Origin of the sequence: Citrobacter sp. wls711, assembly GCF_005281055.1 — a bacterium.
Taxonomy (GTDB): Bacteria; Pseudomonadota; Gammaproteobacteria; order Enterobacterales; family Enterobacteriaceae; genus Citrobacter; species Citrobacter gillenii.
Genome location: NZ_SZXC01000007.1, coordinates 1 through 57671 on the forward strand (window position 1 = coordinate 1; position 57671 = coordinate 57671).

At 52.9% G+C, this 57671-nt stretch carries 53 protein-coding genes and 4 tRNA genes (1 of these 57 running past the window's edge); 19 read left to right on the forward strand and 38 right to left on the reverse strand.

Annotated elements, in window-relative coordinates; all coding sequences use genetic code 11:
- Positions 1–76: 76 nt before the first annotated feature.
- The 15 genes from FDW98_RS01890 to cydA all read right to left on the reverse strand — a co-directional run bounded on the left by FDW98_RS01890 (position 77) and on the right by cydA (position 9644).
- Positions 77–152: transfer RNA gene (locus tag FDW98_RS01890), tRNA-Lys, on the reverse strand.
- A 49-nt stretch (positions 153–201) separates the two neighbouring features.
- Positions 202–277: transfer RNA gene (locus FDW98_RS01895), tRNA-Lys, on the reverse strand.
- 3 nt (positions 278–280) lie between these two features.
- Positions 281–356 (reverse strand) — tRNA-Val (locus FDW98_RS01900).
- 35 nt (positions 357–391) lie between these two features.
- Positions 392–467, reverse strand: a tRNA-Lys gene (locus FDW98_RS01905).
- 165 nt (positions 468–632) lie between these two features.
- Positions 633–1421 carry a cell division protein CpoB gene (gene cpoB, locus FDW98_RS01910; protein ID WP_096757816.1) on the reverse strand — a complete coding sequence of 263 codons (789 nt, stop codon included), beginning with the start codon at positions 1419–1421 and terminating at the stop codon, positions 633–635.
- A gap of 9 nt (positions 1422–1430) precedes the next feature.
- Positions 1431–1949, reverse strand: coding sequence for a peptidoglycan-associated lipoprotein Pal (pal, locus tag FDW98_RS01915; RefSeq protein WP_006685431.1), 519 nt, complete (start codon positions 1947–1949; stop codon positions 1431–1433).
- 34 nt (positions 1950–1983) lie between these two features.
- Complete coding sequence (gene tolB, locus FDW98_RS01920) at positions 1984–3276, reverse strand: Tol-Pal system beta propeller repeat protein TolB (RefSeq protein WP_096757817.1); 1293 nt, start codon at positions 3274–3276, stop codon at positions 1984–1986.
- A 128-nt stretch (positions 3277–3404) separates the two neighbouring features.
- Entirely contained in the window at positions 3405–4634 is a 1230-nt protein-coding gene (gene tolA / locus FDW98_RS01925) for a cell envelope integrity protein TolA (protein WP_096757818.1), read from the reverse strand.
- Between the two features lie 64 nt (positions 4635–4698).
- The gene (gene tolR / locus FDW98_RS01930; RefSeq protein WP_005125437.1) at positions 4699–5127 is read right to left on the reverse strand and encodes a colicin uptake protein TolR; all 429 of its coding nucleotides are present in this window, start codon (positions 5125–5127) and stop codon (positions 4699–4701) included.
- A gap of 3 nt (positions 5128–5130) precedes the next feature.
- Positions 5131–5823, reverse strand: a complete 693-nt coding sequence (gene tolQ / locus FDW98_RS01935) for a Tol-Pal system protein TolQ (protein WP_096757819.1) — start codon at positions 5821–5823, stop codon at positions 5131–5133.
- A complete protein-coding gene (gene ybgC, locus FDW98_RS01940; RefSeq protein WP_045441116.1) occupies positions 5820–6224 on the reverse strand; it encodes a tol-pal system-associated acyl-CoA thioesterase in 405 nt (134 codons plus the stop codon). Before ybgC ends, tolQ begins: the two co-directional genes overlap by 4 nt.
- A gap of 275 nt (positions 6225–6499) precedes the next feature.
- Positions 6500–6793: a cyd operon protein YbgE gene (gene ybgE, locus FDW98_RS01945; protein WP_096757820.1), complete on the reverse strand. Its 294-nt coding sequence runs from the start codon at positions 6791–6793 to the stop codon at positions 6500–6502.
- Positions 6793–6906, reverse strand: a complete 114-nt coding sequence (gene cydX, locus FDW98_RS01950) for a cytochrome bd-I oxidase subunit CydX (protein ID WP_096757821.1) — start codon at positions 6904–6906, stop codon at positions 6793–6795. The genes ybgE and cydX overlap by 1 nt, the downstream gene beginning before the upstream one ends.
- Before the next feature lie 14 nt (positions 6907–6920).
- On the reverse strand, positions 6921–8060 hold the full coding sequence (gene cydB / locus FDW98_RS01955) for a cytochrome d ubiquinol oxidase subunit II (RefSeq protein WP_096757822.1): 1140 nt from the start codon (positions 8058–8060) through the stop codon (positions 6921–6923).
- A gap of 15 nt (positions 8061–8075) precedes the next feature.
- Positions 8076–9644, reverse strand: coding sequence for a cytochrome ubiquinol oxidase subunit I (gene cydA, locus FDW98_RS01960; protein ID WP_096757823.1), 1569 nt, complete (start codon positions 9642–9644; stop codon positions 8076–8078).
- 1225 nt (positions 9645–10869) lie between these two features.
- Here cydA and glmS point away from each other — a divergent pair.
- The 10 genes from glmS (at position 10870) to cobO (ending at position 22118) form a co-directional block, all read left to right on the forward strand.
- The gene (gene glmS, locus FDW98_RS01965; protein WP_096757824.1) at positions 10870–11319 is read left to right on the forward strand and encodes a methylaspartate mutase subunit S; all 450 of its coding nucleotides are present in this window, start codon (positions 10870–10872) and stop codon (positions 11317–11319) included.
- Positions 11319–12707, forward strand: a complete 1389-nt coding sequence (gene glmL, locus FDW98_RS01970) for a methylaspartate mutase accessory protein GlmL (RefSeq protein WP_096757825.1) — start codon at positions 11319–11321, stop codon at positions 12705–12707. Before glmS ends, glmL begins: the two co-directional genes overlap by 1 nt.
- A gap of 18 nt (positions 12708–12725) precedes the next feature.
- Complete coding sequence (locus FDW98_RS01975) at positions 12726–14171, forward strand: methylaspartate mutase subunit E (protein WP_096757826.1); 1446 nt, start codon at positions 12726–12728, stop codon at positions 14169–14171.
- On the forward strand, positions 14171–15412 hold the full coding sequence (locus FDW98_RS01980) for a methylaspartate ammonia-lyase (protein WP_096757827.1): 1242 nt from the start codon (positions 14171–14173) through the stop codon (positions 15410–15412). The genes FDW98_RS01975 and FDW98_RS01980 overlap by 1 nt, the downstream gene beginning before the upstream one ends.
- Positions 15413–15415: 3 nt before the next feature.
- Positions 15416–16786, forward strand: coding sequence for an acyclic terpene utilization AtuA family protein (locus FDW98_RS01985; RefSeq protein WP_096757828.1), 1371 nt, complete (start codon positions 15416–15418; stop codon positions 16784–16786).
- A complete protein-coding gene (locus FDW98_RS01990) occupies positions 16783–17100 on the forward strand; it encodes a DUF4387 domain-containing protein (RefSeq protein ID WP_096757829.1) in 318 nt (105 codons plus the stop codon). Before FDW98_RS01985 ends, FDW98_RS01990 begins: the two co-directional genes overlap by 4 nt.
- A 169-nt stretch (positions 17101–17269) precedes the next feature.
- Complete coding sequence (locus FDW98_RS01995; protein WP_096757830.1) at positions 17270–18574, forward strand: dicarboxylate/amino acid:cation symporter; 1305 nt, start codon at positions 17270–17272, stop codon at positions 18572–18574.
- A gap of 154 nt (positions 18575–18728) precedes the next feature.
- Positions 18729–19730, forward strand: coding sequence for a glutaminase A (gene glsA, locus FDW98_RS02000; RefSeq protein WP_096757831.1), 1002 nt, complete (start codon positions 18729–18731; stop codon positions 19728–19730).
- Between the two features lie 123 nt (positions 19731–19853).
- A complete protein-coding gene (locus tag FDW98_RS02005) occupies positions 19854–21506 on the forward strand; it encodes a class I fumarate hydratase (RefSeq protein ID WP_096757832.1) in 1653 nt (550 codons plus the stop codon).
- A gap of 9 nt (positions 21507–21515) precedes the next feature.
- The gene (gene cobO / locus FDW98_RS02010) at positions 21516–22118 is read left to right on the forward strand and encodes a cob(I)yrinic acid a,c-diamide adenosyltransferase (protein WP_096757833.1); all 603 of its coding nucleotides are present in this window, start codon (positions 21516–21518) and stop codon (positions 22116–22118) included.
- A gap of 42 nt (positions 22119–22160) precedes the next feature.
- On the opposite strand, the gene FDW98_RS02015 is transcribed toward cobO, so the two are convergent.
- Positions 22161–23063, reverse strand: a complete 903-nt coding sequence (locus tag FDW98_RS02015) for a LysR substrate-binding domain-containing protein (protein WP_096757834.1) — start codon at positions 23061–23063, stop codon at positions 22161–22163.
- A gap of 405 nt (positions 23064–23468) precedes the next feature.
- Here FDW98_RS02015 and cobA point away from each other — a divergent pair, with 405 nt between their 5' ends.
- Entirely contained in the window at positions 23469–24257 is a 789-nt protein-coding gene (gene cobA, locus FDW98_RS02020; protein WP_096757835.1) for a uroporphyrinogen-III C-methyltransferase, read from the forward strand.
- Here the strand turns inward: cobA and FDW98_RS02025 are convergent.
- The 9 genes from FDW98_RS02025 to sdhC all read right to left on the reverse strand — a co-directional run bounded on the left by FDW98_RS02025 (position 24236) and on the right by sdhC (position 35152).
- Entirely contained in the window at positions 24236–25129 is an 894-nt protein-coding gene (locus tag FDW98_RS02025) for a PocR ligand-binding domain-containing protein (protein ID WP_096757836.1), read from the reverse strand. The genes cobA and FDW98_RS02025 overlap by 22 nt on opposite strands.
- Before the next feature lie 226 nt (positions 25130–25355).
- Entirely contained in the window at positions 25356–26225 is an 870-nt protein-coding gene (gene sucD, locus FDW98_RS02030; protein ID WP_096757837.1) for a succinate--CoA ligase subunit alpha, read from the reverse strand.
- Positions 26225–27391: an ADP-forming succinate--CoA ligase subunit beta gene (gene sucC, locus FDW98_RS02035; RefSeq protein WP_096757838.1), complete on the reverse strand. Its 1167-nt coding sequence runs from the start codon at positions 27389–27391 to the stop codon at positions 26225–26227. Before sucC ends, sucD begins: the two co-directional genes overlap by 1 nt.
- 91 nt (positions 27392–27482) lie before the next feature.
- Positions 27483–28706: a 2-oxoglutarate dehydrogenase complex dihydrolipoyllysine-residue succinyltransferase gene (gene odhB, locus FDW98_RS02040; protein ID WP_096757839.1), complete on the reverse strand. Its 1224-nt coding sequence runs from the start codon at positions 28704–28706 to the stop codon at positions 27483–27485.
- 14 nt (positions 28707–28720) lie between these two features.
- Positions 28721–31522 (reverse strand): 2-oxoglutarate dehydrogenase E1 component, encoded by a 2802-nt coding sequence (gene sucA, locus FDW98_RS02045; protein WP_096757840.1) that lies wholly within the window; start codon positions 31520–31522, stop codon positions 28721–28723.
- Between the two features lie 386 nt (positions 31523–31908).
- Positions 31909–32625 (reverse strand): succinate dehydrogenase iron-sulfur subunit SdhB, encoded by a 717-nt coding sequence (gene sdhB / locus FDW98_RS02050; protein ID WP_032948848.1) that lies wholly within the window; start codon positions 32623–32625, stop codon positions 31909–31911.
- Positions 32626–32640: 15 nt separating this feature from the next.
- Positions 32641–34407 carry a succinate dehydrogenase flavoprotein subunit gene (gene sdhA / locus FDW98_RS02055; protein WP_096757841.1) on the reverse strand — a complete coding sequence of 589 codons (1767 nt, stop codon included), beginning with the start codon at positions 34405–34407 and terminating at the stop codon, positions 32641–32643.
- Positions 34407–34754, reverse strand: coding sequence for a succinate dehydrogenase membrane anchor subunit (gene sdhD / locus FDW98_RS02060; RefSeq protein ID WP_096757842.1), 348 nt, complete (start codon positions 34752–34754; stop codon positions 34407–34409). The genes sdhA and sdhD overlap by 1 nt, the downstream gene beginning before the upstream one ends.
- Positions 34748–35152, reverse strand: a complete 405-nt coding sequence (gene sdhC / locus FDW98_RS02065; protein ID WP_170975189.1) for a succinate dehydrogenase cytochrome b556 subunit — start codon at positions 35150–35152, stop codon at positions 34748–34750. Before sdhC ends, sdhD begins: the two co-directional genes overlap by 7 nt.
- 694 nt (positions 35153–35846) lie before the next feature.
- On the opposite strand from sdhC, the gene FDW98_RS02070 reads away from it, so the two are divergent.
- Together FDW98_RS02070 and FDW98_RS02075 are read left to right on the forward strand one after the other, a co-directional pair.
- Positions 35847–37130, forward strand: coding sequence for a citrate synthase (locus FDW98_RS02070; protein WP_096757844.1), 1284 nt, complete (start codon positions 35847–35849; stop codon positions 37128–37130).
- 174 nt (positions 37131–37304) lie between these two features.
- A complete protein-coding gene (locus FDW98_RS02075; RefSeq protein ID WP_096757845.1) occupies positions 37305–38354 on the forward strand; it encodes an AbrB family transcriptional regulator in 1050 nt (349 codons plus the stop codon).
- A 9-nt stretch (positions 38355–38363) separates the two neighbouring features.
- On the opposite strand, the gene FDW98_RS02080 is transcribed toward FDW98_RS02075, so the two are convergent.
- The 9 genes from FDW98_RS02080 to ybgI all read right to left on the reverse strand — a co-directional run bounded on the left by FDW98_RS02080 (position 38364) and on the right by ybgI (position 45301).
- Positions 38364–38780 carry a hypothetical protein gene (locus FDW98_RS02080; RefSeq protein ID WP_096757846.1) on the reverse strand — a complete coding sequence of 139 codons (417 nt, stop codon included), beginning with the start codon at positions 38778–38780 and terminating at the stop codon, positions 38364–38366.
- A gap of 86 nt (positions 38781–38866) precedes the next feature.
- Positions 38867–39658, reverse strand: a complete 792-nt coding sequence (nei, locus tag FDW98_RS02085; protein WP_096757847.1) for an endonuclease VIII — start codon at positions 39656–39658, stop codon at positions 38867–38869.
- Between the two features lie 14 nt (positions 39659–39672).
- Positions 39673–40317, reverse strand: a complete 645-nt coding sequence (pcp, locus tag FDW98_RS02090) for a pyroglutamyl-peptidase I (protein ID WP_096757848.1) — start codon at positions 40315–40317, stop codon at positions 39673–39675.
- A gap of 9 nt (positions 40318–40326) precedes the next feature.
- On the reverse strand, positions 40327–41322 hold the full coding sequence (locus FDW98_RS02095) for a DUF979 domain-containing protein (protein ID WP_096757849.1): 996 nt from the start codon (positions 41320–41322) through the stop codon (positions 40327–40329).
- On the reverse strand, positions 41319–42041 hold the full coding sequence (locus tag FDW98_RS02100) for a DUF969 domain-containing protein (RefSeq protein ID WP_096757850.1): 723 nt from the start codon (positions 42039–42041) through the stop codon (positions 41319–41321). The genes FDW98_RS02095 and FDW98_RS02100 overlap by 4 nt, the downstream gene beginning before the upstream one ends.
- 180 nt (positions 42042–42221) lie before the next feature.
- A complete protein-coding gene (pxpA, locus tag FDW98_RS02105) occupies positions 42222–42956 on the reverse strand; it encodes a 5-oxoprolinase subunit PxpA (protein WP_096757851.1) in 735 nt (244 codons plus the stop codon).
- Positions 42946–43878 carry a 5-oxoprolinase subunit PxpC gene (gene pxpC / locus FDW98_RS02110; protein ID WP_096757852.1) on the reverse strand — a complete coding sequence of 311 codons (933 nt, stop codon included), beginning with the start codon at positions 43876–43878 and terminating at the stop codon, positions 42946–42948. Before pxpC ends, pxpA begins: the two co-directional genes overlap by 11 nt.
- On the reverse strand, positions 43872–44528 hold the full coding sequence (gene pxpB, locus FDW98_RS02115) for a 5-oxoprolinase subunit PxpB (RefSeq protein WP_096759448.1): 657 nt from the start codon (positions 44526–44528) through the stop codon (positions 43872–43874). Before pxpB ends, pxpC begins: the two co-directional genes overlap by 7 nt.
- Positions 44529–44557: 29 nt before the next feature.
- Complete coding sequence (gene ybgI / locus FDW98_RS02120; RefSeq protein WP_096759449.1) at positions 44558–45301, reverse strand: radiation resistance protein YbgI; 744 nt, start codon at positions 45299–45301, stop codon at positions 44558–44560.
- A gap of 288 nt (positions 45302–45589) precedes the next feature.
- Here ybgI and dtpD point away from each other — a divergent pair, with 288 nt between their 5' ends.
- The gene (gene dtpD, locus FDW98_RS02125; protein ID WP_096757853.1) at positions 45590–47071 is read left to right on the forward strand and encodes a dipeptide permease DtpD; all 1482 of its coding nucleotides are present in this window, start codon (positions 45590–45592) and stop codon (positions 47069–47071) included.
- A gap of 52 nt (positions 47072–47123) precedes the next feature.
- Here dtpD and FDW98_RS02130 read toward each other — a convergent pair whose 3' ends face one another.
- The 4 genes from FDW98_RS02130 to FDW98_RS02145 all read right to left on the reverse strand — a co-directional run bounded on the left by FDW98_RS02130 (position 47124) and on the right by FDW98_RS02145 (position 50521).
- Positions 47124–48050: an Rpn family recombination-promoting nuclease/putative transposase gene (locus FDW98_RS02130; protein WP_096757854.1), complete on the reverse strand. Its 927-nt coding sequence runs from the start codon at positions 48048–48050 to the stop codon at positions 47124–47126.
- Positions 48051–48211: 161 nt separating this feature from the next.
- Positions 48212–49630, reverse strand: coding sequence for a deoxyribodipyrimidine photo-lyase (gene phrB / locus FDW98_RS02135; RefSeq protein ID WP_096757855.1), 1419 nt, complete (start codon positions 49628–49630; stop codon positions 48212–48214).
- An 18-nt stretch (positions 49631–49648) separates the two neighbouring features.
- Entirely contained in the window at positions 49649–50218 is a 570-nt protein-coding gene (locus FDW98_RS02140) for a DUF1722 domain-containing protein (RefSeq protein ID WP_096757856.1), read from the reverse strand.
- Positions 50219–50314: 96 nt separating this feature from the next.
- Positions 50315–50521 (reverse strand): YbfA family protein, encoded by a 207-nt coding sequence (locus FDW98_RS02145; protein ID WP_096757857.1) that lies wholly within the window; start codon positions 50519–50521, stop codon positions 50315–50317.
- A 307-nt stretch (positions 50522–50828) separates the two neighbouring features.
- On the opposite strand from FDW98_RS02145, the gene kdpF reads away from it, so the two are divergent.
- The 5 genes in view from kdpF to kdpD are tightly spaced (at most 20 nt apart) and all read left to right on the forward strand, a layout consistent with a single transcriptional unit that may run on beyond the window.
- Positions 50829–50918 (forward strand): K(+)-transporting ATPase subunit F, encoded by a 90-nt coding sequence (gene kdpF / locus FDW98_RS02150; RefSeq protein ID WP_008456132.1) that lies wholly within the window; start codon positions 50829–50831, stop codon positions 50916–50918.
- On the forward strand, positions 50918–52597 hold the full coding sequence (gene kdpA / locus FDW98_RS02155; RefSeq protein ID WP_096757858.1) for a potassium-transporting ATPase subunit KdpA: 1680 nt from the start codon (positions 50918–50920) through the stop codon (positions 52595–52597). The genes kdpF and kdpA overlap by 1 nt, the downstream gene beginning before the upstream one ends.
- A 20-nt stretch (positions 52598–52617) precedes the next feature.
- Positions 52618–54666 (forward strand): potassium-transporting ATPase subunit KdpB, encoded by a 2049-nt coding sequence (gene kdpB / locus FDW98_RS02160; RefSeq protein ID WP_096757859.1) that lies wholly within the window; start codon positions 52618–52620, stop codon positions 54664–54666.
- Between the two features lie 8 nt (positions 54667–54674).
- Entirely contained in the window at positions 54675–55241 is a 567-nt protein-coding gene (kdpC, locus tag FDW98_RS02165) for a potassium-transporting ATPase subunit KdpC (RefSeq protein ID WP_096757860.1), read from the forward strand.
- A gap of 10 nt (positions 55242–55251) precedes the next feature.
- Positions 55252–57671 carry the 5' portion of a two-component system sensor histidine kinase KdpD gene (kdpD, locus tag FDW98_RS02170; RefSeq protein ID WP_096757861.1) on the forward strand. Its footprint extends 265 nt past the window's final position, so 2420 of the gene's 2685 nt are visible here — the first part of the coding sequence; it begins with the start codon at positions 55252–55254; its stop codon lies beyond the right edge, outside the window.

A 57671-nucleotide genomic window follows, 5' to 3' on the forward strand; every position in this document is an offset into this window, starting at 1 on the left:
AACTGCTCTACCAACTGAGCTAACGCCCCCATATGGGGTTTACTGCTTTACTTTTTTCAGGAACCCACCGCGATATTGGTGGGGCGTGCAGGATTCGAACCTGCGACCAATTGATTAAAAGTCAACTGCTCTACCAACTGAGCTAACGCCCCATACGGGTGTTGCCTGAAATATTTTTTACTCGGAACCACCAAAAATAATTGGTGGGGCGTGCAGGATTCGAACCTGCGACCAATTGATTAAAAGTCAACTGCTCTACCAACTGAGCTAACGCCCCGAGTGGTGGGTGATGACGGGATCGAACCGCCGACCCCCTCCTTGTAAGGGAGGTGCTCTCCCAGCTGAGCTAATCACCCGATACTACGCTGGATACTGCTTACTGCTAAGTTAGTGGTGGGGCGTGCAGGATTCGAACCTGCGACCAATTGATTAAAAGTCAACTGCTCTACCAACTGAGCTAACGCCCCACTTTTTTTGCCGCTTTCGGGCTGTTTGATATCCCTTGGCAACGGCGGCATATATTACTGATTTCAGATTTTAGCGCAACAAAAATTTCGATGTAAATAACTCAACTGCTTAGGAATCACACGACGCGACCAGAAATAACACGATTTCTGGTCGCATGGTGCGCATTACATCGCGCCGAGGCGTTTTTGCGCTTGTTTCGCGCCATCAGTACCAGGGTATTTAGTGATAACCTGTTGATAAACCGCTTTGGCTTTTTCTTTATCACCTTTGTCCTGCATGATGACGCCCACTTTGTACATCGCGTCTGCAGCCTTCGGTGATTTCGGGAAGTTTTTAACTACCGATGCAAAATAGAACGCCGCATCATCTTTTTTACCCTTGTTGTAATTCAACTGTCCCAGCCAGTAATTCGCGTTCGGCAGGTAGGTGGAATCAGGGTAATTTTTGATGAAGTTCTGAAATGCTTCAATCGCGTCATCCTGGCGGGATTTATCCTGCACCAGCGCAATTGCCGCATTGTAATCGGTATTCGCATCGCCAGAGCTTGCTGGAACGCCTGACGTCGCTGCTGCGCCTGCACCCGACGCAGGGGCCGCAGCCCCGCTCTGGTCGCCAGCTGCTGGCTGCGCTGCTGGCGTACCACCGCTGCTAAGACTGTCCATCTGCGTCAAAATCTGCTTCTGGCGCTCAACAACCTGATTCAGTTGATACTGACTTTCCTGAATTTGACCACGCAGGGAATCAATATCGGACTGGTTATCGGAGAGTTGTTGCTGGAGTTGGGTTAAAAGCTGACTGTGAGCGTTAGAAATACGCTCGAGTTGAGTGACACGGTCTTCGACCGAGCCTGAGCCGACACTACTGATTGGCGCCTGTGCAAAAGCGGCCCAAGGGGCCGCTATGCCAACCAGTAACGACAGACTCAACAGGTGATGTCTGAAGTTACTGCTCATGCAATTCTCTTAGTAAACCAGTACGGCACGACGGTTTTTGGAGTAAGCCGCTTCGTCATGACCCAGTACTGCAGGTTTTTCTTTACCGTAAGAAACGATGGAGATCTGGTCAGCAGAAACGCCTTTACCCTGCAGGTACATCTTAACGGCGTTCGCACGACGCTCACCCAGGGAAATGTTGTACTCAGGAGTACCACGTTCGTCCGCATGACCTTCTACGGTGACTTTGTAAGACGGGTTGCTACGCAGGAAGTTAGCGTGCGCATCCAGCATTGCAGCGAAGTCAGAACGGATATCGTACTTGTCCAGATCAAAGTAAACGATGTTGTTCTGCTGCAGCTGTTGCATCTGCAGACGCGCTTGCTCTTCGGAGGACATGTTGCCGCTGCCGTTTGCATCCATACCAGTGCCGGCACCCAGCATGCCTTCGCTGCCGTCATTGCTGGCGTTCTTGTTAGAAGAACATGCCGCAATAGCCATAACAGGCAGAGCAATCATCAGCCCTTTCAGCACTTTGTTCAGTTGCATTTCAATGATTCCTTTATTAATCAATTATTTATTATCACAGATACGGCGACCAGGCAGGGAATTTAACCTGACCATCGGTTGCCGGAAGACGCGCCTTGAAACGCCCATCTGTAGAAACCAAATTCAGCACGGATCCCATCCCCTGAGAAGAGCTGTAGATTACCATAGTGCCGTTAGGTGCCAGACTTGGCGTTTCATCCAGGAACGTTGACGACAGAACTTGTACGCCACCCGCTACCAGATCTTGTTTGGCAATGTGTTGCTGCCCACTGTTTGAGCTTACCATTACCATAAATTTACCGTCGCTGCTGACATCCGCATCCTGGTTTTGCGAACCTTCCCAGGTTATGCGCTGCGGAGCACCGCCGTTGACGTTAACTTTGTATACCTGCGGACGACCGGCCTGGTCAGACGTGAAGGCCAGGTTTTGGCTGTCCGGGAACCAGGTTGGTTCCGTGTTGTTGCTGCGACCATCAGTAACCTGACGGATTTGGCCAGAGCCAATGTCCATCACATACAGATTCAGACTACCGGTTTTAGACAGGGCAAATGCCAGTTTGCTGCCATCCGGCGAGAATGCTGGCGCACCGTTGTGACGCGGGAATGACGCAACCTGACGCACAGCGCCGTTAGACAGCGTCTGGATAACCAGTGCAGAACGACCGCTTTCAAAGGTTACGTAGGCCAGTTTAGACCCGTCCGGAGACCATGCCGGAGACATCAACGGCTGCGGAGAGCGGTGAACCACAAACTGGTTGTAGCCATCATAGTCAGACACGCGTAATTCATACGGGAACTGGCCACCGTTAGTCTGAACAACGTACGCGATACGGGTACGGAATGCGCCCTTAATACCGGTCAGTTTTTCAAACACTTCGTCACTGGCAGTATGGCCCGCATAACGCAGCCACTGTTTGTTCACTTTGTAGGTGTTCTGTGCCAGTACGGTACCCGGTGCACCACCGGTATCCACCAGCTGATAAGCCACGCTGTAGGAACCGTCCGGATTCGGCGTAACCTTACCGACGACTACGGCATCAATACCCAGCGCAGACCATGCCGCAGGCTGAACTTCTGCCGCAGTGCCCGGCTGCTGAGGCAGACGAGACCGGTCTAATGGGTTGAATTTACCGCTGTTACGCAGGTCAGCGCCCACGATACCACCGATATCTTCAGGTGCAGCACCCGGCCCTGCCCACTGGAACGGGACAACACCAATCGGGCGCGCCGAGTCCACCCCTTGGGTGATCTCGATACGTACTTCTGCATGCAGCACCGCTGCCCACAGCATCAGAAAACCAAATGCTACTCGTAATGCCTGCTTCATCATATCTCCCTTATCTGGACCAAAAGCCCACGATAATTTAGCAGAATGTTAACAAACTCAAATACACAAAACTACCAGAACTCTGTCTCAACCTTAGACTGTTTTCGTCCGAAAATACGGAAAAACGGTTACAGTTTAAAATCCAGTTTGGCGTCTTTTATCTTTTCGTAAACAGCCTGGTTAGGCGGTTTAGGAATACTTGCCGATCTTGCCGCCGCTAACGCGGCCTGGCATAGTGCAGGATCTCCGCCTTCAGATGTCACACTCTTTAATCGTCCATCTGGTGCCAGGTTAATGTGCAGTACGCATTGTTTACCCTGGTAGAGGCCCGCATCAAACAGACGGCTCTGAATCGCGACCTGAATTTGCTTTGCATAAGCGCTGATATCAGCACCTGTTGCGCCACCATTCGCACCACTTGTACCACTATCTTTCGCCGGTTGACCGCTACCTTTCGCGCCACCACCTGATTTCGGTGCATTCTTACCGGAGCTTAAATCACCTAACAGATCGTCAACGCCAGAGGCGGCAGCAGCTTTCTCCGCCGCGGCTTTTTTAGCAGCTGCTGCTTTATCAGCCGCCGCTTTCTTATCGGCTGCTGCCTTTTCTGCAGCGGCGGCTTTCTTGTCTGCTGCCGCTTTTTCGGCTGCTGCTTTCTTATCAGCAGCGGCTTTTTCAGCGGCGGCAGCTTTCGCGGCTGCGGCTTTCTCTGCAGCTGCAGCGGCCTTCTCTGCTGCGGCCTTCTCGGCAGCAGCTTGCTTAGCGGCTTCTGCTTGTGCTTTTTTCGCCGCATCTGCAGCAGCCTTGGCGGCTTGCGCCTCGGCAACTTTCTTCGCATCAGCGGCGGCTTTTGCTGCGGCGTCAGCCTCTGCTTTTTTCGCCGCGTCAGCAGCGGCTTTCTTCGCAGAATCTGCAGCTTGTTTCGCCTGAGCGTCCGCCTTGGCTTTGGCGTCTGCAGCCGCTTTCGCCGCCGCTTCTTCAGCCTGTTTTTGCTGTTCCGTCTGTTCGCGCACTTTTTCCTGCGCGGCTAAACGTTCTTTCTCTAGCTGCTTCAGTCGTTCCTGCTCGGCCGCCTGCTTCTCACGAAGTTCCTCGGCCTGCTGCTGCGCCTGCTTTTCACGCTGTTCTTCTGCGCGTTTCGCACTTGCCTGCTGCTGCTGCTGCCTGTCGTACTGTTGAACAACGGCACCAGGATCGACCATCACGGCGTCAATAGACGAACCGCCACCGCCGCCTGAAGCATCAATGTGCTCATCGAACGAACTCCAGATCAGTACCGCAAATAAAATGACATGCAGCACCGCTGAAATAATTATCGCCCGTTTGAGCTTGTCGTTTTGTTCGGTTGCCTTTGACACTCTGGGTTCCCAAAAAACTGTTCGCCTGTTACGCGCTATCTTTCAAGCCAGGAATACGCAGACATCAGATTGGCTGCGTCATCAAGCCAACCGATTTCACGCCTGCGCTGTGTAACAGATTCAGCGCTTTAATTATTTCATCATAAGGCACGTCTTTCGCACCACCGATTAAGAAGACCGTTTTCGGATTGGTCTGCAGGCGGCTTTTCGCTTCCGCGATAACCTGCTCCGGCGGCAGTTGATCCATTCTGTCTTTCTCAACCACCACGCTGTACTGCCCAACACCGGAAACTTCAATAATGACCGGAGGTTCGTCGTTACTACTGACGGCCTGCGATTCAGTCGCATCCGGCAGATCGACTTCCACGCTCTGGGTAATGATCGGCGCCGTTGCCATAAAGATCAGCAGCAGCACCAGCAGTACATCGAGCAGCGGTACAATATTGATTTCGGACTTAAGTTCGCGACGACCTCGTCCACGCGTTCTGGCCATGGTTTACCCCTTGTTGCTCTCGCTAACGGTAAACGCCTGGCGGTGCAGAATCGCGGTGAACTCTTCCATGAAGTTGTCGTAATTCAGTTCCAGCTTATTCACACGCTGATTCAGTCGGTTGTACGCCATTACCGCCGGGATTGCCGCAAACAGACCGATTGCGGTGGCAATCAGTGCTTCTGCGATACCCGGAGCAACCATTTGCAGGGTTGCCTGTTTTACCGCACCGAGGGCGATAAACGCATGCATGATCCCCCAAACGGTACCGAACAGACCGATATACGGACTGATGGAACCGACGGTGCCGAGGAACGGAATATGCGTTTCCAGTGTTTCCAGCTCACGGTTCATGGAGATACGCATCGCACGGGATGCCCCCTCAACCACCGCTTCCGGTGCATGGCTATTAGCCCGATGCAGTCGCGCAAATTCTTTGAATCCGCTGTAGAAAATTTGTTCAGAACCCGTCAGATTATCACGACGCCCCTGACTTTCCTGATACAGGCGCGATAATTCGATGCCGGACCAAAACTTGTCTTCAAACGCTTCTGCTTCACGTGAAGCCGCATTCAGTATACGGGTCCGCTGGATAATAATGGCCCAGGATGCGATTGAGAAACCAATCAAAATCAACATGATAAGTTTAACCAGAAGGCTTGCCTTCAGGAACAAATCAAGGATATTCATGTCAGTCACTGCTTAAACTCCGCGACAATAGACTTGGGAAGCGCACGAGGCTTCATCTTGAGTGGATCAACGCAAACAATCAGAACTTCGGCTTCATTCAGCACGGTGTTCTCTGCGTTGACAATGCGTTGCGTGAAAACCAATGAGGTGCCACGCATTGACGTAATTTCGGTTTGGACTTCGAGCATGTCGTCGAGCCTGGCTGGCGCAAAATATTCCAGGGTCATCTTGCGCACCACAAAGGCTACACGTTCGGCCAGCAGTACTTGCTGACTAAAGTGATGATGACGCAGCATCTCTGTGCGTGCTCGTTCATAAAAAGCGACGTAACTGGCGTGGTAAACCACCCCACCGGCGTCGGTGTCTTCATAATAGACACGAACCGGCCATCGAAAAATATACTTATTCATTCTTACTGCCTCTTTGTTGGCTTCGCCCACTCACACCGGTTACTTACTTTTGTAAGCGCCAGGTGACTCGCGTTCTTGCCGCCGCGATGCTTCAAGAATGTCGTTTGTATATCGCGTTGTATTCACTTTACATCCCGGTAATGCAACAAAAGTTAGAGCTTTTAACCGGTGCTACTATACGCGCGGGAATGATGCTTTGGAATGGGGGAAAGTAAACGGAGAGTAAAAAATTATGGGCTTATGCAAGCCCATAAATATTTAAGGATGTTTCTTATTCAAAAGAAGAAGAAAATCAGACCAACCACCAGCACGATGTCGGCTATCAGCGGGCAGAAGATGCCCTGCCAGTGCACCGCGCGAGGACGAAACCCGACGCCATGGATAATGCCGGCGCAGACCGCCCACATCAGCAGAAGGCCATGCCAGATTTCAAGCTCGCTGGTTTTTGCTGCGAAGCGTGAGGGATCCCAAAAAATACATCCTGCCAACACTAACGCCATGACTAAAGAAAGCGCCCGCAAGGGGCGCTTATCCATCGCGTTATATAACATCGCGATAACGTTGGTCATTAGCTTTCTTCTGGCCCTGCTTTGCCTGCTTCGACATGCTCAAGCGCCAGCGCTGTGATTATCCCAAATGCACAGGCAAGAAGCGTTCCCAAAATCCATGCGAAATACCACATTTTAAGCTCCTTACTTAGTACAGAGAGTGGGTGTTATTTTCAATATCTTCTTTGGTGATACGACCGAACATTTTCCAGTAACACCAGCTGGTGTAGAGCAGAATGATCGGTACAAACACCGCCGCAACCCAGGTCATCAGGTTCAATGTTCTCTGGCTGGAGGTAGCATCCCACATGGTCAGGCTGGCATTCATCATGGTGCTGGATGGCATCACAAATGGGAACATTGCGATACCCGCAGTCAGGATGATGCAGGCCAACGTCAGTGAAGAGAAGACGAACGCCCAGGCCCCTTTCTCCATACGAGACGTCAGGATGGTCAACAGCGGCAGAGCTACACCCAGAGCCGGAACCAGCCACAGGCCAGGTGCATTGTTAAAGTTCACCATCCATGCGCCCGCAACTCGCGCGACTTCTTTGGTCATCGGGTTAGAGGCAGCGTGATGATCCAGTGCAGAGGTCACAACATAACCGTCAATACCATACATCACCCAGACACCAGCCAGCGCGAAGCACACCAGAGTAACCAGCGCGGCAACCTGCGAAGTAGCACGTGCACGCAGGTGCAGTTCACCTACAGTACGCATCTGCAGATAGGTCGCGCCCTGAGTGATGATCATGCCCACGCTTACCACACCAGCCAGCAGACCAAACGGATTCAGTAACTGGAAGAAGTTACCGGTGTAGTACAAACGCATGTACTCATCCATATGGAACGGAACCCCTTGCAGCAGGTTACCGAACGCCACACCAATGACCAGCGGCGGTACGAAGCTACCAATGAAGATGCCCCAGTCCCACATGTTGCGCCAGCGCATGTCTTCAATCTTAGAGCGGTAATCAAAACCGACCGGACGGAAGAACAAGGACGCCAGTACCAGAATCATCGCCACATAGAAGCCGGAGAACGCAGCGGCATACACCATCGGCCAGGCAGCAAATAATGCGCCGCCCGCGGTGATGAGCCAAACCTGGTTACCATCCCAGTGTGGGGCGATGGAGTTAATCATAATTCGACGCTCGGTATCATTACGACCGAGGAAACGGGTGAGCATGCCCACCCCCATGTCGAAACCATCAGTGACTGCAAAACCAATCAGCAGAATGCCAACCAGCAGCCACCAGATAAAACGCAATACTTCATAATCGATCATTTGACGACTCCTGTCTTAGCGTGCCGGCTGAGAAGTCACAGTGGACTGCTCGTAGTGATAACGACCGGTTTTCAGGCTGCTCGGGCCAAGGCGTGCGAACTTGAACATCAGGTACAGTTCAGCCACCAGGAACAGGGTATACAGGCCGCAAATCAACAGCATCGAGAAGATCAGGTCGCCCGCAGTCAGTGACGAGTTCGCCACGGCTGTCGGTAGCACTTCACCTATCGCCCACGGCTGACGCCCGTACTCTGCAACAAACCAACCGGACTCAATCGCAATCCATGGCAGCGGAAGCGCATACAGCGCCGTGCGCAGCAGCCATTTTTTCTCACCGATACGGTTACGAATCACGGTCCAGAAGGAAACCGCGATGATAGCCAGCATCAGAATGCCGCACGCCACCATGATACGGAACGCAAAGTACAGCGGAGCGACACGAGGAATAGAATCTTTCGTTGCCTGCTGAATTTGTGCTTCGGTCGCGTCGGTCACTTTGTCGGTATAGCGCTTCAGCAGCAGACCATATCCCAGGTCTTTCTTCATGCTGTTGAACTGGTCACGAACGGCCTGATCGGTGGAACCCGCACGCAGTTCTTCCAGCAGCTGATACGCTTTCATCCCGTTACGGATACGCTCTTCGTGCTGCACCATCAGGTCTTTCAGACCAATGACCGGCGTATCAACAGAGCGGGTGGCAATGATGCCCAGCGCGTAAGGGATTTGAATCGCAAAATGGTTTTCCTGCGCATCCTGATCCGGAATACCGAACAGCGTAAAGGATGCCGGTGCAGGCTGGGTTTCCCACTCTGCTTCAATCGCGGCAAGTTTGGTTTTCTGCACGTCGCCCATTTCGTAACCGGACTCATCACCCAGAACGATAACAGACAGAATGGCAGCCATACCGAAGCTGGCAGCGATGGCAAAAGAACGCTTAGCAAATGCGAAGTCACGACCGCGCAGCATATAGTAAGAGCTGATACCCAGAACGAACATCGCGCCGCAGACATAACCAGACGCTACAGTGTGAACAAATTTCACCTGTGCAACCGGGTTAAGCACCAGTTCAGAGAAGCTCAGCATCTCCATGCGCATGGTTTCGAAGTTGAAATCCGCTGCAATTGGGTTTTGCATCCAGCCGTTCGCCACGAGGATCCACAGCGCAGACAGGTTAGAACCCAATGCCACCAACCAGGTGACGCACATATGCTGGACTTTACTCAGACGGTCCCAGCCGAAGAAGAACAGACCTACAAAGGTGGATTCGAGGAAGAAGGCCATCAAACCTTCGATCGCCAGTGGCGCACCGAAAATATCCCCGACATAGTGGGAATAGTAAGACCAGTTAGTCCCGAACTGGAACTCCATGGTCAGACCGGTAGCCACACCCAGAGCGAAGTTGATACCAAACAACTTGCCCCAGAACTTGGTCATATCTTTATAAATCTGTTTGCCGGAAAGGACGTAGACCGTTTCCATGATGGCCAACAAAAACGCCATACCCAGCGTTAGTGGCACAAAAAGGAAGTGGTACATCGCGGTCAAGGCAAACTGTAAGCGCGACAGTTCGACTATATCTAACATCATGACTCCTTGCTCATCGCATGAAGACTCCGAGAGTGAACCCCGTTAGAAAGGGTCACACGCATGCCCCAATACAAATTTATTTGCGTCCTTCCACCGTCGCTCTTTCTTCTCATTTGAAGAAAGGACAATGATGAAAAGTTACAAACATGTTAATAAAACACTCAAATTGATCCCGCAATTATATTACGCCGTAAAATCCTTACAATAAACAGGTTTTTATCGAGACAAATTTGCATTTTTCGATAGTGATCAATTTATAGCTAATTTACCACTTTCAGACCAATTTGATCTGCAGCAATTTAACCTCATTTGATGGTGTTTACCAAGTTTTAAACATTGATTTAAATCAATTTACAGATTTAATGTTAATGATGTTTACCGATAACATGACTAGTGAATTTCATGTTAATTTATTGTTTTGCAATAAGTAATCATAGTTACCATGAATGATAGATTATTAATTAAAAACCACACGATCTTTTAAACCATCAAGACGGCAACATTCTGGAGGTAGATAAAGAGTGACTCTTGCTGGGTAGCTCACAGTTTTTTTTTAGCAAGCCATAACAATGTTATTTTATACAAATAATTCATTTTATTTTTACTTATAATTAACACCGAGAGGTAACTATCTCAATCAGAAGTGAAATGCGGCTGCATTCAGTGACTCAGCGAAGCGGGATCACCGCCACACGCCGAAACCCAAACATCATCGCCCGAAACATCACTATAAGTTATAGGTCATTCCTTCTCTTTGCTTATGCGGCAAAGATTAAATATGTTCGGAACAATCCATTATCATTTTTATCTTAAATTTAACAAAAATAATTTCTGCCATATAAGATATATAAATAAAAAAACGTTATGTCGTTCACAAGTTATTTAGTGAGCCTACCTTTTTATATTATTAAAAAATGCACATTAAAACCCCGTTCAACAAAATAAGATTTTGATCACAAAGATGGCAAGTTATTTATTAGCGAATTTACTAACAAAATGACAATGCGACGAAAACAATCACACAACTCATTGATTTATCGCAGATTTAATAAAATGCAATTATAACAATCATTTTAATCAGGATATTTTGAAAATAGATCAATTGCTTCCTTTTCAGCTTCCACAGAAACTCCGACTCTATTAAGAGGTTGTCACAATCCATGCTCTAAATATTAAAAAATAATTTTTACTTATTGACCATCAGCCCTACAGAGGATTCCCCATGAAGAAATCTACACTTGTTATTGGCGTTATCGGTGCTGACTGCCATGCAGTAGGCAATAAAGTTCTGGATCGCGTTTTTACCTCCCACGATTTTCACGTAATCAACCTCGGGGTGATGGTGAGTCAGGATGAATATATTGATGCCGCGATTGAAACAGGCGCGGATGCCATCGTGGTGTCATCTATCTATGGCCACGGTGATATCGACTGCCTCGGCTTGCGTGAGCGCTGCATCGAACGTGGCCTCGGCGATATTCTGCTCTATGTCGGCGGCAACCTGGTTGTGGGTAAACATGACTTTGCAGACGTCGAAGTGAAGTTTAAAGAAATGGGCTTTAACCGCGTCTTTGCACCCAGCCACGACCTGGAAGATGTTTGCGCGCTTATCACCAATGACATTCACCAACACAATGGCCTCGAGCAGCGTTGCCTGGAAGAGGCTATCTGATGCAAACAGTTTCTGTCGATATCGGCTCGACATGGACCAAGGCAGCCCTCTTCGCACATGAAGGTGAAGAATTAACGCTGGTAAACCATGTCCTGACCCCAACCACCACACATCATCTGGCAGACGGTTTTTTTGCCAGCCTGAATCAGGTGCTAAATGTTGCCGATGCTCGCCCGTTACTGAAAAGCGGTGAAGTGCAGTTGAAATATTCCTCGTCAGCCAAAGGTGGACTCGCCGTTGCAGCAATGGGGCTGGTGCCTTCCATTACGCTGGAATCGGCCAAAGTGACCGCCCATTCGGCTGGCGCAAAAATCGCGCAATATTATTCGTACAAACTTAACCGCCATGACATTCAGGAGCTGGAATCATCCCCACCAGACATCCTGTTGTTTACCGGCGGCACGGATGGCGGTGAAGAAAGCTACGGTCTGGCTAATGCGCGTGCGCTGGCCGAGTCAAAGCTTGATTGCGCCATTATCTACGCCGGTAACCGCGACATTCAGGACGATGTGCAAACCCTCCTGGGACATAAAGATCTGACCACGGTAGATAACATCCTGCCCGATCTCGACCACCCTAATCCGTTTGCTGCTCGTCAGGCCATTTGCGATGTGTTTTTGTCCCGCATCGTCAAAGGCAAAGGACTGGACGTTATTGTCGGTGAAACCGGCGAAGAGCCGATGCCCACGCCGTGGACGGTGTATGAACTGGTAAAAGCGATTAGCGACTACGACAGCGCATGGAAGGAATTCATGCTGATCGATATGGGTGGCGCCACCACGGATGTCTATTCAGCCAGCGCGAATACCCTCTCCCCTGACACCGTCCTGCACGGCGTCCCAGAGCCGTTCGTCAAACGTACCGTTGAAGGCGATTTGGGGATGCGCGTTTCCGCCGTTGTCGTCGGAGATAGCACGCAGGAAATGGTGAAAGTTATCTTTGCCCAACAGCCACAGCGCGAAGAGGCGTTTTATCGCTATCTGCGCCATCTGGTTGGGCAACCGGATTACCTGCCACTCAGCGAGGAAGAGAAATATTTCGACACCCTGCTGGCAGGTTTGTGCGTGGGCTATGCCACTGAGCGCCACGCGGGCACTAAAAAGCAGGTTTGCACCTGCGTAGGTAACGTGGATTTACAGATGGGTCGCGATCTCACCACCGTACGCAAAGTTGTCGGTTCAGGGGGATGGCTCTCGCGCGCCAGCCAATTTGACATTCATAACTGGCTCAAATATCGGGAGTTGGACGACCAGGGTAAAAGAATTCTGTTACCGAATCAGTTTGAGTATTACCGCGATTCACATGGCCTGCTCCCTCTACTGGCAAACGTCGCCAGGCTGTACCCGCAAGCCGCTGCTCGCACCAGCATTCAGTGTTTAACCCTATAAAACTTAAGGCAGCTACGAATGGAACTTCGAAATAAAAAACTGACCCATGACGAATTTATGACCGAAAGGCTGCAGGTGTTACAAACCTGGGAAACCGGCAAAGACGTTGAGAACTTCGAAGATGGCGTGAAGTACCAACAAACAATTCCAGACCAGAAGCGCTTCTCCCTCGCGCTGTTGAAGGCCGATCAGGAAGGTAAAACCCTGAGCCAGCCGCGTGCAGGCGTTGCATTAATGGATGAGCACATTGCGCTGCTCAAAACATTGCAGCAAGAGTGCGACCTGCTGCCCAGCACCATCGATGCCTATACCCGTCTGAACCGTTATGAAGAAGCCGCCGTCGGGATCCAGAAATCTATCGAAGCGGGTACGTCCAAGCTGAATGGTTTACCGGTCGTCAACCACGGGGTTGCTGCCTGCCGCCGGATGACGGAATCCCTGGAGAAACCTATCCAGGTTCGCCACGGTACGCCAGATGCGCGCTTGCTGGCAGAAATTGCCATGGCCAGTGGTTTTACCAGCTACGAAGGTGGCGGTATCTCTTACAACATCCCTTACGCCAAGCGCGTCACCCTGGAAAAATCCATCCGTGACTGGCAGTACTGCGACCGTCTGATGGGGCTGTACGAAGAAAACGGGATTCGCATTAACCGTGAACCCTTTGGTCCGCTGACCGGCACCCTGATCCCGCCATTCATGTCTCACTCCGTCGCGATCATCGAAGGTCTGCTGGCGCTGGAGCAAGGCGTGAAGTCCATTACCGTGGGCTACGGCCAGGTCGGTAGCCTGACGCAGGACATTGCTGCGATTCAAGCGCTGCGTGAACTGTCACACGAATACTTCCATAACTACGGCTTCGACGACTATGAGCTGAGCACCGTATTCCACCAGTGGATGGGCGGATTCCCGGAAGACGAAGCGAAAGCTTTCTCCGTCATCGCCTGGGGTGCGGCAGTAGCTGGCATGTCTGGCGCAACGAAAGTGATCACCAAGAGCCCGCATGAAGCATTTGGTATCCCGACTGCGGCGGCTAACGCCCAGGGCCTCAAAGCGTCACGTCAGATGCTGAACATGGTTAGCGACCAGAAATTCCCACAGTGCGCAGCCGTGGAGCAGGAAGTAGAACTGATTAAGAGCGAAGTCCACGCAGTGCTGAAGAAAGTCTTCGAACTGGGTAATGGCGACATTGCACGCGGTACCGTGCTGGCCTTTGAAGCAGGCGTACTGGACGTGCCTTTCGCACCTGCCGCCTGTAATGCTGGCAAAATCCTGCCGGTTCGCGATAACTCAGGCGCCATCCGTATCCTTGAAGCCGGCTCCGTACCGTTGCCGAAAGATATTCTCGCCCTGCACCACGACTACGTCGCAGAGCGCGCCCACTTTGAAGGCCGCAAGCCTTCTTTCCAGATGGTCATTGATGACATCAACGCCGTATCCCACAGTAAATTAATAGGAAGACCATAATGAAAATTAAACAGGCCCTTTTCACCGCTGGCTACTCCTCATTTTATTTTGACGACCAGCAGGCCATTAAAGACGGCGCAGGTCACGATGGGTTCATCTATACCGGCACGCCGGTAACGCCTGGATTTACTTCTGTTCGCCAGGCGGGTGAATGCGTTTCGGTTCAGCTGATTCTGGAAAACGGCGCGGTAGCGGTCGGTGATTGTGCAGCCGTACAGTATTCCGGAGCGGGCGGTCGTGACCCGCTGTTCCTGGCAGAGAACTTCATTCCGTTCCTCAACGATCACATCAAGCCGCTGCTGGAAGGCCGCGATATTGATACGTTCCTGCCGAACGCCCGTTTCTTCGATCAACTGCGTATTGATGGTCATCTGTTACATACCGCAGTACGTTACGGTCTGTCTCAGGCACTGCTGGATGCCGCTGCACTGGCCACCGGCCGTCTGAAAACAGAGGTTGTTTGTGATGAATGGCAGCTGCCGTGCGTCCCGGAAGCGATTCCTTTATTTGGTCAGAGCGGCGATGACCGCTACATCGCCGTCGACAAAATGATCCTTAAAGGCGTGGACGTCCTGCCGCACGCGCTGATCAACAACGTCGAAGAGAAACTGGGCTTTAAAGGCGAAAAACTGCGGGAGTATGTACGCTGGTTGTCTAACCGTATCTTAAGCCTGCGCACCAGCGAGCGTTACCACCCAACGCTGCATATTGATGTGTACGGCACCATCGGTCTGATTTTCGATATGGATCCGGTTCGCTGCGCCGAATACATCGCCAGCCTCGAAGCAGAAGCACAGGGCCTGCCGCTGTACATCGAAGGCCCGGTTGATGCCGGTAACAAACCGGATCAGATCCGTATGCTGACCGCCATCACCAAAGAACTGACCCGTCTGGGTTCTGGCGTGAAAATCGTCGCTGATGAATGGTGTAACACCTATCAGGATATCGTCGACTTCACCGATGCCGGAAGCTGCCATATGGTGCAGATCAAAACTCCGGATCTCGGCGGCATTCACAACATCGTTGATGCAGTGCTGTACTGCAACAAACACGCAATGGAAGCCTATCAGGGCGGTACCTGTAACGAAACCGAGATCAGTGCTCGTACCTGCGTACACGTCGCGCTGGCCGCGCGTCCAATGCGCATGTTGATCAAACCGGGTATGGGTTTCGATGAAGGTCTCAACATCGTGTTTAACGAAATGAACCGCACCATCGCGCTGTTGCAGACTAAGGATTAAGAAATGGCACGCACATTTAAGATCTTATCGCCTACGGCTATCCTGGGTTATGGCTTCCCGGAAGAAAGTTTTCGTAAAGCCATGGAAGAGTCACCGGATCTTATTGCTGTTGACGCGGGTTCCTCCGATCCTGGCCCCCACTATCTCGGGGCAGGTAAACCGTTTACCGACAGGGCCGGCGTAAAACGCGATCTGCGCTATATGATTGTGGCGGGCGTTAAGAACAACATCCCGGTGGTCATCGGTACCGCCGGTGGTTCTGGTGCCGCTCCGCATCTGGAGTGGTGTCGCCAGATTATTCATGAGATTGCCCAGGAAGAAAAACTGTCCTTCTCTATGGCGCTGATCCCGTCAGATGTCGACAAAGAAGTCGTTCATCAGGCGCTGGATAACGGCAAGATCACCGCCCTGGATTTCGTCCCTGAACTGACTCATGAGGCGATTGAAGAGAGCACCTACATCGTCGCACAGATGGGCGTCGAACCTTTCCAGCGTGCGCTGGAAGCCGGTGCACAGGTGGTACTGGGCGGACGAGCCTACGATCCGGCCTGCTTCGCCGCCCTGCCGATTATGCAGGGCTTTGATGAAGGTCTGGCGCTTCACTGCGGTAAGATCCTTGAGTGTGCTGCTATTGCCGCCACCCCAGGCTCCGGCTCAGATTGTGCGATGGGGATCATTGACGACAACGGCTTTACGCTGAAAGCGTTCAATCCCAAGCGTAAGTTCACTGAAACTTCTGCCGCAGCGCACACCCTGTATGAGAAGTCCGATCCGTACTTCCTGCCGGGACCGGGCGGCGTACTGAACCTGAAGGCGTGTACCTTCACGCAGGTAAATGACGGCGAAGTGTATGTCAGCGGCTCACGTCATGAAGAGACGCCGTATGCGCTGAAACTGGAAGGTGCACGTCAGGTTGGCTTCCGTTGCCTGACCATCGCCGGGACACGCGACCCGATTATGATTGCCGGAATTGACACCATTCTCGAAGAGGTACAGGCAAGCGTAGCACGTAATCTTTCACTGAATGATGACAGTATCCGCATGACGTTCCACCTGTATGGGAAGAACGGTGTGATGGGCAATCATGAGCCGATTAAAACCGCCGGTCACGAACTGGGGATTTTACTGGACGTGGTCGCACCGACGCAGGATATCGCCAACAGCGTCTGCTCGCTGGTGCGCTCTACCCTGCTGCACTATGGCTATGAAAATCGCATTGCGACTGCGGGCAACCTCGCTTTCCCGTTCTCGCCATCTGATATTCAGAGTGGTCCGGTGTATGAGTTCTCAATCTATCACCTGATTGAAGCCAGCGATGCACTGCGTTTTGATTTCCACATTGAACAGGTGACGCCAGAAGGAGTTCAGGCATGAAACACTCAATTTGTTCACTGGCGCAGGTCATCCGCTCTAAAAACGCCGGACCGTACGAATTGGTTTTAGATATTTTATTTAAAACCAAAGAAGACTATCTGCGGGTAAAAGCCTGCGAGCAATTAACGCCGCAGCTTATTGCTGGATTATATAATGTCGAGCCTGACTTTATTCACAATATTGTCTGGTTTGATCCGGCAAATGCGGTAAAGATCGTCATGCCTCGCGATATTATTTCCGGCAACGTCGGTGACAATGATGTTTATGGTGCGCAGCAACACGCGCCATTATTAAGTATTGAATTCGATTTGTAATAAAAAAACACAATAACAACCATTGGAGCACAGAATTCAGCGGTATCACAGTGCTTCGAAGTATTCATGCGGTTGGTCACAACAGGCGTGCGTCTGAGCTGCTGTCCCGGCTCAGACGCACGCCACCCTACACAATTTTAATTACCAGCCTTTATCCGATGGAGTACACATGAAGAAAATTAGTTTAACGAAGATGATCATATTAGGCCTGATACTCGGCATGATTGCCGGGGTGGCCATAAATAATATGGCCACGGCTGAAACAGCAAAATCTTATGCAGCGGATATTTCTATTTTCACTACTATATTCTTACGTATGGTGAAAATGATTATCGCGCCATTGGTTATCTCTACGCTGGTTGTCGGCATTGCCAAAATGGGCGATGCCAAAACGCTGGGACGTATATTTTCAAAAACCTTTTTCCTGTTTATTTGCGCCTCTCTGGTATCAATTGCGCTGGGTCTGGTTATCGTTAACATCTTCCAGCCGGGCGCGGGCATCAACTTTGTTCCGCATGACGTCGGTGCTGTCGCAGCCGTTAAGTCAGAGCCGTTCACGCTGAAAGTATTTATCTCCCACGCGGTACCGACCAGTATCGTTGACGCGATGGCGCGTAACGAAATCCTGCAGATCGTGGTGTTCTCCATTTTCCTCGGTTGCAGCCTGGCTGCCATTGGCGAAAAAGCCGAACCTATCGTGAAGGTGCTGGATTCACTGGTCCACGTAATGCTGAAACTGACTGGCTACGTCATGCTGTTCGCACCGCTGACTGTTTTTGCCGCTATCTCTGGTCTGATTGCCGAACGTGGTCTGGGTGTGATGGTGAGCGCCGGGATCTTCATGGGCGAGTTCTACCTGACGCTGGGTATGCTGTGGGCCATCCTGATTGGCCTGTCGACAATGATTGTCGGCCCATGCATCAGCCGTCTGACCAAATCCATTCTTGAACCGGCGCTGCTGGCCTTTACCACCTCCAGTTCTGAAGCGGCCTTCCCAGGCACGCTGGATAAACTGGAGAAGTTTGGCGTCTCTTCCAAAATTGCCAGCTTCGTACTGCCTATCGGTTACTCGTTTAACCTGGTCGGCTCCATGGCCTACTGCTCTTTTGCCACCGTCTTTATTGCCCAGGCGTGCAACATCGAACTGAGCATGGGCGAGCAAATCACCATGCTGTTGATCCTGATGCTGACCTCCAAAGGGATGGCGGGTGTACCGCGTGCGTCGATGGTGGTTATCGCCGCCACGCTGAACCAGTTCAACATTCCGGAAGCCGGTCTGATCCTGCTGATGGGCGTCGATCCGTTCCTCGATATGGGTCGTTCTGCCACTAACGTAATGAGTAATGCCATGGGTGCTGCCATCGTGGGCCGTTGGGAAGGTGAACACTTCGGCCAGGGTTGTCGCGGAACTGCACCTGTGAAAACCCCGGAACAGGATCTTCCGGTTACTGAAACGGAAGTTGCTTTGTCTTAATCATTTGATAACTGCGATCTGTAGACCGGGTAAGGCGTTTACGCCGCTATCCGACAAGAGAGCCACACCTGATGGCGACGCGAAGCGTCTTACCAGGTCGATAAGGTTTTTCCGGTCTACGGATCTTTTTTCACAACACCACCAGGAAAACACAATGAATAAAACTCTTCTCGGCGTCAGTCTCTTTTCTTTCAGCATCTTGTTTAGCGCAACCACGTTCGCGCAAACCACGCCGGATTACGCCAAACTGATCGAACAGGCACACCAGAAATTTAAAAGTAACAATGACGGAAAAGTCGCCGACTATATCCCTGCTCTGGCGACCTATAGCCCGAAAAATTTTGCCATCACCATTGCCACCGTTGACGGCAAAATCTACCAGGTTGGCGATGTCAACAAACCCTTCCCGATGGAATCCCTGAGTAAAGTCTTCACCATGGCGCTGGCCATGGAGCAGCACGGCCCGCAGGTGGTTCTGGATAAGCTCGGCGCTAATGCCACCGGCATGCCATTCAACTCAGGCTTAGCCGTTGAACTGACCAAAGGCGCACCGGAAAACCCGCTGGTTAACGCTGGCGCAATGAGCACCGTTAGCCTGATTGAAGCCAAAGACAAAACCGATCGCTGGAACAAAATCCTCGATAACCTGAACGTCTGGGCAGATGCCAAACTGACCGTGAACGAACCGGTGTTCAAATCTGAAATGGATACCAACCAGCACAACCAGGCGCTGGCGAAGCTGATGGAATCCTACAACAGCTTCTATGGCAACACCGACGAAGCCGTTGAAATTTATACCCGTCAATGCTCAGTCGATATCACCGTTGAGCAACTGGCCAAAATGGGTGCTGTCCTCGCCAACAAAGGAAAGTCTCCGTTTAACGGCAAGCAGCTGTTGAACGAAAAATATGTGCCGCAAGTATTGGCTGAAATGGCGATTGCCGGGTTGTACGACGGCAGTGGCAAGTGGCTGTATACCGTCGGCCTGCCGGCGAAAAGCGGCGTTGGCGGCGGAATGGTTGCTGTCGTCCCGGGTGAATATGCGATAGCTGTTTATTCTCCGCCGCTGGATGAAGCCGGTAACAGCGTTCGTGCCCAGAAAACTATCGAATATGTCGCCGAAGCGACAAAAGCCAACGTCTTTTTAGCGAAATAAGCCCGTGCCGGATAGCGCTAACGCGTATCCGGCCTCCTCGCTAAAACTTCTCCGGCCAGCAAAGTTTGCTTTTTTGTTGGCCGGAACCGACGTTACCTAAAAACCTAAAGGTGAGAAGTAAAAATGTCTAAACCATTTGTCTGGCAGGAACTCTTTGTTCAGAGTAAAGATAATACAGAATATGAATTACTCACTAACCAATACGTTACGGTAACTGAGTTAGACGGAGAGGAAGTGATCAAGGTGGCGCCTGAGGCGTTAACCTTGTTGGCACAGCAGGCATTTTATGAAGCGTCCTTTTTCCTGCGCGCCGGACATTTGAAGCAGGTAGCCAGCATTTTGCACGACCCGCAGGCCAGCAGTAACGATAAATATGTCGCACTCCAACTGCTGCGCAATGCGGAAGTTTCCGCCAAAGGCGTACTGCCCAACTGCCAGGATACCGGCACCGCAACGATTGTTGCCAGCAAAGGACAGCAGGTCTGGACCGGCGGCGATGACGCGGAAGCATTAAGCAAAGGCGTGTATACCACCTTCACGGAAAATAACCTGCGCTATTCGCAAAATGCCCCGTTGGATATGTACACCGAGGTCAACACCCAAACGAACCTGCCTGCGCAAATCGACATCAGTGCAACTCCGGGTAACGAATACCGCTTCCTGTTCGTCAATAAAGGCGGCGGCTCGGCCAACAAAGCGGCGCTGTATCAAGAAACCAAGTCCATTCTGCAGCCAGAAAAACTCACCGCCTTCCTGATCGAGAAAATGAAATCACTGGGCACCGCTGCCTGTCCGCCGTATCACATTGCGTTCGTCGTGGGCGGGCTCTCTGCCGATCAATCGCTGAAAGTGGCGAAGCTGGCTTCAACAAAATATTACGATAACCTGCCAACCAGCGGGAATGAACTGGGCCAGGCATTCCGCGATACAGCACTGGAAGCCGAACTGCTCAATGCCAGCCGCGAGTTTGGTATTGGCGCACAGTTTGGCGGTAAATACTTCGCACACGACATTCGCGTCATTCGCCTGCCACGCCACGGTGGCTCTTGCCCTATCGCCATGGCCCTCTCCTGCTCTGCAGACCGCAATATTAAAGCCAAAATTAATAAGCACGGTATCTGGCTGGAAAAACTTGAACATAATCCGGGCAAATTTATTCCCGATTCTCAGCGCGTAGAAAACAGCGGTCAGACCGTACAACTGAATCTGGATCGTCCGCTGCGCGAGATCATGCAGGATCTGTCCGCGCTGCCGATTGGTACCCGACTGTCACTCAGCGGCCCAATTGTCGTTGCCCGCGATATCGCCCATGCCAAGATCAAAGAACGTCTGGATAACGGCGAACCGATGCCGGAATACATGAAAAATCACATTGTTTATTACGCCGGTCCCGCCAAAACGCCTAACAATCTGGCCTGCGGTTCAATGGGCCCCACTACCGGCGGGCGCATGGACGGTTATGTCGATGCTTTCCAGGCAGCAGGCGGCAGTTTGATCATGTTGTCAAAAGGCAATCGCAGCAAGCAGGTGACCGATGCTTGTCAGAAGCATGGTGGATTTAACCTTGGCAGCATCGGCGGCGCAGCGGCGCTGCTGGCCCAGCAGTATGTGAAGAGCCTGCATTGTCTTGAATATCCTGAACTGGGTATGGAAGCAGTGTGGATGATGGAAGTGAAAAATATGCCCGCCTTTGTATTAGTGGATGACAAAGGCAACAACTTCTTTAGTCAGTTTGAGCAGCAGCATCGCTGCACAACCTGCCCTGCAGGACATTAAGGAGCAACAATGGAAGCGCGAGCCAATGACGACAGGCACCGCCAGCGTCAGCAGAAACTGAAAGATCAGGTTGATACCCGCGTGGCGGCGGCAACGGAAAAGAAAGGGATTTTGATTGTCTTCACCGGCAACGGTAAAGGGAAATCCACAGCCGCCTTTGGTACCGCGACGCGCGCGGTCGGCCATGGAAAAACCGTTGGCGTCGCGCAGTTTATTAAAGGCCAGTGGGATAATGGCGAATACAACACGTTACAACCGCTCGGCGTTGAATTCCATATTATGGGCACCGGCTTCACCTGGGAAACCCAGAACAAGGAAGCGGACATTGCGGCAGCAACGGTGGTCTGGCAGGAAAGTAAGCGCATGCTCGCCGATGCGCAGTACGACCTGGTGGTACTGGATGAACTGACGTATATGTTGGCGTATCACTATCTGGATACTCAGGAAGTGATCGCTGCCATCGAGAATCGTCCAGCCGAACAGAGTGTAATTGTCACAGGCCGCGGATGCCACACGCTTTTACTGGAACTTGCCGATACGGTCAGTGAGATGCGTCCGGTCAAGCACGCGTTTGATAGCGGTATTCAGGCTCAGGTTGGAATCGACTGGTAAGAATAACAATCCGGCCTACAGCATTGTAGGCCGACGTTGTCATCACGACACTGACACCACGGATTTACCAAGCAACCAGTTACGGAAAGTCTGTAAATGCGGAGATTCCGTTTTCTCTTCACGCCACGTCATAATAAACCGGTTGCCGGTACGCATCGGAACATCGCAGGGAATCACCATATCACCGCAGTCCAGATCGTGCTGAATAGCAAATCGAGGTAACAACGCAACGCCCAAATTCGAGCGTACCGCCGCGATCAGCATCGAGAGCAAATCAAAGCGCGGACCTTTATTGACTAACGGACTGCTGACATCAGACAATGCAAACCATTCCTGCCAGCCTTTGATACGCGTACTTTGGTGCAACAGAGGAAACTCATTCAGCAGATCGGTTACCGCCAGCTTGCGATCGGCTTCGTTCAGCAGGCATCTGCTGCATACGGGTAAAATTTCCTCTTCAAAAAGGTACTCGACCCCAGACCATGGCGAGTAAAAATCTTCCCGCATGATTGCCGCATCATACTCACGATTGAGAAAATCGCCGATATTCGCCAAAGAATGGATATTGACGATAATATCAGGGTTAAGTTTATTGAACTCACGTAAGTTAGGAATCAGCCAGTGCGTACTAAACGTAGGATTAACCGCCAACTCAATAACCTGCACGGTCGGTTGCCAGGTCATTATGGTAGTGGTGTCACGTTCCAGTTTGTTAAGCGTTTCCTTGACGATAGTTAAATAATGCTTCCCTGCCGCATTTAAGAAAATACGCTTTTTGGCATGATTAAATAGCGCTGTATTTAGAAAGTCCTCCAGCGCATTCACCTGGCGAAAAACAGCACTTTGTGTCAACGCAAGCTCTTCTGCTGCCCGGGTATAACTTTCGTGACGCGCAACCACTTCAAAAGTTACCAGCAACTCCGTCTTCGGTATTTTTCCTCTCATAACCTCTTCCATATGCAGCGTACAAAAAACGTTTAATTTATAAAATAAATTTCAATACACCCAGATAAACATCGAGAGTTATATTTTATTTTGTCCATTGATGTCATTGATCCAATCCATGATTTACTCACACTGAGGCGGATAAATATTAACCAATAATACGCAAGCCGGGCAGTAAACACAATTTAAATAAGGTTAAACTTGGGCAAATAGTGCTTATAAGTTCTTAATAATTTTTCAAATGATCTTGTTTATTGCAGAAAAAACTATGCGAGTTTAATCAATATTATTGCTGCGATATTTTAGGATAATTTAGTGTTATAACCACCCGGCAAACGACTGCTTTTAATCATTCCTTGATGTAGTTTCTGCCATTCTAATGTTAGACGTGATAAAGGACACAATGTGAAAACTTTCGGAAAGGTCTGGCTCGTTGGCGCCGGTCCCGGTGATATATCGTTACTCACCCTCAAAGCAATGATGTGCATTAAGCAGGCCGATGTCATTATTTACGACAGGCTGGTCAATCCTAAAATTTTGGAATGGGCGGCACCTGATTGCCAGCTCATCAATGTCGGCAAAAATCCGGGCTTTCATTGTGTGCCACAGGATGAAATCAACGCGCTGCTGGTCCAGTATGCTGAAACCCATCACCATATCGTGCGCTTAAAAGGCGGCGATCCTTACGTGTTTGGCCGGGGGGCTGAAGAAGTTGAGGATCTCGTGGAAATCGGCATACCTTTTGAAGTCGTACCTGGCATCAGTTCCACTATTGGCGGCCTGACCTGCGCCGGTATTCCGGTCACGCATCGCGATTATGCTTCAGGATTTCACGTGGTCACCGGTCATACGCGTGAAGGAAATCAGCAGCAGGACTGGCGTCAGCTGGCCAAACTCAACGGTACGCTGGTTATCGTGATGGGGATCGCCAATCTGGCGTTTATTTGTGAAGAGTTGCTCATGGGGGGAAAATCTGCCGACACCCCCGCCGCTATTATCATGTCCGCTACGCGGGAGAATCAGCGCCGACTGACTTGTACGTTGGGGTCATTACTGAACAAAGCGCAGGAAGCGAACATCGTGCCACCCGCGCTGATCGTTATCGGTGAGGTTGTGAGCCTAAGCGACAGACTGTCTTTTATTCCTGAAGCCCTCGCGCTACCGGAAAGCCTCTACTGCGAAAGTCTCGCGTGACGAAAAGACTGGGGTGACGTTTGATGCGCCGCCCGGAAAACACGGCAAAAGTAACTGGTTTGCGCGTACTGAAGTTTCCGGGCAATGCTGTCTATTGAATGCACAGGATCATGCAATAATTCGCCCGCTTTTTGCATTTTCTTCTGATTTACCCATGTTTTAAAATTCACTCCCTGACGTTTCTTAAAGAAGCGGCTAAAATAGTTAGCACTCAAACAAACATGCGCTGCCACGGATTCAAGAGATAGCTCGCTATATAAATTCTCATCAATATAACGTAGCGCCTCCATGAGTTTCTTTTCATGCCGGGAAAGCTCGGTAAAATAAATCTGCGGGGTACTTACTTTAGGGGTATTAACCATTTCATCTACCGTATCCTTTCGTTCATAATTATTAACAATAAAGTTCAGTAAGTTTGCCGACGCGGTCAATATATTATTATCTACAACAATCACGCGATCCCATGCAGCCTTTATTTCAGGGTCGCTCATCCATTGTGATTGCTCATCTATAACTATCGTTTTATATTCCTGATATTTGGCTCGTACTTGGCCACAGATAATAAAACCGCAAAGATTCCCTTCATTAATGAGTGGCATTGAGAAGAGGCTTAATCCTGCATAACAGCAGAGTATTCTTGGTTTTAGCTGTTTTAACCCTTCAAAAGCGCAATACTTATCACACTTTTGACAACTCGCTCGGTACTGTTCATTGGTACGCATGAGTGTACAGAATGCGTTAAAATTATGGCAATCCGATATCACCTTGCCTGTAACATCAATCACTACCGTCGCTAATCCTGTCGCTCTGGCAAAAACATCGGCGATGGAGAAAAAACACTGTAAGTCGTCATCCTTAATTTTCAGCGGCACGCCATCCTCCGGCAATGTTGATATTAAAGCCGGTAATATGCAGAATTTAGTCTAAAGAAAGAATGATGCTGACCGCAAAAAATAATCTCATTTGTGAAGATGATTGTGATCAAATTTCAAGATGGTGGATTGCAGAAAATAAAAAAGGCCATCATCAGATGGCCAACCATGTCGAAACGGGAACAGCCCTTGACCATATTGATAGTCAGGGCTGTTTTTTTACTTATTACTTAATTACGGTCTTCAGCGCTTCGCCGATATCGGCCAGGCTGCGTACGGTTTTCACACCAGCGGCTTCCAGTGCAGCGAACTTCTCATCCGCCGTCCCTTTACCACCAGAGATAATCGCGCCCGCATGGCCCATACGTTTGCCTTTCGGCGCGGTCACGCCAGCGATGTAGCCGACCACCGGTTTGGTCACATGATCTTTAATGTAGGCTGCGGCTTCTTCTTCCGCGCTGCCGCCGATCTCACCGATCATGACAATCGCTTCGGTTTGCGGATCTTCCTCGAACAGCTTCAGAATGTCGATAAAGTTAGAACCTGGGATCGGATCCCCACCGATGCCCACACAGGTGGACTGGCCGAAACCGTAGTCAGTGGTCTGCTTAACCGCTTCATAGGTCAGCGTACCGGAACGGGAAACGATGCCCACTTTGCCCGGTTTGTGAATGTGACCCGGCATGATACCGATTTTGCATTCGCCCGGGGTGATAACGCCTGGGCAGTTCGGGCCAATCATACGCACGCCTGCTTCATCCAGCGCCACTTTCACGGTCAGCATATCCAGCGTCGGAATACCTTCGGTGATGGTGATGATCAGTTTGATGCCCGCGTTGACAGCTTCCAGAATGGAATCTTTGCAGAACGGTGCCGGTACATAGATAACTGATGCCGTCGCGCCGGTCGCTTCTACCGCTTCACGTACGGTGTTGAACACCGGCAGACCCAGATGGGTGGTGCCGCCTTTGCCCGGCGTAACGCCGCCGACCATTTGTGTACCGTAAGCAATCGCTTGTTCTGAGTGGAATGTCCCCTGGCTGCCGGTGAAGCCCTGGCAGATTACCTTGGTATCTTTATTAATTAAAACGGACATTATTTCCCCTCCACTGCGGCAACAACCTGCTGAGCTGCATCCGTCAGACTTTTCGCTGCAATAATATTCAGGCCGCTGTCAGCCAATTTTTTCGCGCCGAGTTCGGCATTGTTGCCTTCCAGACGGACAACAACAGGTACGTTAACGCCCACTTCCGCTACCGCGCCGATGATACCGTCAGCGATCAGGTCGCAACGTACGATACCGCCGAAGATGTTAACCAGAACGGCTTTAACATTGTCGTCAGAAAGGATGATTTTGAACGCTTCGGTCACGCGCTCTTTGGTCGCGCCACCGCCAACGTCGAGGAAGTTAGCCGGTTCGCCGCCGTGCAGCTTAACGATGTCCATGGTGCCCATCGCCAGGCCCGCGCCGTTAACCATGCAACCGATGTTGCCATCCAGCGCAACGTAGTTCAGCTCCCACTGTGCTGCCTGCGCTTCACGCGGATCTTCCTGAGACTGGTCGCGCATTTCGCGCAGGTCAGCCTGGCGGAACAGTGCGTTGCCGTCAGCACCCAGTTTGCCGTCGAGGCAAATCAGGTCGCCCTGCTTGGTGACAACCAACGGGTTGATTTCGATCAGCGCCAGGTCACGCTCAAGGAAGATGGTCGCCAGACCCATAAAGATTTTGGTGAACTGCTGAACCTGTTTACCTTCCAGACCCAGTTTGAATGCCAGCTCACGTCCCTGATACGGCATTGGGCCCGCCAGCGGATCCAGTGCGACTTTGTGGATCAGGTGCGGGGTTTCTTCCGCGACTTTTTCGATTTCCACGCCGCCTTCGGTAGAGGCCATAAAGACCACGCGACGGGAGCTACGGTCAACCACAGCGCCGAGGTAAAGTTCTTTACCAATATCGGTCGCAGCTTCAACCAGAATCTGATTTACCGGTTGGCCATTGGCGTCCGTCTGGTAAGTGACCAGACGTTTACCCAGCCAGTGTTCAGCAAAAGCGCGAATGTCTTCTTTGCTGTTCACGACCTTCACACCGCCCGCTTTACCGCGGCCACCAGCGTGAACCTGACATTTTACTACCCATGGACCTGCGCCGATTTTAGAGGCAGCTTCTTCGGCTTCACGCGGAGTAGTACAGGCATAACCCACCGGTGCCGGTAAGCCATAGCGGGCAAAAAGTTGTTTTGCCTGATATTCATGTAAGTTCATGTGTTCTGTCCATCCTTCAGGTAATCGTTATCTTATAACCCGTAGGCCTGATAAGGCCGCAGACCTACGGGGCAGGTGATACTCTTTATTGTTACACGTCTAACAGCAGACGCGTTGGATCTTCCAGCAACTCTTTAATGGTCACCAGGAAGCCCACTGACTCACGACCATCGATCAGGCGGTGGTCATAAGACAGCGCCAGATACATCATCGGCAGGATTTCAACCTTGCCGTCTACCGCCATCGGCCTGTCTTTGATGGCATGCATTCCCAGGATGGCGCTCTGCGGCGGGTTGATGATCGGCGTAGACATCAAGGAACCGAACACACCACCGTTAGTGATAGTGAAGTTCCCGCCCGTCAGATCCTCGACCGTCAACTTGCCGTCGCGACCTTTCACTGCCAATTCTTTGATATTTTTCTCGATGTCAGCCATACCCAACAGGTCAACATTGCGCAGAACCGGAGTCACCAGGCCGCGCGGCGTAGAGACCGCCATGCTGACATCAAAGTAGTTGTGATATACCACGTCATCGCCATCGATAGAGGCGTTGACTTCCGGGAAGCGTTTCAGCGCTTCAACCACGGCTTTCACGTAGAACGACATAAAGCCCAGACGGATACCGTGACGTTTTTCAAACGCATCACCGTACTGCTTACGCAGATCCATGATTGGCTTCATGTTGACTTCGTTGAAGGTCGTCAGCATCGCGGTGGAGTTTTTCGCTTCCAGCAGACGCTCGGCCACGCGCTTACGCAGACGGGTCATCGGAACACGTTTCTCACCACGCGTACCCAGTGCAGGTTGAGCGGCAGGTGCGGCTGCCGGCGCTTTGGCTTCCGCTTTCGCTGCCGGCGCTTTAGCCAGATGTTTTTCAACATCTTCACGAGTGATGCGGCCGCCGACGCCGGTACCATTAATGGCGCTGGCTTCGAGGTTATGCTCACCCAGCAGGCGACGAATCGCCGGGCTCAGGGCATCGTTATTCTGCTCGGAGAGCGAGGCTTGCTGGCGCTGCGCCGGAGTAGAATCTTTTTCTTCAGACTTGGCGCTGGTCTCTTTCCCGGCGCTGTTACCTTCACGCAGGCGACCGAGGATCTGGCGAGACGTGACGGTTGTCCCTTCATCTTCCAGAACCGCATCAAGAATACCGTCCGCTGATGCCGGTACTTCCAGTACCACTTTGTCAGTTTCGATTTCTACCAGCACTTCATCGCGCTTAACGCTATCGCCCGGTTTTTTATGCCAGGTCGCTACGGTTGCGTCAGCCACAGATTCAGGCAGGTCGGGAACAAGAATATCTACGCTACTCATTATTTATCCTTTATTTAATCGACGTTCAGCGCGTCATTGACCAGATCTTGTTGCTGCTTCTGGTGAACGGACATATATCCTACTGCCGGTGAGGCAGAGGCCGGGCGACCTGCGTAACGCAGAGCAGACCCAAATGGAATCACTTCACGGAAATGATGCTGGCTGCAGTACCATGCGCCCTGGTTGAGCGGCTCTTCCTGGCACCAGACAAAATCATGTACGTGAGCGTACTGTTTCAACACGTCCTGCATCGCTTTATGCGGGAACGGATAAAGCTGTTCGATGCGCACAATGGCAACATCTTTCTGACCATTCTTGCGGCGTTGCTCCAGCAGGTCGTAATAAACCTTACCAGAACACATTACAACGCGCTTCACGCCTTTCGGATCCAGTTCATCAATCTCGCCAATGGCTGGCAGGAACGCACCGTTAGCCAGTTCGTCCAGCGTGGACACCGCCAGCGGATGACGCAGCAATGACTTCGGTGACATCACCACCAGTGGACGGCGCATACCGCGCAGCGCCTGACGACGCAGCATGTGGTACACCTGAGCCGGGGTAGACGGGACGCAAACCTGCATGTTCTGCTCGGCGCAGAGTTGCAGATAACGTTCCAGACGCGCGGAGGAGTGCTCCGGACCCTGACCTTCATAGCCGTGCGGCAGCAGCATCACCAGACCACACATGCGGCCCCATTTCTGCTCGCCAGAGGAGATGAACTGGTCGATAACCACCTGTGCGCCGTTGGCGAAGTCGCCAAACTGTGCTTCCCAGATGGTCAGCGTGCGCGGCTCAGCCGTGGCGTAGCCGTATTCAAATGCCAGCACCGCTTCTTCAGACAGAACGGAGTCCCATACGCGGAACGTGCCCTGACCGTTATGCACGTGCTGCAATGGGGTGTAGGTTGAACCGTTCGCCTGGTTGTGGATCACCGCATGGCGGTGGAAGAAGGTCCCGCGACCGGAGTCTTCACCCGACAGACGAACCGGAATGCCTTCGTCTACCAGCGTGGCGTAGGCCAGATTCTCAGCGCCACCCCAGTCGAACAGCTTCTCGCCGGCGGCCATTGACTGACGGTCACCGTAAATCTTGGCGACACGCGACTGCATTTCAACCGCTTCAGGTACGGTACTGATGCGTTTTGCCAGTTCCTGCAAACGCTTCATTTCAACCTTGCTCGGGTAGTTTTCGTCCCAATCGTGGTTGAGGTACGGTGACCAGGTGAAGGAGTGCATGTTCATTGGACGCCACTCTTTCACCACGCATTCACCCGCATCTAACGCATCACGATACAGGTTGACCATTTCGGTCGCGTCTTCCAGCGTAACAACTTTATCGGTTTCCAGTTTGTCAGCGTAGATTTTGCGCGGCGTCGGGTGTTTTTTGATTTTCTGATACATCAGCGGCTGGGTTGCGCTCGGCTCGTCGGCTTCGTTATGGCCGTGACGGCGGTAGCACACCAGATCAATGAACACATCGCGTTTAAAGGTATTACGGAAATCCAGCGCCAGACGCGTCACGAAAGCGACCGCTTCCGGGTCATCCGCATTGACGTGGAAAATCGGCGCCATCACCATCTTACCAATGTCGGTGCAATACGGCGTGGAACGCGCATCCAGTGGGTTAGAGGTGGTGAAACCGACCTGGTTGTTGATAACGATACGAACGGTGCCGCCGACTTCGTAGCCGCGCGCTTTCGACATGTTCAGGGTTTCCTGAACCACGCCTTGCCCGGTTACCGCTGCGTCACCGTGAATGGTGATCGGCAGAACTTTATTGCTGCTCGGCTCATCCAGTCTGTCCAGACGCGCACGAACGGAACCGATAACCACCGGGCTGACGATCTCCAGGTGCGACGGGTTAAACGCCAGCGCCAGGTGAACCAGACCGCCTTCGGTTTCGATATCCGATGAGAAGCCCATGTGGTACTTCACGTCACCGGTACCGAGGTGTTCTTTATGTTTGCCCGCAAATTCGTCGAACAGTTCTTGTGGACGTTTACCCAGTACGTTCACCAGCACGTTCAAACGACCACGGTGCGCCATGCCCAGAACCACTTCACGCGTGCCGCTGTTGCCAGCATGGCGAATCATCTCTTTGAGCATCGGAATTAACGCATCACCACCTTCCAGCGAGAAGCGTTTAGCCCCCGGGAACTTGGCCCCCAGGTAGCGCTCCAGACCTTCTGCTGCGGTCAGTTCACTGAGGAAACGTTTTTTCTCTTCGCCACTGAACGCCGCGCGACCGGATTCGATACGCTGTTGAAGCCAGCGTTTCTCTTCGGTGCTGGTGATGTGCATGTACTCAGCGCCAATCGGGCCGCAGTAAGTTTGCTTCAGTGCTTCCAGTAACTCGCCCAGCTTCATCGTATCTTTGCCACCGGCAAAAGAACCGACGTTAAAGCTTTCCTGAAGATCGGCTTCGGTCAGATCGTGGAAAGACGGATCCAGATCGGCCACGTTTTCTTGCTGCCACAGTCCCAGTGGATCGAGATTCGCTTGCTGATGACCGCGGAAACGGTATGCGTTGATGAGCTGCAGGACTTTAACCTGCTTCACATTGGCATCAGGGTCGGAAATAGAAGAAGAGTAACGTGGGGTAGCCAACGCCTGACGACGGAAATAATCACGCGTTTTTGAATGGAGTTGATCCGGTTTGACTCCGGTACCAGGTAACTGCTGGAACGTCGAACGCCAGTTAGCATCTACCGAGTCAGGGTCGGTTAAGAAGTCTTCATAGAGCTGTTCTATCCAACTCTGGTTCGAACCAGAGAGGTAAGAAGAGTCCAACCAGGCTTTCAAAGCGCTGTTCTGCATCGTGATCCCTTAAGCATCTTTTCTGCTTATTTAATACTCTAAATAGTTCACGTTTCAGGAAGGCGGCAAGCTTGCGAATCCCTGGGAGCTTACAGCCAGTAAGTGACCGGGGTGAGCAAGTGCAGCCAACGCACATGCAACCTGAACTATGACGAGTATTTCGCCGTGGATACTACCACGCATATGGAGTATGCGTGCCGGGGTTCACTTGCGAGCTCTTTTTGTTTGGCTCGCGAAGGAACCTTTAAAAACTGTCAGAGATAAGAGGCAGTTTTTAGAGGTTTCCTGCATTAACGATTTGCCTGATGGCGCTTCACTTATCAGGCCTACGGGATTGTACCTGTAGGCCGGATAAGACGTTTACGTCGCCATCCGGCAACAACGACTTATGCACTACGCTTCAGCAGCATCGACTTAATATGGCCGATGGCGCGCGTCGGGTTCAGCCCCTTAGGACATACACTGACGCAGTTCATGATGCTATGGCAGCGGAATACGCTGAAAGCGTCACTTAGCCCTTCCAGGCGGCTGTCGGTTTCGGTATCGCGACTGTCAATCAGGAAGCGGTACGCAGCCAGCAGACCTGCCGGGCCAATAAACTTGTCCGGATTCCACCAGAATGACGGGCAGGACGTTGAGCAGCATGCACATAAAATACATTCATACAGCCCATCGAGCTTCTCACGCTGCTCAGGCATTTGTAAATGCTCACGAGCCGGTGGATTTTTCCCATTATTCAACAAGTAAGGTTTAATCTTCTCATACTGTGCGTAGAATTGCCCCATGTCTACCACCAAATCGCGCACCACCGGTAAACCCGGCAACGGGCGGATGACAATTTTTTTGCCCGGCTGATTCAGCGCAGAAATAGGTGTGATACAGGCCAGACCATTTTTGCCGTTCATGTTCAGGCCGTCGGAGCCACAAACGCCTTCACGGCAAGAGCGACGGAACGACAGTGACGGGTCTTTTTCCTTCAGCTGCATCAACGCATCCAGCAGCATCATGTCGCGACCTTCTTCCGCTTCCAGGGTGTAATCCTGCATATGCGGAGCATCGTCTACGTCCGGGTTATAACGATAAACTGAAAACTCGAGTTTCATTGTCCTGTCTCCGCATTAATAAGTACGAATCTTCGGCGGGAATGCCGGGCGCAGTTTCGGTTCCATGTTGACCTGACGTCGTGTCATGGATTCCGATTCTGGCAGGTACAGGGAATGGCACAGCCAGTTTTCATCGTCACGTTCCGGGAAGTCGAAGCGGCTATGCGCGCCACGGCTTTCGGTACGGAAGTTTGCAGACACCGCCGTGGCGTAAGCAGTTTCCATCAGGTTATCCAACTCCAGACACTCAACGCGCTGGGTGTTGAACTCGCTGGAGGTATCATCCAGACGGGCATTTTTCAGGCGTTCACGAATCACCTTCAGCTCTTCAAGACCCTTCGCCATCGCGTCACCTTCACGGAATACCGAGAAGTTATGCTGCATACATTCCTGCAGCGCTTTACGGATGACCACAGGATCTTCGCCGTCACGGTTGCCGTTCCAGCGGTTCAGTCGTTCCAGAGAAGCATCAATCTCGTCTTCTGTTGCATCGCGAAGGTCACCCTGCTCGGCGATAGATTCCTGCAGATGCAGACCCACCGCACGACCGAACACCACCAGATCCAGCAGCGAGTTGCCGCCCAGACGGTTGGCGCCGTGAACCGATACGCAGGCGATTTCGCCCACCGCAAACAGCCCAGGAATCACCACGTCTTCGCCCTGCTCGTTCACGGTCAGCGCCTGACCGGTTACTTTGGTCGGCACGCCGCCCATCATGTAGTGGCAGGTTGGGATAACCGGAATAGGTTCTTTCACCGGGTCAACGTGAGCAAAGGTACGGGAGAGTTCAAGGATGCCCGGCAGACGGGACTCAAGAACCTCTTTACCCAGATGGTCGAGTTTCAGCTTGGCATGTGGGCCCCATGGACCGTCACAGCCACGACCTTCACGGATTTCGATCATGATAGAACGCGCCACCACGTCACGACCCGCCAGGTCTTTCGCATTCGGGGCATAACGCTCCATAAAGCGCTCACCGTGTTTGTTCAGCAGGTAACCGCCTTCACCACGGCAACCTTCAGTGACCAGAACCCCTGCCCCGGCGATACCGGTTGGGTGGAACTGCCACATTTCCATATCCTGCACCGGTACACCGGCACGGATTGCCATGCCAACGCCGTCACCGGTGTTGATATGCGCGTTGGTGGTGGACTGGTAAATACGGCCTGCGCCGCCGGTCGCCAGCACGGTGGCGCGGGCTTTGAAGTAAACCACTTCACCGGTTTCGATACACAGCGCGGTACACCCGACCACTGCACCATCGGCGTTTTTCACCAGATCCAGCGCGTACCACTCAGAGAAAATGGTGGTATGGTTTTTCAGGTTCTGCTGATACAGCGTGTGCAACAGCGCATGACCGGTACGGTCAGCTGCTGCTGCTGTACGTGCCGCCTGCTCGCCGCCGAAGTTTCTCGACTGACCCCCAAACGGACGTTGATAGATAGTGCCATCGTCAAGACGCGAGAACGGCAGGCCCATATGGTCCAGTTCCAGAATCGCTTCCGGGCCGGTCTTACACATATATTCAATCGCGTCCTGGTCACCAATGTAATCCGACCCTTTAACGGTGTCGTACATGTGCCATTCCCAGTTATCTTCATGGGTATTACCGAGCGCAACGGTGATGCCACCCTGCGCGGAAACGGTATGGGAACGGGTTGGGAACACTTTGGAGAGCAGCGCACAGGTCTGGCCGCTCTGGGAAATTTGCAGCGCCGCGCGCATACCTGCGCCACCGGCACCAATCACAACAGCATCAAATTCTCTGACTGGCAGTTTCATTACACACCCCACACCACAACGAATCCATAAATGACGTAAACCACCAGTGCAACGACAATCGCCAGTTGCAGAATCAGGCGCACGGCCAGTGGTTTAACGTAGTCGGTCAACACCTGCCACATGCCAATCCAGGCATGAATCAAGATAGAAAATAGTGCCAGCAGGGTGAAGACTCTGGTGAATGCCGATGAGAAGAAACCAGTCCAGATTTCCCAGGTCAGCGTGCCACTGGTGGCGAAGAAGCCGACCATATAGATGATGTATAACGTCAGAACGATAGCGGTAGCACGGACCAGAATGAAGTCATGTACGCCGTTGCGTCCTAATGCGGAGGCGTTGCTTACCATACGAGGACTCCTGCGAGAAGTGAAAGCACGACAATGATAACAAAAGAAATTTTGGCAGAACGCGTCCCTGCTTCGAGGGTTTCTTCGATGTAGCCAAAATCCATCAACAGATGGCGAATGCCCATGACGGCGTGGTAGGCCAGTGCTATCAGAATTCCCCACAGAATTAACTCCACAAAGACGTTATTCATAATGGAAGACGCCGCGAGGAAACCTTCAGGGGAGGAAAGGCTGGTACCCAATAACCACAACAGTATCCCGACCGCCACGAAGGTGATCACTCCAGATACGCGATGGAGAATGGACGCTATCGCCGTGATTGGGAACCGAATCGTTTGCAGATCCAGATTGACAGGTCTTTGTTTTTTCACATTTCTTATCATGAATAACGCCCACATGCTGTTCTTATTATTCCCTTTAGACTTCGGGTACAGAAGATGAAGACTCCTGTTGCCTGAAAGACGACGGGATTTCCTTCCTCCGGTCTGCGTGCGGGTCAGACAGCGTCCTTACTATAACTACGCGTCATATAAAACACTGCTTCCAGTTGCTAAAACGACACGTTACAACGCTGGTTGGCTCGGGATTGCAGGGTATTCCGGAGACCTGGCGGCAGTATAGGACGTTCACAAAATCATTACAATTAACCTACATATAGTTTGTCGGGTTTTATCCCGAACAGTGACATAGGTCACGATAACAACATTATTTTAATTTTTAATCATCTGATTTGACAATCATTAAACAAACTTGTTACAAACGACACCAGAAAAAGCATATAATGCGTAAAAGTTATGGGGTCACTCTTTCACCGATGAGTAAGTTATGTAACAGTGTGGAAAGGTTGACCAATGAATTCAGGACAGTTATTAGTGTAGACAGGTTTAATAATTCGGATTGCTAAGTTGTTGATTTGTTGCTAATTCACCATGAGTTAACTGATTTACCTGCAAGCGCCCATTGCTCTGTACCCTGGTTTTCTCCTCTTCGCAGAGCGGCGAGCCGAATAACAAAGTGGTAACGGTTAATTGATGAGTTGAAACAGATCTCACCTGAGTAGTCTTAAGCAATAAGGCGCTAAGGAGACCGTAAATGGCTGATACTAAAGCAAAACTCACTCTAAACGGTGATATTGCTATCGAACTGGATGTGCTAAAAGGCACGCTCGGTCAGGACGTTATTGATATTCGTAGCCTTGGCTCAAAAGGCATGTTTACTTTTGACCCAGGTTTCACCTCTACCGCATCCTGCGAATCCAAAATTACGTTCATCGACGGTGACGAAGGTATTTTGCTGCATCGCGGCTTCCCGATTGACCAGTTGGCAACCGAATCTAACTATCTGGAAGTGTGTTATATCTTGCTGTACGGTGAAAAACCGACGCAGGAAGAGTACGACGAGTTCAAAACCACGGTCACTCGCCATACCATGATCCACGAGCAGATCACCCGTCTGTTCCACGGTTTCCGCCGCGACTCCCACCCGATGGCCGTGATGTGCGGTGTCACCGGGGCGCTGGCTGCGTTCTACCACGACTCTCTGGACGTGAATAATCCGCGCCATCGTGAAATTGCCGCCTTCCGTCTGCTGTCCAAAATGCCGACCATGGCCGCAATGTGCTACAAATATTCCATCGGTCAGCCGTTTGTTTACCCGCGCAATGACCTGTCTTACGCCGGTAACTTCCTGAACATGATGTTCTCCACGCCGTGCGAAAAATATGAAGTGAATCCGATCCTGGAACGCGCAATGGACCGTATTCTGATCCTGCACGCCGACCACGAACAGAACGCCTCAACCTCTACCGTACGTACCGCGGGATCTTCTGGCGCTAACCCGTTTGCCTGTATCGCTGCCGGTATTGCTTCCCTGTGGGGACCGGCACACGGCGGCGCAAACGAAGCCGCACTGAAGATGCTGGAAGAAATCAGCTCGGTTAAACACATTCCAGAATTTGTTCGCCGCGCGAAAGACAAAAATGACTCTTTCCGCCTGATGGGCTTTGGTCACCGTGTTTACAAAAACTATGACCCACGCGCCACCGTGATGCGTGAAACCTGCCATGAAGTGCTGAAAGAACTGGGCACTAAAGATGATCTGCTGGAAGTGGCGATGGAGCTTGAGCACATCGCGCTGAACGACCCGTACTTCATCGAGAAGAAACTGTACCCGAACGTCGACTTCTACTCCGGTATCATTCTGAAAGCGATGGGCATTCCGTCTTCCATGTTCACCGTGATCTTTGCCATGGCGCGTACCGTTGGCTGGATTGCTCACTGGAACGAAATGCACACCGACGGCATGAAAATCGCCCGTCCTCGTCAGCTGTACACCGGCTACGACAAGCGTGATTTTAAGGCTGATATTAAGCGCTAATTCTCTGCCGGATGGCGCTATCGCTTATCCGGCCTACGTTTTTATTTCCGTAGGCCGGATAATCCGCATCTTGCTGTGCCCGGCACATTCTTTCTTTTTCTTGACCCCCGTTGTTTTCATCCAGCTTTCTCTATGATTTACTGAGTGTTACTTAATGATACTCTGGAGCATGGGATGCCTGTTTTGCAGTGGGCCGCATTGTTTGTGCTGTCATTACTTCTTTCCCTGCTCTTTCTGTTTATCCATCTCCCGGGACCGCTACTGCTCGGTTCAATGATCGTTGGCATATTGTTCAGTTTGCGTGACATTGCCCTGCACCCGCCTCGCTGTACCTTTCTTGCTGCGCAGGCCATTCTCGGCTGCATGATTGCGCAAAACCTCACCGGTTCGATTTTAACGATACTTGCGGCACACTGGCCGATGGTGATTGCCATCCTGCTGGCGACCCTTATCTCCAGCACCGCAATTGGCTGGCTGTTGGTACGCTACAGTAAGCTGCCGGGCAATACCGGCGCGTGGGGATCTTCACCTGGCGGCGCGGCGGCAATGGTTGCGATGGCGCAGGAATATGGCGCTGATATTCGCCTGGTAGCCTTTATGCAGTATCTGCGGGTGTTACTGGTGGTGGGCGCTGCAGTGCTGGTTACTCGACTGGTAATGGGCGATCGAGCGCAAGCGGTCAGCGAGCAAATGGTCTGGTTTCCGCCGCTGAGCATCAACCTGTTCAGTACCCTATTGCTGGCCTCTGTTGCCGGGATTGCCGGGCGTGTACTACGCATTCCCTCGGGCGTGATGCTGCTGCCGATGCTGGCTGGCGCGCTGCTGAACGCAAATGGTGTGATGGTGATTGAACTGCCGGAATGGCTGCTGGCGGTAGCCTATATGGCCATCGGTTGGCAAATTGGTCTCGGTTTTGACAAGCAGATCTTTTTTATGGCGCTGCGCCCGTTGCCACAGATCCTGTTGTCCATTTTTTCACTGATGGCGATTTGCGCCGCCATGGCGTGGGGACTGGCGCATTACATGCAGATAGATTTTCTCACCGCTTATCTGGCGACCAGTCCTGGTGGCGTGGACTCCGTCGCGGTGATTGCCGCAGGAAGCCACGCCGATATGGCGCTGATCATGGCAATGCAAACCCTGCGGCTGTTCAGCATTTTGCTCACCGGGCCGGCCATCGCCCGCTTTATCTCGGCACATGCGCCGAGAAAACCGCCGTCTTAACGCGGGGCGTTAATCCGGGTGCCCAATCTCCGTCACGGTCGTTCCGGATTCATCCACAGTAAACATAAACTCGGTCATACCACCCGGAAAATTCTGCGTAATATGCAGATTGTTTTTGCCTTTCCAGACATATTCCACGAGAGCAGTATCCCCAAGATTTTCTATTTTACGATCCTTACCTGGGGTCAACGTGGGTGTCAGGTTTTGACGGTCCGACCGTGCTTTTCTCAGTGCCTGATACGTTTCTTCCAGCGTCATGGCAGGATAAAAACAACGAGTCTGGGCTCCGTGTTCATAAATATATTCCATATCCCGCGGCCCGGACTCACATTGAGGGGCTACCGATTCAGCAGCACTGGCCGACGCGGCAAAGAAACCGGCTGTTGCGATAAGTAAGGCGGTACAAAAAAAACGATTAACATCCATATTCCACTCCTGCTCATCACCTTGAGAGATTCAGGTGACCTTATTCGACATATCCCTCTGCATCACCGGGACCGCGTCATGTTATGTTATTTCTGACAACCCGGACACCAGTAAAATGGTCTTGACGACAGCATCGTTTTTTCAATAATCCCGCCGCATCGCTCGCAGGCTTCACCGTCGCGGTGAAAGACTTTAAAGCGAAACAGCGCCCCGTGATGCTTATTCTCATCAGCCAGTCCACGAGTGTTATAGGATAAACGCGGAATATCGAGCAGCGCCTGCGCCAGCGCGTCCAACTGTTGTTCGCTCAACTGCGACGCTTTATGTTGCCCCGTCAGCCCAACCTGCCAGAGGATCTCTACCCGCAGGTAGTTACCCAATCCCGCGAGAAACGTCTGATCCAGCAGCAGGCCGGAAAACTGCCGATTGCGAAAACGCGGTGACAGCAGACGCGTTTTGACTTCAGCGGGTGTTAAGTGCAGATCCAGCACGTCCGGCCCTACCCGCTGCAGGAAGGGGTGGGTAGTGAGCTGTTCTGACGTCAGTATTTCGATATCCGACGCGCTATAGAGCAGGATAGTTTTATCGGCGGTTTGCAGCCTGACGCGCAACACGCGGGTAGTGTCCGGAATATTCCCCGTGTCCACTACCCGCCAGACGCCGTACAGTTGGTTATGGCTATATAACGTCAACCCATTGGAAAAGTGGGTGAGTAAGGCTTTACCCCGCGTTTCGAGCTGGGTAATACGCAGCCCAATCAGTTGAGATTGGTACGGTTTTAACTGCTCAAAGGCAAACCAGACATCCGTCAACGGTTTGCCTTTGACTGCCGCCTCCAGGGTATCCGCCGCGCGGCGGATCTCCGGGCCTTCAGGCATAATACTGTCCTTTGTTAATGAGTTGCACCGCCCGTCACGGCGATATCGCGCTCCACCTGTAACGCCGTGACGATGGCGATTTCCAGCGCACGACGCACCGTATCACTCGCCATACTTGGCGCACCAGGATGGGCTGCAGCCTGCTGTGGCAGATAAGGGATATGAATGAATCCCCCCTTCACCGTCGGCGTATTTTGCAGTTTGTGCAGCAGCCCATACATCACATGGTTACAGACGAAGGTACCTGCGGTTTGCGAAACCGATGCCGGAATACCGGCGCTGCGCATGGCCGCCACCATGGCTTTGATCGGCAGTGTGCTGAACCACGCCGCCGGGCCATCGGCCACAATCGGTTCATCTACCGGTTGCTGGCCACGGTTATCCGCAATACGCGCATCGTCCACGTTGATAGCAACGCGTTCAACGGTGATGTCTGTACGACCTCCGGCCTGACCGACCGCCAGCACCAGCGACGGTGACAGCGTATCAATCGCAGTATTGAGCACTGCCAGAGATTCGCCAAATACGCACGGCAGTTGGCGCGCCACGACGCGGCATCCAGCGATGATAGCATTGTCGAGCCCCGAGACCACTTCCCAGGAAGGGTTAACTGACTCGCCGCCAAAGGGTTCAAATCCGGTGATTAATACCGTTTTCATCCTTCCTCCTTACAGGAACATCAGGAAATACATCAGGAACACATTCACCAGCAACAGCAGGATGCCGGTCGGCACCTGCGCTTTAATCACCGCGTTTTTATCCGGCAGCTCCAGCAGCGCCGCTGGCACGATGTTAAAGTTTGCCGCCATCGGCGTCATCAGCGTTCCGCAATACCCGGAGAACATACCAATTGCCGCCATCACCGCCGGATTGCCGCCGTGCTGCAAGACGAGGATTGGAATCCCAATCCCGGCGGTCACAATCGGGAAGGCGGCAAAGGCGTTACCCATAATCATGGTCAGCAGCGCCATGCCAATGGTGTACACCGCCACCGCAATAAAGCGGCTGTCCACTGCCAGATATTCCTGCGTCAGATACGAAATGCCGCTGCCGACACCCGCCGCCGTAAACAGCAGTCCGAGCGTGGCAAGAATTTGCGGCAGAATGAACGCCCAGCCGATGGAGTCCAGCAGACGACGCGCTTCCTGAATCGGCTGATGTGCCCGCTCATGGGTCATTTTAACCGCCATTGCCAGACCAATCAGCGAACCGGCGGTCATTGAAAACAGCGTCACCAGCGTGGCGTGATTCCCCGGCCCAAACAGCGCATTCTGTAAACCCGGAATATGATTGAACATCAGCACGCCGACAACAGTGACCACCGGGATCGCCAGCGCCGGGAAAAACAGCCGGTTGCCCAGTCGACTGGCGCTTTCTTCACGCTGTTGTTGCGTACGTTGATGGTAGCTGCCGAGCTTCACGCCGCCAAAACCGGCGATCAGCGCCAGTACGACCACCGCGATACCCACCGCGATATGCACCGTACGTTTATCGCCAAACAGTGAATAGGTCCAGTCACCCAGCAAAAATAGTAGACCATACACGCCCCAGAACAGACCGGTGGTTAAACGCCGGGGGTTCGCTTTGTCCTGCCAGGACATCACGGCCACAATCAACAAGACCGCACCCGCCAGCCAGTAGAGATAGCTTTGCTGAAAATTCATTTCGCTTCTCCTTTCGCTGCGGCATTCGCTTTCGCGACTTCTCGTTGCAGATAGCTATCCAGCCGCCACAAGCGCGCACCGTGGATCAGGAAGGCACAAATCGCCGTTGGGATCCCCCACAGGGCAATGTGCAACGGCTCGGTCTGGATCCCGCCGGACTCCAGCATAAAGTTGTGCATGAAGATGATTGCCCCAAAGGCAACAAAGATATCTTCGCCGAAAAACAGCCCAACGTTATCGGTCGCCGCTGACATCGCACGCAGGCGATAGCGTACAGAGCCTGGCAGTTCACCGTGATTTTTCTCAGCGGCCCCTTCTGCCATCGGCGCCAGCAGCGGACGCACCATTTGCGGATGGCCACCCAGACTGGTTAGTCCCAGCGCGGCGGTCGCTTCACGAATAAACAGATAGACAATCAGCAAACGGCCGCTGGTGGCGCTACGGATTTTCGCGATCCACGCCTGGGCGCGTTCTTTCAGGCCATGGCGCTCCAGCAGGCCGATGACCGCCAGTGGAATCAATAAGATAAACGGCAGGTTGCGGGTGTTGAGAAAACCTTCACCCAGTTTTTCGAGGATAGTGGCGATCGGCATATGCGCCGCCAACCCGGTGACGATCCCGGCAATAATGACCACCAATACCGGGTTAAAACGTAAAAGAAATCCGACCACGATGACGGCGATCCCCGTCAATGGCCAAAGAGAAATTACCTCTTCCATAATTCATTCCTGTTAAAACTCGTCATACTTCAAGCTGCAGGTGCGTTGACTGCGTTCGTTCACCCCAGTCACTTACTTCTGTAAGCGCCTGGGAACTCACTCACTGGTCATCTTCCTGCAACTCGAATTATTTAGAGTTTATGTTGTTGTGTAATATATTATTGTTTTGTATGGTAAATCTTATGCGCTAATTTCAATATTGCATGCATTAAACGCGCTGCGCAAACGGCGGGCAAAAGCGAGTGCGTGCTCACCATCACCATGAATACAGACCGTCTGTGCCGTGACATTGGCCCATTCTCCGGTCTGGCTTTTGACTCTCCCAAACTGCACCATTTGTAAGGTTTGCGCCAGCGCTTGCTCTTCATCTTCAATCAGCGCTCCCGGCTGACTACGCGGAACCAGACTGCCATCCGCCTGATAGCCGCGATCGGCAAATACCTCCTGACGCGTCTGCAGACCATAATGCTCGCCGGCCCGAATCAGTTCGCTACCCGCCAGCCCCACCAGCACCAGCGACGGATCGCAGGCATGCACCGCCCTGGCGATGGCATCGGCTAACTGTGGATCCCTGGCGGCCTGGTTGTACAACATGCCGTGCGGTTTGACGTGGCGCATCACGCCACCTTCCGCCCGGGTTATCGCCGCCAGCGCACCGATTTGATACAGCGTCTGGGCGTAAACCGTGTCGACGGGTAGGGTCATGGCGCTACGGCCGAAATTTTCCCGATCCGGAAAACTGGGATGCGCCCCCACTGCTACGTCATTTTTTAACGCTTCACGCACGCTTGCCAGCATGGTTTGCGCATCGCCGGCGTGAAATCCGCAGGCAATGTTGGCAGAAGACACCAGTTGCAGCAGCGCGGCATCATTTGCGCAGCCTTCACCGAGGTCTGCATTCAGATCAATTTTCATCGTTAAGTCGCCATGTTAATTGTTCCAGATAACGCTGCTGGTCGTGACGCGCCTTTAGCGCTTCCTCCAGCGAGCACTGAACAAAATGAATTGGCTGGCCGAGGGGAATTTGCGCCAGATGGTACATATCCGCCTCAATGATACAGGCGATGCGGGGATAGCCCCCCGTGGTCTGGGCGTCGTTCATCAGCACAATAGGCTGGCCGTTATGCGGCACCTGCACCACGCCGGGAAGCAGACCGTGCGACAACAGTTCTCGATCGGTAGTGCGCGTTAGCGGTTGTCCCTGCAGGCGATACCCCATGCGGTTACTCTGCGGGCTGAGTTGCCATGGCGAACGCCAGAATGACGCCTGCGAAGCTTCATCAAACTCATGATACTCAGGTCCGGGTAACGCACGAATGCGGTTCCCCCACATGAGCTGTTTTACCCCCAGCGGTCCGTTGAACCGTCGCGTGGAAACGCCCACCGCCAGCCTGTCGCCATCGCGTAACAGACGCCCTTCCAGACCACCGATGCCGACTTTCAGGTCGGTGCTGCACGACCCCATGACCTCGGGAACATCAATGCCACCCGCTATCGCCAAATAACTGCGCATGCCATGTTGCGGACGTTTTAGCGTCAGGCGTTGCCCAGCCTTCACCGGAAGTCGCCATCCGCTCCACACCGGGTTACCGTCTAAATGTGCATCACACCCCGCGCCGGTCAAGGCAAACCAGCTATCTGCGTCAAACTCCACAACCAACTGACCGAGCGTTATCTCCAGCGCGGCGGCATTTGCATCGTTGCCCACCAGCAGGTTGGCAACGTTCAATGCGGGCTTATCCAGCGCCCCACAGTGGCTGATTCCTGACTGGCGAAAACCGTGACGACCGCCGTCCTGGACGGAGGTGTACATACCGGCACGAATGATAGTTAACATACTCCCTCCTTCTGCGGTACAAAGCGCACGGTATCTCCTGGTCGTAACAGGATGGGTTCATCCCGGCGGGGATCAAACAACTTAATGGCGGTATGCCCTATCAACTGCCATCCTCCCGGCGTGGCGAGCGGGTAGATACCGGTTTGTGAGCCGCCGATACCGACCGAACCTGCTGGAACAATCAGACGCGGTTCCGCACGTCGCGGAGTATGCAGTTGTTCCGGTAAGCTCCCGAGATAGGGGAACCCTGGCTGAAAGCCTAAAAACCAGACCACATAGTCAACAGATGCATGCAATTCAACGGCCTGCTTTTCGCTTAATCCACTGTGTTGTGCGACATCGGCCAGATCCGGTCCCTGCTTTCCGCCGTAGGTCACCGGAATTTCAATAAAACGCGACTCCGGCTCCAGTGCTTCACTCTCCTCCCACCAGCGTTGCAGACGTTCAATGGCATCCAGCGCCAGGGTTTGCGGATTACGCAGCGTCACCGTGATATTGTTCATACCCGGGATCACTTCAAGCACATTCGGGGCATCAACCAGGCGCTGAGCCAAACCCCAAATACGTTTCTGGGTCGCCAGCGTAATGGGGGGTTCCAGTTCCAGAACCACCGCAGTTTCACCTAACAGATAACAACGCGCTCGCTGCACTTTCGTCCCTCTTTTTACAACCTGATTCATTAGGCGGGGTTAGGAATATCGATAAACGATACATCCAGCTCGGTATTTTCATTCAGCCATTCACTTAACGCCCGGATACCGCCGCGTTCGGTGGCATGGTGTCCGGCGGCATAGAAATGCAGCCCCTGCTCACGGGCTGAGTGAATAGTTTGCTCTGAGACTTCGCCGGTAATAAATGCATCAACACCAAAACGGGCCGCGCTATCAATGAAGCTCTGCCCTCCCCCGGTGCACCAGGCAACGCGCTGAATTTTTTCCGGCCCGCTATCGCCACACCACAATGGTTTACGCCCTAAACGCGCCTCAATCCACGAGGCAAATTCCAGCCCCGGCACCGGCATGGCAAGTTCACCCCACGGTACCAACGGCTCGATTTCACCCATCACGGTAATGCCCAACAGCGCCGCCAGCTGTGCGTTGTTACCCAGCTCCGGGTGAGCATCCAACGGCAGGTGCCAGCCATACAGGTTGATGTCATTTTCCAGCAGCGTTTTCAGACGATGGCGCTTCATGCCACGAATTACCGGAGATTCGCCTTTCCAGAAGTAACCGTGATGAACGATGACCGCATCAGCGCCCAGGCGCACAGCCTCATCCAGCAAGGCCTGGCTTGCTGTCACGCCGGTCACGATTTTATGCACCGTCTCTTTGCCCTCAACCTGTAAACCATTCGGCGCATAGTCGCTAATCGCGGCGCTGTTCAGTTTGTCGTTGATCAGTTGTTCCAGCTCGGTGTTTTTCATCATCGCCCTCGTTGTCATAATTTCTGCCTGTCCAATCAGCAATACTGCTTATGTAAAATAGCGTCCCCGCCTCCATTCGTCGATAACCATTTCACTGACACATCAAGAAACACTCACTCGCCGTTTGAACGTAAATTGCGTACCACTACGTGATTTTATTCATGTATATTTATGCAATCAGACAGCATATTGCAAAAATAATCAGATCTGTATCAAAGTTATAACTTCAAGGAAACACGCTCACGCAGTACGTTCATCCTGGCGTGAGGCATTTACTTCGAGAATAGAATGAATAAACACGCATCTCAGCCACGCGCAATTTATTACGTCGTCGCGCTGCAAATTTGGGAATACTTCAGTTTTTACGGCATGCGCGCCCTGCTGATCCTGTATCTCACCAACCAACTCAAGTACAACGATACTCATGCGTATGCGTTGTTCAGCGCTTACTGTTCGCTGGTGTATGTCACGCCTATTCTTGGCGGATACCTGGCGGATAAGGTCCTTGGTAATCGTATGGCGGTGATGATTGGCGCAGTGTTAATGGCGGTTGGACACCTGGTACTGGGTGCCAGTGAAATGGCGCCAGCGTTCCTATATTTATCTTTGGCGATCATTGTCTGCGGCTACGGTCTGTTTAAATCCAACATTAGCTGCCTGCTGGGTGAGCTGTATCACACCGACGATCCGCGCCGCGACGGCGGGTTCTCACTGCTCTACGCCGCCGGAAATATCGGTTCAATTATCGCCCCCATTGCCTGTGGCTATGTGCAGGAAGAATACAGCTGGGCGATGGGCTTCGCGCTGGCCGCAATTGGTATGCTGGCAGGACTGGTGATTTTCTTGTGCGGCAACCGGCATTTCGCCCACACAACCGGCGTCAACAAAACGGTCCTGTGTGCCAGAACGTTTGTTCTGCCAAACTGGGCCTGGCTGTTAGTGCTGCTGGTCGCCGCACCGCTGCTAATTACCGTTCTGTTCTGGAAAGAGTGGTCCGTATATGCGCTAATCGTCGCCACCGTCATTGGTCTGGCCGTTCTGGCTAAAATTTACCGTCAGGCACAAACGCAAAAACAGCGCAAAGAACTGGGGCTTATCGTCACGCTAACGTTCTTCAGTCTGCTGTTCTGGGCCTTTGCACAGCAAGGCGGCAGCTCCATCAGCCTGTATATTGACCGCTTTGTGAATCGCGATATTCTGGGATATTCCATTCCTACCGCCATGTTCCAGTCGGTTAACGCCTTTGCCGTGATGCTGTGCGGCATCGTGCTGGCCTGGGTCGTCAAAGAAAGCGTCAGCGGTAATCGTACCGTGCGCATCTGGGGAAAATTTGCCCTCGGCCTGGGGTTGATGAGTGCCGGGTTCTGTATTCTGACCTTAAGCGCCCGCTGGTCCGCCGCTTACGGCCACTCCTCGATGCCGCTGATGGTATTGGGGCTGGCGGTAATGGGATTTGCCGAACTGTTTATCGACCCGGTCGCCATGTCACAGATCACACGCATTGAAATCCCGGGCGTCACCGGCGTGTTAACCGGAATCTATATGCTGCTGTCCGGCGCTATTGCCAACTATCTGGCGGGGGTGATTGCCGACCAGACATCACAAAGCACGTTTGATGCCTCCGGGGCCATCAACTATTCCATCAACGCGTATATTGACGTCTTTAGCGAAATTACCTGGGGCGCGCTGGCCTGCGTGGCGCTGGTGCTGCTGATTTGGCTGTATCAGTCACTTAAATTTAAAAAACGCGCGCTGGCGCTAGAGTCCTGAATTAACAGGCCCGATGATGTCATATGGGTCGGGCCTGTTTTTTATCAGACGGTTACGCATTATTCGCTGCCAAATCCTCTTCAGCCAAACCGGTAATCAGTAATACCATTTCGCGATCTATTCCTTGTGCCAGCATGGTTAGCGCAATACGCAACGCGGCTTCTTGCTTACCTTGCTGTAGTCCTTGTTGCAGTCCTTGTTGCAGTCCTTCCTGTACTCCATCTAACCGTAACCGCTCCGCAATAGTCATCAGCCTCTCCTTGTGTTGGGGGATCCGTTGCGTCATCTCTTGCATAAATTCAGTGAAACGAGATTCATCGCCGGATTGCAGAATGTAATTAAACATCGCCTGTAGCTGCGTGTCATTAGTGCAACCTGTTAGTAGCAGTGTGCTCAGTTGCTCTACCAGCTCCATCAAATCCCGCTGACGGATATGCTTTTGCATCAGTTCCAGCAACGCCATTCGCCTGTGAGCCATGATGTCGTCATCTGGCACAACCGTTATATCCACCAGCGGAAATGCGCTAGCATAAAGTTGCTTTGCCGCCACGGGATCGGCGAACGCATCCAGCCAGCACAATGAATACGGGTACGGGCTTCGACAGCCATGATAAAACAGCATCGGAATAACCAGCGGTAATTCCTTGTGCCCGGCGTCCAGATGGCGCTGCATAGCTGCCATCGCATAACGCAGCAGACGAAAAGCCATATGCGGATCGGCTGAACTCTGATGCTCTATAACAACATAAACATAACCATCGCCTTCGCGTGTGTGTAAAGACCAGAGCACATCGGAGTAGCGGGAACGTAAATCAGCGTCGATAAAGCTCTCTGACTCCAGTTTCAGCGTGGATAAATCGCAAAGCGTCCGCAGAGAGGCCGGAAGGTGAATGTCGAGGAAATCGCGCGCTGTTTCGGGATGGCGTAAAAATGTTTTGAATACCGCATCATGCGGTGTGGACGTCGCTGGCGTTGTCATCGTGTTCCGTCACCTGAAAGAAGATGACAGGACTTTACTGCCCGAGCGTGACGCGTGCATCCAGGCATTCACAGCCTTGCGTACACGCTCCAATTCTAAATGCGCCCGGCAGCAACGCATTCATGCTACCGGATGGTAGTACGCAGAAATAAACCGCACGCTCACCCCTTGCGTGCCGCCTCGTAGGCCGCCAGCGTCGCTAGCCTGGCCTGCTTATGATCAATAATCGGACGGGGATAACTGAGGGTAACCTGCGCTTTTTCCGCCCACGTCCACGGATCGTGGATCGCTTTACCAGGTACGTCGTGCAACTCGGGAACCCACCGGCGGATAAACTCACTGTCGCGGTCGAACTTTTCCCCCTGAGTGGTGGGATTAAAAATGCGGAAATACGGTGCCGCGTCGGTTCCTGTAGACGCAGCCCACTGCCAGCCACCATTATTGGCCGCCAGGTCGCCGTCGATCAGTTGCGACATGAAATACTGCTCGCCTTTACGCCAGTCAATCAACAGATCTTTCACCAGGAAGCTGGCGGCGATCATGCGTAAACGGTTATGCATCCAGCCGGTAGCGTTAAGCTGGCGCATCGCGGCATCAACAATGGGGTATCCCGTATTTCCCGTCTGCCACGCCTGAAGATGCGCCGCGTTGTTCTGCCATTGCACACGGTCAGTCCAGCGAATAAACGGTTGATGTCGGCACAGCGCCGGATGGTAAGTCATTAAATGACGGTAAAATTCGCGCCAGATAAGTTCATTTAGCCAGACGCTCCCGGCACCGCCCTCTAGCGCCTTCGGCTGTTCGGCTAACAGACGGTTCAGGCATTGACGCGGCGACAACCCGCCCGTGGCCAGACTCGCAGACAAGCGACTGGTGCCTTCAATGGCCGGGTAATCACGCTGTTGCTCATAGTCGTTCGCGGCCTGCTGACAAAACTGGCGTAACTGCGCGATAGCCCGTTTTTCTTGCGCCGGGAAAAGTGCTGCATCAAAATCCTGCTGCGGATAATTCAGCGTGAGTGGCGTTAACGGCGCGGTGAGCGCCCCACTCTCCCGCACCATTGGCGCGCTAACACATTCCGGAATGCCGTCTTTAATTCGCTTCAGCCAGGCATTTTTAAACGGCGTAAAGACTTTATACATTTCATGATTGCCGGTCATAACCGCGCCCGGGGGTAAGATCACACTGTCGTCAAAGCCTTCGCACACGACGTCAGGCAACTGCTTCTCGACCCTTGCATCACGCTGCCGTTCGTTGATTTCATACTGATAGTTATAAAACAGTCGGCTGACGTCATGCTGTGCGCAAACACGTTTTACTGTCTCCACGCTGGCAGCAAAATCGGCAACTTCATGAAACAAGAGCGGGATCCCTTTTTCTGCCAACGCCGCATGTAGCGCATTCAACTGCACGCTGATAAACGCCGCCTGACGCGCAGACATATCATGCGCCGCCCATTGTTCTGGGGTGGAGATATATAGCGCCAGCACCCGGGCTGAACGATCCCGACACGCCGCCGTAAGAGCAAGATTGTCATGCAGGCGCAAATCACGCCGAAACCAGACCAGATGCGTGGTCATAAAACTCCCGCAGATAAATTAATTTTTGCCGCGCAAATCCAGAATTGCCGGCCAGAGTTCAAAATAACGTTGCCCGGACAGCCAGGTGTTCGGGTGCTCGGCCATATAGTGTTTGATGAGCATTAACGGCGCAAGCAGTGGCTGCGCTTCACGTCGATAGCTATCGATTATCGAGGTCAGTTCCTGACGTTGATGCAGATCGAGTTGATTACGGAAATAACCCTGAACGTGCATCAGGACATTGGTGTGATTACGTCGGGTTGCATTATTGAACAGCAAATGCGTCAGTCGTAAGCGGTACTCATTAAAAAACGCCTCAAGACTTTGCCATTCATGGATGGCCGCAACGAAGGGACCAAGTTCACGATACTCTGGCTGGGAATGCGCCAGCAGGATCAGTTTGTAGCGGGTGTGATAGTCAATCAACGCCCCACGCGTTAGCCCCCGCTGGCGAAGCTTATACAGTTCATGCAACGCATAAATACGCACCAGGGTACTGTCGTCAAACGGGCAGACTTCTCTGGCAGAACCACCAACCGCAGGTGCCGTAACACAGGTGCGGATACCCACAGGAATTCTCTTGCTCATTACGACTCCTTATCCGTTATTCGGGTAAGTGTAGACGTCCGTGCATAAAAAAACCGCCACATTGCTGTTGGCGGTTTTTTTAGCAATTACGATGACTTAATAGAAATCGCAGGTCGCTTTTTCAGCCTGATCCATCCACACCGGTTTATCACTGGTTTTCGACCAGACGCGGTGCAGGTAGCTGTAAAAACGGGCACGGTCTTTCCAGAACAGCATGACCGGCAGCGCCAGCACGCCCGCCACGACGGCGAAAGTACGGCGTAATAAGACAATGTGCGCTGGATATTCTTTATACAAGTCCATAATCCCCTCCCCTATATCTGTTCGGTGAATGGCACCGGAAAATAAATTTGGTTAACTGATGAAAATAATACCGCCTTGTGTGTAATTTTGCTACTCATCCGACCACTTATTTTTATCTATTGATGCTCCGTTTAGCCTGAAACTGTAATTAGGTTACATAAAGGTTAAATTAATACTAATCATTAGTTAAATAACGGTCTTTGCCATTTTTATACTTTTTTTACACCCCACCCGCCAATTTTTGCGAAATCTTTGCAACCAAAAACCTACGCTCTGGTTATCACATTGATGTCACAGGAGGTGCACCGTGAGTGCAGGCGTGATAACTGGCATTGTGCTGGTTTTTTTATTACTCGGTTATCTGGTGTATGCCCTGATTAAGGCGGAGGCGTTCTGATGGCGGCACAAGGATTTTTACTCATCGCCAGTTTCTTACTGGTGTTATTTGTCATCGCCAGACCGCTGGGTGCCGTGCTGGCACGACTCATCACCAACATCCCCCTTCCGGGCGTAACCGGTGTTGAGCGTATTCTCTGGCGCGGGTTAGGCGTTTCACAACATGAGATGAACTGGAAACAGTACCTGCTGGCGATCCTGATGCTCAATATCCTGGGTCTGCTGGTACTGTTTTCCCTGCTGATGGCGCAAAACTTGTTACCGCTGAATCCTCAGCAGCTCCCGGGGCTGTCATGGCATCTTGCGCTGAATACCGCCGTGAGCTTTGTCACCAATACCAACTGGCAGTCTTACAGTGGCGAAACCACCTTAAGCTACTTTAGCCAGATGGCTGGCTTAACCGTGCAGAACTTCCTGTCTGCGGCGACCGGTATTGCGGTGATTTTTGCCCTGATCCGCGCCTTTACGCGCCAGAGTATGAATACCCTGGGCAACGCGTGGGTGGATCTGGTGCGCATTACGCTGTGGATCCTGCTCCCTCTTTCTCTGCTTATTGCCCTGTTCTTTATTCAGCAAGGCGCACTGCAAAACCTGCTGCCCTATCAGTCATTCACCACCCTTGAAGGCGTCAAGCAGCTGTTACCAATGGGACCGGTTGCCTCGCAGGAGGCCATTAAAATGCTCGGTACCAACGGCGGCGGCTTCTTTAATGCTAACTCATCGCATCCGTTTGAAAACCCAACCGCCTTGACCAATATGGTGCAGATGTTGGCTGTCTTTTGCATCCCTGCCGCCCTGTGCTTTGCCTTTGGCGATGTCGTGGGCGATCGCCGTCAGGGACGCACCCTACTGTGGGCCATGTCGCTGATTTTTGTCATCTGCGTGGCGATTGTGATGTGGGCGGAAGTTCAAGGAAACCCGCATCTGCTGGCATTTGGCGCAGACAGCAGTCTCAATATGGAAGGGAAAGAGAGCCGCTTTGGCGTACTGGTCAGCAGTCTGTTTGCGGTCATCACAACGGCGGCCTCCTGTGGGGCGGTCATCGCGATGCACGACTCCTTCACCGCACTGGGCGGGATGGTACCGATGTGGTTGATGCAGATTGGAGAAGTGGTGTTCGGCGGCGTGGGCTCCGGTTTGTACGGCATGCTGCTGTTCGTCCTGCTGGCAGTGTTTATCGCCGGACTGATGATCGGGCGCACGCCGGAATATCTGGGTAAGAAAATCGACGTGCGGGAAATGAAAATGACCGCGCTGGCGATTCTGGTGACGCCTGCGCTGGTGCTGCTCGGTACAGCGATAGCCATGATGAGCGACGCCGGACGCAGCGCCATGCTCAACCCCGGCCCGCATGGTTTCAGCGAAGTACTGTACGCCGTATCATCTGCCGCCAACAACAACGGCAGCGCCTTTGCCGGGTTAAGCGCTAACAGCCCCTTCTGGAACTGCCTGCTGGCGTTGTGCATGTTCTTTGGCCGCTTCGGGGTCATTATTCCGGTGATGGCAATTGCCGGTTCGCTGGTGGCTAAAAAGAGCCAACCGGCAAGCCAGGGGACGCTCCCCACTCACGGCCCACTGTTTGTCGGGTTGTTGATCGGTACAGTGTTACTGGTTGGCGCCCTTACCTTTATTCCTGCACTGGCGCTTGGCCCGGTCGCAGAATACCTCTCTTTACGTTGAGCGATACGGAGCACATTGTTATGAGTCGCAAACAACTGGCACTGTTCGAACCGTCTCTGGTCGCACACGCGCTGATGGACGCAGTCAAAAAGTTAAGCCCACATACTCAGTGGCGCAACCCGGTGATGTTTATCGTCTGGCTGGGCAGCCTGCTGACAACCTTGTTAACCGTTGCAATGGCAACCGGGCACATGACAGGCAATCCCCTGTTTACCGGTGCGATAAGCCTCTGGCTGTGGGTCACCGTCCTTTTCGCCAATTTTGCCGAAGCGCTGGCGGAAGGACGCAGTAAAGCTCAGGCCAACAGCCTGAAAGGCGTTAAGAAGACGGCGTTTGCCCGCAAATTGCGTGAACCGAAATACGGTGCAGAAATGGATCATGTTCCCGCAGAGGAACTACGCAAAGGCGATATCGTGCTGGTGGAAGCAGGCGATATTATTCCCTGCGACGGCGAGGTGATTGAAGGCGGCGCATCGGTGGACGAAAGCGCCATTACCGGGGAATCTGCGCCGGTTATCCGTGAGTCCGGCGGTGATTTTGCTTCCGTAACCGGCGGGACCCGCATTCTTTCCGACTGGCTGGTTATCGAATGCAGCGTGAACCCCGGTGAAACCTTCCTCGACCGGATGATCGCCATGGTTGAAGGCGCCCAGCGGCGTAAGACGCCCAACGAAATCGCGCTGACGATCCTGCTGATAGCCCTGACCATCGTCTTTTTACTGGCAACCGCAACCCTGTGGCCGTTCTCCGCCTGGGGCGGCAGTGCCGTTAGCGTCACGGTGCTGGTTGCCCTGCTGGTGTGCCTGATCCCGACAACTATTGGTGGGTTACTCTCGGCGATTGGCGTGGCCGGTATGAGCCGAATGCTCGGCGCGAACGTGATCGCCACCAGCGGGCGGGCGGTCGAAGCAGCAGGTGACGTCGACGTACTGCTGCTGGATAAAACCGGCACCATTACGCTGGGTAACCGTCAGGCATCAGATTTTATTCCCGCCCACGGTGTCGACGAAAAAACGCTGGCCGACGCGGCGCAGCTTTCATCACTGGCGGATGAAACGCCGGAAGGTCGCAGCATCGTGATTCTGGCAAAACAGCGCTTTAATCTGCGCATACGCGATGTGCAATCGCTGCACGCCTCGTTTGTGCCGTTCACCGCGCAAAGCCGGATGAGCGGCATTAACATCGACAACCGCATGATCCGTAAAGGCTCGGTCGACGCCATTCGTCGTCACGTTGAGGCCAACGGCGGACACTTCCCTGCAGATGTCGAACAGAAAGTGGAAAACGTTGCCCGTCTTGGCGCGACGCCGCTGGTGGTTGTCGAAGGTTCGCGCGTTCTGGGCGTCATTGCCCTGAAAGATATCGTCAAAGGCGGGATCAAAGAACGGTTTGCCCAGCTACGCAAAATGGGTATCAAAACGGTGATGATTACCGGCGATAACCGCCTGACCGCCGCGGCGATTGCGGCAGAAGCCGGGGTGGACGACTTTTTAGCCGAAGCCACACCGGAAGCTAAGCTGGCGCTGATCCGTCAGTACCAGGCGGAAGGTCGTCTGGTGGCGATGACCGGTGACGGCACGAACGACGCCCCCGCACTGGCGCAGGCCGACGTTGCGGTCGCCATGAACTCCGGGACCCAGGCGGCGAAGGAAGCGGGCAACATGGTGGACCTTGATTCTAACCCCACCAAGCTTATCGAAGTGGTCCACATTGGCAAACAGATGCTGATGACGCGCGGTTCACTGACCACCTTCAGTATTGCCAACGACGTCGCCAAATATTTTGCCATTATTCCGGCGGCGTTTGCCGCCACCTATCCGCAGCTCAACGCGCTTAACGTGATGCGTCTGCATTCGCCGGATTCGGCGATCCTCAGCGCAGTTATCTTCAATGCGCTGGTAATTGTTTTTCTGATCCCTCTGGCACTGAAAGGGGTGAGCTACAAACCGTTGTCCGCCTCCGCCATGTTACGCCGCAATCTGTGGATTTACGGCCTCGGCGGCCTGGTCGTGCCATTTATCGGCATTAAAGTGATTGATTTACTGCTGACCCTGCTGGGTCTGGTGTGAGGTTTCAGATGAGTGGATTACGTCCTGCATTATCAACATTATTTTTCCTGATGCTTCTTACCGGCGGGGTCTACCCGCTGTTGACCACCGCACTGGGGCAGTGGTGGTTTCCCCATCAGGCCAACGGGTCGCTCATCCGCGAAGGTCAGACGATCCGCGGTTCTGAACGCATCGGGCAACACTTCACCGCCGCCGGATATTTTCAGGGACGCCCGTCAGCAACGGCGGAAATACCCTATAATCCAATGGGTTCGGGTGGCAGTAATCTGGCCGCCAGCAACCCGGTTCTGGATAAGCAACTGCAAAGCCGGATCGCCGCGCTGCGTGCCGCCAACCCGCAGGCCAGCCCTGTCGTTCCTGTGGAGTTAGTAACCGCATCCGCCAGCGGGCTGGATAATAACCTGACGCCAGAGGCCGTTGCCTGGCAGATTCCACGCGTGGCGCAAGCGCGCAACCTCAGCGTTGAAGAGGTTACGCAGTTGGTTGCACAATACACGCAAAAGCCGCTGGTCAGTTTTATCGGTCAACCGGTGGTGAATCTGGTGGAACTTAATTTAGCGCTGGATAAGCACTGAGACAAAGGACATGCATAGCGAACCCTTACGCCCCGATCCGGACCGTTTACTGGAACAAACGACCGCCACGCATCGTGGAAAACTGAAAATTTTCTTCGGTGCCTGTGCCGGCGTGGGTAAAACCTGGGCCATGCTGGCAGAGGCCCAGCGGCTGCGGGCGCAAGGCCTGGATGTGTTGATCGGTGTGGTGGAAACCCACGGACGCAAAGAGACCGCCGCGCTGCTGGACGGTCTCGCCGTGCTGCCGTTAAAACGTCAGACTCACCGCGGGCGACGCATCAGCGAGTTCGATCTTGATGCGGCCCTCGCCCGCCGCCCGGCGCTGATATTAATGGACGAACTGGCGTACAGTAATGCGCCAGGCTCTCGCCATCCCCGCCGCTGGCAGGACATTGAAGAGCTGCTGGAAGCGGGCATTGATGTCTTTACTACCGTTAACGTGCAGCATCTGGAAAGCCTGAACGACGTGGTCAGCGGCGTGACCGGTATTCAGGTGCGTGAAACCGTCCCCGATCCCTTTTTCGATGCCGCCGATGATGTGGTGCTGGTCGATCTGCCGCCTGACGACTTACGCCAGCGCCTCAACGAAGGCAAGGTCTACATCGCCGGTCAGGCGGAACGGGCAATCGAACATTTCTTTCGCAAAGGTAATTTAATCGCCCTGCGCGAACTGGCCCTACGCCGTACCGCCGATCGGGTAGACGATCAAATGCGCGCCTGGCGAGGACGACCGGGAGAGGAAAAAGTCTGGCACACCCGCGACGCTATTTTGCTGTGTATTGGACACAATACCGGCAGTGAAAAGCTGGTACGCGCCGCCGCACGTCTGGCTGCTCGCCTTGGCAGCGTGTGGCACGCGGTGTATGTCGAAACCCCGGCGCTGCATCAGCTCCCGGAAAAACAGCGCCGTGCGATCTTAAGCGCGCTACGGCTGGCACAGGAACTGGGTGCGGAAACCGCCACCCTTTCCGATCCCGCCGAAGACAAGGCAGTGATTCGCTACGCCCGGGAGCATAACCTGGGAAAAATTGTGCTGGGACGGCCAACCACGCGCCGCTGGTGGCGCAGCGATTCCTTTGCCGACAAGCTGGCTCATCGTGCCCCGGATCTCGATCTGATGATTGTCGCGTTGGACGAGCCTCCACCACGCGCGGCAGCCCAAACCATGGATACTCGCACTTTTAAGGATAAATGGCGGGTACAAATTCAGGGCTGTGTGGTGGCCGCCGCGCTGTGCGCCATCACCACGCTGATTGCCATGCAATGGCTGGTTACCTTTGATGCCGCCAATCTGGTGATGCTCTATCTGTTAGGCGTGGTGGTTATCGCCCTGTTTTATGGTCGTTGGCCCTCGGTAGTGGCAACCATGATCAACGTCGCCAGCTTCGATCTGTTCTTTATTGCGCCACGCGGGACGCTTGCCGTCTCAGACGTCCAGTATCTGCTCACTTTTGCGGTAATGTTAACGGTTGGTCTGGTTATTGGGAATCTGACCGCAGGCGTGCGCTATCAGGCACGGGTCGCGCGTTATCGGGAGCAGCGAACGCGTCATCTGTATGAGATGTCCAAAGCGCTGGCCGTGGGACGTAGCCAGAAAGATATCGCTACCACCAGCGAACAGTTTATCGCCTCCACCTTTCAGGCCCGCAGCCAGGTGTTATTGCCGGATGAGCACGGAAAGCTGGCACCGCTGACGCAGCAACAGGGCATGACGCCGTGGGATGACGCCATTGCCCAATGGAGTTTTGATAAAGGACAACCGGCAGGTGCCGGCACCGATACCCTCCCCGGCGTGCCGTATCAAATCTTGCCGCTGAAAAGCGCTGACAAAACCCACGGGCTGCTGGTAGTGGAGCCGGGAAACCTGCGTCAGTTGATGATCCCGGAACAGCAGCGTCTGCTGGAAACCTTTACCCTGCTGGTTGCCAGTGCGCTCGAACGCCTGACACTGACCGCCAGCGAAGAACTGGCGCGATTGGCCAGCGAACGAGAGAGCATCCGCAATGCCCTGCTGGCGGCACTCTCTCATGATTTACGCACGCCACTCACGGTGCTGTTCGGTCAGGCGGAGATTTTAACGCTGGACCTCGCCAGCGAAGGTTCTCCCCATGCCCTTCAGGCCAGCGAAATTCGCCAGCACGTGCTCAATACCACCCGGCTGGTCAATAATTTGCTGGATATGGCGCGGATCCAGTCTGGCGGCTTTAATCTTAAGAAGGAGTGGTTAACGCTGGAAGAAGTGGTAGGTAGCGCCCTGCAAATGCTGGAGCCTGGCTTAGCCGCGCCGATTAATCTGTCGCTTCCGGCGCCGTTGACGCTGATCCATGTTGACGGTCCACTGTTTGAACGGGTGCTGATTAACCTGCTAGAAAACGCCATTAAGTACGCAGGCCCGCAGGCGCAAATCGGCATTGATGCACAGGTCGAGGG

What these genes read in the sequence shown, in the direction of transcription:
- FDW98_RS02005 (WP_096757832.1), top strand. Translation starts at nt 19,854, where the DNA reads ATGTCTAAACCATTTGTCTGGCAGGAACTCTTTGTTCAGAGTAAAGAT.
- sucD (WP_096757837.1), bottom strand. Translation starts at nt 26,225, where the DNA reads ATGTCCGTTTTAATTAATAAAGATACCAAGGTAATCTGCCAGGGCTTC.
- FDW98_RS02100 (WP_096757850.1), bottom strand. Translation starts at nt 42,041, where the DNA reads ATGGAAGAGGTAATTTCTCTTTGGCCATTGACGGGGATCGCCGTCATC.
- FDW98_RS02140 (WP_096757856.1), bottom strand. Translation starts at nt 50,218, where the DNA reads ATGAGCAAGAGAATTCCTGTGGGTATCCGCACCTGTGTTACGGCACCT.
- FDW98_RS02130 (WP_096757854.1), bottom strand. Translation starts at nt 48,050, where the DNA reads ATGACAACGCCAGCGACGTCCACACCGCATGATGCGGTATTCAAAACA.
- FDW98_RS01975 (WP_096757826.1), top strand. Translation starts at nt 12,726, where the DNA reads ATGGAACTTCGAAATAAAAAACTGACCCATGACGAATTTATGACCGAA.
- ybgI (WP_096759449.1), bottom strand. Translation starts at nt 45,301, where the DNA reads ATGAAAAACACCGAGCTGGAACAACTGATCAACGACAAACTGAACAGC.
- sucC (WP_096757838.1), bottom strand. Translation starts at nt 27,391, where the DNA reads ATGAACTTACATGAATATCAGGCAAAACAACTTTTTGCCCGCTATGGC.
- sdhA (WP_096757841.1), bottom strand. Translation starts at nt 34,407, where the DNA reads ATGAAACTGCCAGTCAGAGAATTTGATGCTGTTGTGATTGGTGCCGGT.
- FDW98_RS02145 (WP_096757857.1), bottom strand. Translation starts at nt 50,521, where the DNA reads ATGGACTTGTATAAAGAATATCCAGCGCACATTGTCTTATTACGCCGT.
- FDW98_RS01995 (WP_096757830.1), top strand. Translation starts at nt 17,270, where the DNA reads ATGAAGAAAATTAGTTTAACGAAGATGATCATATTAGGCCTGATACTC.
- FDW98_RS02080 (WP_096757846.1), bottom strand. Translation starts at nt 38,780, where the DNA reads ATGGATGTTAATCGTTTTTTTTGTACCGCCTTACTTATCGCAACAGCC.
- cobO (WP_096757833.1), top strand. Translation starts at nt 21,516, where the DNA reads ATGGAAGCGCGAGCCAATGACGACAGGCACCGCCAGCGTCAGCAGAAA.
- FDW98_RS02095 (WP_096757849.1), bottom strand. Translation starts at nt 41,322, where the DNA reads ATGAATTTTCAGCAAAGCTATCTCTACTGGCTGGCGGGTGCGGTCTTG.
- FDW98_RS01980 (WP_096757827.1), top strand. Translation starts at nt 14,171, where the DNA reads ATGAAAATTAAACAGGCCCTTTTCACCGCTGGCTACTCCTCATTTTAT.
- ybgC (WP_045441116.1), bottom strand. Translation starts at nt 6,224, where the DNA reads ATGAATAAGTATATTTTTCGATGGCCGGTTCGTGTCTATTATGAAGAC.
- kdpB (WP_096757859.1), top strand. Translation starts at nt 52,618, where the DNA reads ATGAGTCGCAAACAACTGGCACTGTTCGAACCGTCTCTGGTCGCACAC.
- glmS (WP_096757824.1), top strand. Translation starts at nt 10,870, where the DNA reads ATGAAGAAATCTACACTTGTTATTGGCGTTATCGGTGCTGACTGCCAT.
- FDW98_RS01990 (WP_096757829.1), top strand. Translation starts at nt 16,783, where the DNA reads ATGAAACACTCAATTTGTTCACTGGCGCAGGTCATCCGCTCTAAAAAC.
- pal (WP_006685431.1), bottom strand. Translation starts at nt 1,949, where the DNA reads ATGCAACTGAACAAAGTGCTGAAAGGGCTGATGATTGCTCTGCCTGTT.
- sdhC (WP_170975189.1), bottom strand. Translation starts at nt 35,152, where the DNA reads ATGTGGGCGTTATTCATGATAAGAAATGTGAAAAAACAAAGACCTGTC.
- phrB (WP_096757855.1), bottom strand. Translation starts at nt 49,630, where the DNA reads ATGACCACGCATCTGGTCTGGTTTCGGCGTGATTTGCGCCTGCATGAC.
- ybgE (WP_096757820.1), bottom strand. Translation starts at nt 6,793, where the DNA reads ATGACCAACGTTATCGCGATGTTATATAACGCGATGGATAAGCGCCCC.
- FDW98_RS02075 (WP_096757845.1), top strand. Translation starts at nt 37,305, where the DNA reads ATGCCTGTTTTGCAGTGGGCCGCATTGTTTGTGCTGTCATTACTTCTT.
- dtpD (WP_096757853.1), top strand. Translation starts at nt 45,590, where the DNA reads ATGAATAAACACGCATCTCAGCCACGCGCAATTTATTACGTCGTCGCG.
- sucA (WP_096757840.1), bottom strand. Translation starts at nt 31,522, where the DNA reads ATGCAGAACAGCGCTTTGAAAGCCTGGTTGGACTCTTCTTACCTCTCT.
- tolB (WP_096757817.1), bottom strand. Translation starts at nt 3,276, where the DNA reads ATGAAGCAGGCATTACGAGTAGCATTTGGTTTTCTGATGCTGTGGGCA.
- FDW98_RS02070 (WP_096757844.1), top strand. Translation starts at nt 35,847, where the DNA reads ATGGCTGATACTAAAGCAAAACTCACTCTAAACGGTGATATTGCTATC.
- pxpC (WP_096757852.1), bottom strand. Translation starts at nt 43,878, where the DNA reads ATGTTAACTATCATTCGTGCCGGTATGTACACCTCCGTCCAGGACGGC.
- glsA (WP_096757831.1), top strand. Translation starts at nt 18,729, where the DNA reads ATGAATAAAACTCTTCTCGGCGTCAGTCTCTTTTCTTTCAGCATCTTG.
- sdhB (WP_032948848.1), bottom strand. Translation starts at nt 32,625, where the DNA reads ATGAAACTCGAGTTTTCAGTTTATCGTTATAACCCGGACGTAGACGAT.
- tolR (WP_005125437.1), bottom strand. Translation starts at nt 5,127, where the DNA reads ATGGCCAGAACGCGTGGACGAGGTCGTCGCGAACTTAAGTCCGAAATC.
- kdpC (WP_096757860.1), top strand. Translation starts at nt 54,675, where the DNA reads ATGAGTGGATTACGTCCTGCATTATCAACATTATTTTTCCTGATGCTT.
- sdhD (WP_096757842.1), bottom strand. Translation starts at nt 34,754, where the DNA reads ATGGTAAGCAACGCCTCCGCATTAGGACGCAACGGCGTACATGACTTC.
- FDW98_RS02015 (WP_096757834.1), bottom strand. Translation starts at nt 23,063, where the DNA reads ATGAGAGGAAAAATACCGAAGACGGAGTTGCTGGTAACTTTTGAAGTG.
- cydX (WP_096757821.1), bottom strand. Translation starts at nt 6,906, where the DNA reads ATGTGGTATTTCGCATGGATTTTGGGAACGCTTCTTGCCTGTGCATTT.
- pxpA (WP_096757851.1), bottom strand. Translation starts at nt 42,956, where the DNA reads ATGAAAATTGATCTGAATGCAGACCTCGGTGAAGGCTGCGCAAATGAT.
- cydB (WP_096757822.1), bottom strand. Translation starts at nt 8,060, where the DNA reads ATGATCGATTATGAAGTATTGCGTTTTATCTGGTGGCTGCTGGTTGGC.
- odhB (WP_096757839.1), bottom strand. Translation starts at nt 28,706, where the DNA reads ATGAGTAGCGTAGATATTCTTGTTCCCGACCTGCCTGAATCTGTGGCT.
- kdpA (WP_096757858.1), top strand. Translation starts at nt 50,918, where the DNA reads ATGGCGGCACAAGGATTTTTACTCATCGCCAGTTTCTTACTGGTGTTA.
- cpoB (WP_096757816.1), bottom strand. Translation starts at nt 1,421, where the DNA reads ATGAGCAGTAACTTCAGACATCACCTGTTGAGTCTGTCGTTACTGGTT.
- pcp (WP_096757848.1), bottom strand. Translation starts at nt 40,317, where the DNA reads ATGAAAACGGTATTAATCACCGGATTTGAACCCTTTGGCGGCGAGTCA.
- glmL (WP_096757825.1), top strand. Translation starts at nt 11,319, where the DNA reads ATGCAAACAGTTTCTGTCGATATCGGCTCGACATGGACCAAGGCAGCC.
- nei (WP_096757847.1), bottom strand. Translation starts at nt 39,658, where the DNA reads ATGCCTGAAGGCCCGGAGATCCGCCGCGCGGCGGATACCCTGGAGGCG.
- cydA (WP_096757823.1), bottom strand. Translation starts at nt 9,644, where the DNA reads ATGTTAGATATAGTCGAACTGTCGCGCTTACAGTTTGCCTTGACCGCG.
- FDW98_RS01985 (WP_096757828.1), top strand. Translation starts at nt 15,416, where the DNA reads ATGGCACGCACATTTAAGATCTTATCGCCTACGGCTATCCTGGGTTAT.